The sequence below is a fragment of the Sphingomonas benefaciens genome, from assembly GCF_052907485.1.
On record NZ_JBREIC010000001.1, the window covers coordinates 112839 to 170509 of the forward strand.

A 57671-nucleotide genomic window follows, 5' to 3' on the forward strand; every position below is an offset into this window, starting at 1 on the left:
GCGCGCGCGGATGCGGACCGGCCCGGCACGCAGCTATCCGGCAAGCTGGCTGTACCAGCGGCCCGATCTGCCGGTGCGGGTGCTCGCCGCGTTCAAGGAATGGCGCAAGGTCGAGGACCCGGACGGTACGCAGGGCTGGATGCTCGCGGCGCTGCTCAGCGAGCGGCGGACCGCGATCGTCAAGGGCGGTCGGCCGATCGAAATGCGCGAGCGGCCGTTTCCCGGCGCCCGGCTGATGTGGCGGGCGGAGCCCGGCGTGGTCGGGCGGCTGAGCCAGTGCGCCGGCGGTTGGTGCCGCTTCGACGTCAAGGGCCAGGCGGCGTTCGTCGAGACGCGCGACTTGTGGGGGGTCGAGCCGGGCGAAGCGCTGCCCTGAGCCAGCCCCTCCCGCAAGCAGGAGGGGCAAGGGGAACGCGAACGGCTTAGCGCATCAGCTCCACCGCCATGGCGGTGGCCTCGCCGCCGCCGATGCACAGGCTGGCGAGACCGCGCGTCTGGCCCGTCGTCTCCAGCGCCGACAGCAGGGTGGCGAGGATGCGCGCGCCGCTGGCGCCGATCGGATGGCCGAGCGCGCAGGCGCCGCCGTGGATGTTGAGCCGCGCATGGTCGAGGCCAAGGTCGTGCATCGCGATCATCGACACGGCGGCGAACGCCTCGTTGACCTCGAACAGGTCGACCTGGTCCGTGGACCAGCCCGCCTTGTCGAGCGCCTTCTGCATCGCGAACACCGGCGCGGTGGTGAACAATGCCGGGGCGTGGGCATGGGCGGCGTGGCTGACGATGCGGGCGACCGGGGTCAGGCCGAGCCGCTCGGCGACGCTGGCGCGGGTCATTACCAGCGCGGCGGCACCGTCGGAGATCGACGAGGCGTTGGCGGCGGTGATCGTGCCTTCGCGCGAGAAGGCGGGCTTGAGCGTCGGGATCTTGGCGACGTCGCCCTTCGCGGGCTGCTCGTCGAGCGCGACGGTGGTGCTGCCCTTGCGCCCGGCGACCTCGACCGCGACGATCTCGCGGTCGAAGGCGCCGCTGGTCTGCGCCTTTTGCGCGCGGGTCAGTGACTCGATCGCATAATCGTCCATCGCCTGGCGGGTGAATTGGTATTCCGCCGCCGTGTCCTCGGCGAAATTGCCCATCAGCTTGCCGGGTTCGTAGGCGTCCTCCAGCCCGTCGAGGTACATGTGATCGTACATCGTGTCGTGACCGATCCGCGCACCGCCGCGATGCTTCTTCGACAGATAGGGGGCGTTGGTCATGCTCTCCATGCCGCCGGCGACGAGCAGCTCGACCGACCTCGCGGCCAGCGCGTCGGCGGCCATGATCGCCGCCTGCATGCCCGACCCGCACATCTTGTTGACCGTCGTCGCCTCGACATGCGTGCCGAGGCCGGCGCCGATCGCCGCCTGCCGCGCCGGCGCCTGGCCGAGGCCGGCGGGCAGCACGCAACCCATGTAGATCCGCTCGACCGCCTCCGCCGACACGCCGGCCCGTTCGACCGCGGCGCGCACCGCGGCCGCGCCGAGGTCGGTCGCGCTGGCGCCGGCGAGGGCGCCCTGAAACGAACCCATGGGCGTGCGGGCGTAGGACAGGATCACGATCGGATCGGTCGACATCATTCTCTCCGGATACATATTCTCGCCGCGATCTAGGATGGCGCGCGTGGCACGGCAATGCGCTTGATCTGGCTCAATCCTTCCGTGGTCGACAGCGGCGGGCGCGGCCGTCAGTCCTGCCGCATGGATGCCTATGCCGAACCCATTCGCTGGTTTGCCTCGATCAGCGGCATGATCGCCGCGACCATCGTCTCGCTCGACTGGGGGCGGCGCGACACCGGTTGGGGGATGGTCTTGTTCTGCCTGTCGGCGATCGCCTGGATCACCGGTGCGGTCTTGACCCGCGACTGGGCGCTCGGCACGCAGAACAGCGTGCTGCTGCTGATCGATATGCTGGGCGTCTACCGCTACCTGCTGAGAGACAAGCCGCCCGCCGCGGCGGATGGCTGAACCGCTCGCCTGGGCGCTGGCGCTCGGCCTGGCGGGGGCGATCGTCGGCAGCTTCGTCGCCGCCCTCGCGATCCGCTGGCCGGAGGGGCGATCGGTGACGCGCGGGCGATCGGCCTGCGACAGCTGCCACGCGACCCTGTCACCACGCGAGCTCGTCCCGCTGCTCAGCTTCCTGGTCCAGCGAGGGTGCTGCCGGTCGTGCCGGGCGCGGATCGATCGCTTTCACGTCGGCGTCGAGGCGACAGCGCTGCTGGTCGGTACCACCGCCGGTTGGATCGCGCCGGGCGCAGCCGGCATGGCCGGCGCGGCTTTCGGCTGGCTGCTGCTGGCGCTCGCCGCGCTCGACCTGCGTGCCTTCTGGCTGCCGGATCGGCTGACCGCGCTGCTGGCGCTGGCAGGGCTGGGCAGCGGGGCGGCGGGCGTCATGCCGCCGATCGTCGACCGGCTGTGGGGCGGGGCGATCGGCTATGCCGGTCTGGCCGCCATCGGCTGGGGGTACCGGCGCTGGCGAGGCCGCGAGGGGCTGGGCGGTGGCGATCCGAAGCTGTTCGGCGCGATCGGGCTGTGGCTGGGCTGGCGGTTGCTGCCGGCGGTGCTGCTGATCGCGGCGCTGGTCGGCCTGGGGGCGGCGCTGGTGGCGCAGCGGCGCGGAGGAGAGGTGCGGCGCGATACCGCGATGCCGTTCGGCACGCTGCTTGCCGTGGCGGCTTATCCGGCTTGGCTGGCGATGATAGGGTGGGCGTCATGATCACGCTGTTCCTTCCGCTCGCCTTGCAGGCCGCCGCAGCGACGTCCGCTTCCGCAGAGGCCGGCGCGTTGCAACCGATCGGTCGCCAGGCCCTGCCCGCCAAGGGCTGTGCGGCCTATCTGTGGAACGTCGCCGACCGCGAATTGGTGGCGATGGCGACGGCGGAGGCCGGCACGCTGCGTCTTGCGCCCGGCGGCAAGCCGATCGACCTGTCGCGCGGGGAGGGCAGCGGCGACGCTGCGCTCGGCTTCACCGCGACGACCGTCTATCGCGGCGGGGACATCAGCGCGACGCTCGACATGCAGATCGTCCGCGACCAGGCGCTGACGGCCGGTGCCAAGGTGCCGACGGGGACGTTGCGCATTGATCGGCCCGGTCGCGATTCGCTGGTCGTGCCGGTCGCCGGGATGATCGGCTGCTCGGCCCGCTAGGTCGGGCCGAATTGCGCACGATGCAACCATAACAGCTCCGTTACGTTTGCCTGCCGAGCAGGGGGTAAGTCGAATACGAACGCCCTCGGAGCGGGAAGGGGCGTATCGCGAGTGCCGGCGACATCAGGACGACTTCATTGGTTGGCGATCGCGCTGCTCACCGCGGCGCCCGCATCCGCACAGCTCGCGCAGCAACAGGGTCGTGCCCCGGCGCAGGGCCCCGACGCACCGAAGTCTCCGCAGGGTCAAAGCACGCCTGCCGATTCGGGGCAGGCGGTCGATCCCAAGGGCAACGCGCCGATCGTGCCGGACAGCGAATTCAATGCCGCGCTGCCCCCGTTGAGCGGCGACATCAACGCGCCGCTGGAGCCGATGCCGAGCGCGGCCGCCGGCACCGCCGCGAATGCCGCGCCCCAATCCACCGCGGCGCGGCCGACCATCGCGCCCACCGCCACCGCTGCCGACACGAGCCTGCCGCCCGCGGCCACAGAGAATCCGGAGCTGGCGCAGCCGTTGGTGCCGCTGTCCAGCTTCGATACCACGCCGTTGCAGACGGCGGCCGACGTGAAGGACCCGAACCCGCCGCAGATCCGGTACGACACGGTGCTGAAGGGGCTGGATGCACTGAACCTCGACGGGCAGTTCAAGTCGCTGTCGGCACTCCGTGAGGGCAGCGGCAAGGCGGCCAATGCGACGCAGGTGTCGGCGCGCGCTCGCGAGGACGAGGCGCTGGCGGTGCGCCTGATGAAGTCGCTCGGCTATTACGACGGCACGGCGGTGTCGACGGTGGAGACCATCCCCAACGACGCCGGTCGACTGCGCGCGACGGTGAGCGCGACGCCGGGCCGGCTGTATCACCTCTCGTCCGTGACGGTGAAGGCCGATCCCGTCGTCCCGTCCGACCTCATAACGCACAATCTGCCGCTGAAGGTCGGTGATCCGATCGAGGCGGCGCGGATCGAGGGAGCGGAAGCCAACGTCAGCCTGGTGCTGCCGCAGCAGGGCTATCCCTTCGTCAAGGTGGGCGAGCGTGACATCCTGCTCGACGACGTGTCGGATCAGGCGACCGGCGCCTATACGCTGCCAGTCGATTCGGGCCCGCGGTCGAGCTTCGGCCAGCTGACCACCAAGGGCGATGCGGTGTTCGATCTCAATCACCTCAACGTCTTCCCGCGGTTCGATCAGGGCGATCTGTACGACGCGCGAAAGACCGACGACCTGCGCGATGCGCTGGTCGCGACCGGTCTGTTCCGCGGCATCGCGGTCGAGCCGCAGCGGACGGGACGGCCGGGGCCGGACGGCACCGAGCAGGTCGACCTGCTCGTTACGCAGACCAAGGGGCCGCCGCGCAGCCTGGGCGGCACGCTCGGTTATTCGACCGGCCAGGGCTTCCGCGCGGAGGGGACGTGGACGCACCGCAACCTGTTCCCGCCCGAGGGCGCGCTGATCGGCAGTGTCATCGCGGGTACGCAGGAACAGGGTCTGTCGGGCACCTTCCGCCGCTCCAATGCGGGCAAGCGCGACCGGACGTTCCAGATCATCGCGTCTGCCAACCACAATAATTACGACGCCTATGACGCCTTCACCGGCACGCTGGGCGTGCGCTGGAGCTACGATTCGACGCCGATCTGGCAGAAGCGGATCACCTATGCCTATGGCGCCGAGCTGGTCGGCACCAACGAGAGCGTCTGGGACTTCAGCCGCAACGAAAGCGTCCGGCGGACCTATGGCATCGTCGCGCTGCCGGGCCAGATCCAGTGGGATACGTCGGACAGCCTGCTCAACCCGACCCGCGGTTATCGCCTGAAGCTCAACCTCAGCCCCGAGACGTCGGTGCAGGGCAGCGTCAGCCCCTATATCCGCACGATGATCGAGGGGACCTTCTACTACCCCGTGTCGAGTTCGATCGTCATCGCCGGCCGTGCACGCGCCGGCTCGATCCAGGGCATCGACCGCGACGATCTGGCGCCCTCGCGCCGTTATTACGGCGGAGGTGGCGGTTCGGTGCGCGGTTACGGCTATCAGCGGCTCGGGCCGCTCGATCCGCAGGGCAATCCGGTCGGCGGCCGCAGCCTCAACGAATTTGCGGTCGAGGCGCGCTACCGCTTCGGCAATTTCGGCATCGTGCCGTTCGTCGATGCCGGCAACAGCTATGAATCGAGCCTGCCCAAAGGCTCCGACCTGAAGTTCGGCGCCGGCATCGGCGGTCGCTTCTACACCAATTTCGGCCCGCTGCGCCTCGACGTCGCGACGCCGCTCAACCCGCGCAAGGGCGACGGCAAGGTCGCGCTGTACATTTCGATCGGGCAGGCCTTCTGATGGTGGACGAGACCGTGCCCGCCGCGACCGAAACCGTGGTCGTCGTGCGCCGCCCCTGGTGGCAGCGTATCCTGAAGTGGATCGGCATCGCGATCCTGGGGCTGCTGCTGCTCGTCGCGATCGTCGTGTTCGGGATCAATACCGATCCCGGCCGCCGCTTCGTCGCCAACCGGATCGGCAATTACACCACCGCCTCCGGCCTGAACATCAAGGTCGGGCGGATCGACGGGTCGCTCTATGGCGAGATGATCCTGTCCGACGTGCGCGTCGCCGATCCCAAGGGTGTGTTCCTGACCAGTCCGCGACTGAGCGTCGACTGGCGGCCGTTCGCCTTCGCCAGCAACCATGTCGACGTTCGCGCCTTGTCGACCGACCTGGTGACGATGGCGCGACGCCCGGAACTCAAGGCGACGCCGCCCAGTCCGAAGAACGAGCCGCTGCTTCCCGACCTCGACATCGACGTCAACCGGCTGCACGTCGGCCGTCTGGTGTTGCAGAAGCCGGTGACCGGGCAGACGCATATCGTCCGGATCGACGGCAGCGTCCATATCGCCGACCGCCGCGCGCAATTGGTCGTCGATGCCGCCGCGTTGCGCGGGCCAGGCGTCGCCGGCGGCGACACGCTGCGGCTGAAGCTGGACGCGGTGCCGGACCAGAACAAGCTCGACGTCAACGTGAAGCTCGCCGCACCGGTCGGCGGCGTGGTCGCGACCATGGCGTCGCTGAAGGCGCCACTGACCGTCAGCGTCGACGGGCGCGGCAGCTGGGCGGCGTGGCAGGGCCGCGCCGCCGCGACGCTCGGCGCGGGGCAGCTCGCCGACCTCGGCGTCACCGCCCGCAACGGCCATATCGAGGTGCGCGGCTATGCGACGCCCGGCCTGTACCTGCAGGGGCCAGTCGAACGGCTGACCGCGCCGCGGCTCGACCTGGCGATCGACACGACGCTCGACCAGCGTCGCGCCGACACGCGGATCAAGGCGCGCTCGAGCGCACTGGCAGTGGACGCCGGCGGTATCCTCGACCTCGCCAACAGCACGTTCGGCAATTTCGCGGTCGACGCGCAGTTGCTGACGCCCGGCGCGATCGCCCCCAATCTCAACGGCCGCGACGTGCGGGCGCGGGTCGTCCTCGACGGCGCCTTCGCGACGCCGACGGTCGACTATAAGGTCAGCGGCCGCACGATCGGCTTCGGCACCACCGTCGTGCAGGACGTCTATGCCGAGGGTCTGGCGCGGGTGAATGCCGACCGCATCCTGGTGCCGGTCAAGGCGCGGGCGCGGCGCGTCACCGGGCTCAACGCCGCGGTCGGCGGGCTGACCAACAACGTGCGCATCCAGGGCGACTTCGCCGTGTCGATGCCGAACATCCTGTCCGACAACCTGCGCATCCGTTCCGACAATATCGACGCCACCGCGGTGGTCGTCGCCAATGTCGCGACCGGCCGCTACACCGGCGCGCTGAAGGGGCGGGTCAACAATTACCGGGTCGAGAGCATCGGCATCATCGATCTGACCACCGACGCCAAATTGGTGCCCGGGCCGAACGGCGGCTTCGGCGTCACCGGCCGCGTCGTCGCCCGCACCCAGCAATTGTTCAACAGCGGCGTGCGCAGCTTCCTCGGCGGCAATGCGATCGTCCGGGCGGACATCGGCTATAGCCCGGAAGGGATCGTCAGCTTCCGCAACCTGCGCCTCAACGCCCCCCAGTTCCGCGTCACGCGTGGCGACGGGCGCTTCAATCCGGCCAATGGCGCGGTGCTGGTCGATGCCGACGCCTATTCGACGCAATATGGCCCGTTGTCGGCGCGCGTCACCGGCAGCGCCGACGCACCCGTGGTGGTGCTCCGCGCGGCGCGGCCGAATGTCGGCATCGGTCTCGCCAATCTGGAGGCGCGGGTCGTCGGACGGAACGGCGCTTATGCGGTGACCGCCAAGGGCGGCACCAATTACGGTCCGTTCACCGCCGACGTGCTGGTGCGGCCGAGCCCCCGCCTGACCGTCGACGTGCGCAGCCTCGTTCTCGCCGGCATAACGGCGCGCGGGCAGGTGCAGGCGACGCCGCGTGGGCCGTTCGCCGGTCAGCTGACCTTCGCCGGGCGCGGGATCAGCGGCACGGCGCGCCTGGCGGATCAGGGCGGCTACCAACGCGCCGACGTCAACGCGCGCGCCTATAACGCCACCATCCCCGGCGCCGCGGACTTCACCATCGCCCGCGCGCTCGTCAACGCCAGCGTCGTCCTCTATCCCAAGGCGCCGGAAGTCGTCGCCGACGTGCAGGTCGGCGACACGCGCTACAATGGCTTCGTCATCCAGGCGATGCGCGCCAAGGTGAACTATCGCGGCGGCCGCGGCACCGCGCAGGCGGTGCTGACCGGGTCGAGTGGCGTGCCGCTACGCGTCGCGGTCAACGCCCAGCTGTCGCCGGGCCAGTATCTCGTCGCGCTACAGGGGCAGGCGAACGGCATCCCGTTCCGGACGATCAACCCGGCGCGGATCACGCAGGCGGCGCCCGGCTATGTGCTGGCACCGACGCGGATCGACTTCGGCCAGGGGCCGACGGCGGGTTCGGCGCGGCTCGCCGGTTCCTACGGCGGCGGCACCACCGCGGCGCAGGTCCGGCTCGACCGGATGAACCTGTCGATCCTGTCCGCCTTCGTTCCCAACCTCGGCCTATCCGGGGCGGTCAGCGGCAGCCTCGACTATCGCCAGCAGGGCGCGGCGATCCCGCAGGCCGACGCGCGGCTGACCGTCGCGGGCTTCCAGCGCACCGGCCTGGCGGCGGTGTCCGAGCCGGTCGACATCCAGTTCGTCGGTCGCCTGCTGCCCGACGGTGGCGAGGCGCGGGCCCTGGTCAAGCGCGGCACGATGACGGTCGGGCGGATGCTGGCGACGTTGCGCCCGCTGCCGCCGGGATCGGGGTCGTGGACGACGCGCCTGATGCAGGCGCCGCTGTCCGGCGGCATCCGCTACAACGGTCCGTCCGCGGTGCTGTTCAGCCTGGCCGCCCTGCCGGGGCAGCAGCTTAGCGGCCCGATCGCGGTCGCTGCGGACTTTTCCGGCCGGGTGTCCGCGCCGCAGCTCAACGGCCTGATCCGCGCCGACAACCTGACCTACGACAACGAGACCTACGGGACCCGCTTGTCGCAGATGAAGATCGCCGGGCGTTTCAGCAACGACCGGCTGGAGTTGATCAGCCTGACCGCGCGTGCCGGCGACGGCAGTGTGCAGGCACAGGGCACGGTCGGCCTTGCGGCGGACAGCGGCTTCCCGATCGACGTGCAGGCGCAGCTGAACAATGCGCAGCTGGCCAAAAGCGACGCGATCGCGGCGACCACCTCGGGCACGATCCGCTTCACCAACGGCCGCGACGGCGCGCTGCTGAAGGGTGACCTGACGGTGCCGGAGGCGCGCTACCAGATCATCCGTCAGGGCGCGGCGGAGGTGCCGGAACTGACCGGCGTCCGCCGCAAGAGCGAGATCCGCGTCGCCCGGCCGACCGACCGGCCGAACGCGCCGCCCGCGCCGGCCAAGGTGATCAAGCTCGACCTCCGGGTGCGGGCGCAGAACCAACTGTTCGTGTCGGGCATGGGCCTGGAATCCGAATGGTCGATGGACCTGCGCATCGGCGGCACCTCGGCGGCGCCGACGATCGGCGGCGGCCTGGACCTCGTCCGCGGCACCTATTCGTTCGCCGGCAAGCGCTTCGAGGTGACGCGCGGCACGATCCGCTTCCGCGGCGGTGCGCTGACCGATCCGGACATCAACATCCAGGCGTCGACCACGACCAACGGCATCACCGCGATCATCGCGATCACGGGCACGGGCCAGCGGCCGCAGATCAGCTTCACCTCGACCCCGACGCTGCCGCAGGACGAGGTGCTCAGCCGCCTGCTGTTCGGCACCAATCCGGAGAATCTGTCGGCGACCGAGGCGATCCAGCTGGCGAGCGCGCTCAACAGCCTGCGCGGATCGGGCGGCGGCGGGCTCAACCCGCTCGGCAAGCTGCGCTCGGCGACCGGGTTCGACCGGCTGCGCGTGCTCGGTGCCGATCAGGCGACCGGGCGCGGCACCAGCCTGGCGGCGGGCAAGTATCTGACCGACGACATCTATGTCGAAGTGGTCACCGACGCGCGCGGCTTCACGGCGACCCAGCTGGAGATTTCGCTGACCAAGGCGCTCAGCCTGCTCACCTCCACCGGATCGTTCGGCGGCTCCGACGTCCGGCTGAAATATTCAAAGGACTATTGAGCCGAGGACGACCAACGCGCATCTTGTCGCTGACATGAGTGTCAGCAACAGGAGCGCGGCGGTGGCCGAGCATTTCAACGTGGTGATCGTGGGGGCCGGCCTGTCGGGGATCGGCCAGGCCTATCATTTGCAGCGCGACTGCCCCGATCAAACCTTCACGATCCTGGAGGGGCGGGGGGCGATCGGCGGGACGTGGGACCTGTTCCGCTACCCGGGTGTCCGTTCTGACAGCGACATGCACACGTTGGGCTTCGCCTTCCAGCCGTGGACCGCGGCCAAGGCGATCGCCGACGGGCCGTCGATCCGGCGCTACATCAAGGATACCGCCCGCACGCATGGCATCGACCGGCATATCCGGTTCGGCCATCGGGTGATCGCGGCGGACTGGTCAGACGAGACGGCGTGCTGGACGGTGGATGTCGAGGGGCCGGACGGGGCGGAATTGCGCTTCCGCTGCAACTTCCTGTGCCTGTGCTCCGGCTATTACAATTACGCGCGCGGTCATGCGCCCGCATTCGCCGGGCAGGAGCAGTTCGCCGGGACGATCGTCCATCCGCAATTCTGGCCCGAGACATTGGACTATGCGGGCAAGCGTGTCGTCGTGATCGGCAGCGGCGCGACGGCGATGACGCTGGTGCCGGAACTGGCGCGCAAGGCGGCGCAGGTGACGATGCTGCAGCGGTCGCCGACCTATGTCGTGTCGCGGCCGGCCGAGGACCGGATCGCCAACGGCCTGCGTCGCATCCTGCCCGACCGTCTGGCCTATGGCGTGACGCGCTGGAAGAACGTGCTGCTCGGCCAGCTGTTCTACACGATCGCGCGCAAGCGGCCGGAGGGGTTCAAGCGCCGGCTGATCGCGATGGTGCGCGACCAGCTCGGCTCGGACTATGACGTCGATAGCCATTTCACGCCGCGCTATGCGCCCTGGGATCAGCGGCTGTGCCTGGTGCCCGATGCCGATCTGTTCGACGCGATCAAGGCCGGGCGCGCCGACGTGGTAACCGACACGATCGACACCTTCACCCCCGGTGGCATCCGGCTGACGAGCGGCAGCGAGCTGCCGGCCGACATCATCGTCACCGCCACCGGGCTGGAGGTGCAGTTGCTCAGCGGCATCCGCTTCACCCTCGACGGCGTGCCGGTCGATTGGCCGAACCGCGTCCAGTACAAGGGGATGATGTTCTCCGACGTGCCCAATCTGTCCTACACCTTCGGCTACACCAACGCCTCGTGGACGTTGAAGGCGGATCTGGTCGCGGGCTACGTCTGCCGGTTGCTCCGGGCGATGTGGCGGCGGGGCATGGCGCGGGTGACGCCGCGCGTCGCCGACCCGGCCATGGCACGGCTGCCGTTCGTTGATTTCACGTCGGGCTATGTCGCCCGCGCGATGCACCTGCTGCCCCAGCAGGGTTCTCGCAAGCCGTGGAAACTGAACCAGAATTACGCGTTGGACGTGCTCGCGCTGCGCTATGGCTCGATCGATGACGAGATGGAATTCACGCCCCTGACCCAGGCGGGGACGCGTCGCGCCGCCTGACCGACGGCACTTTTTGCCGCATCCCGCGTCTAGCATCCGGCAACAGGCGGGCAACAAACCCGCGCGCGAGCAAAGGGGCCGCAATGAGCGAAGGCGAACGCGCGCACGATCAGGGCGCAGGCGACGGGCACGACCAGGATCACGCGGGCGACAAGCGGCCAGATTCGGACAAGACGAACGATCGCGACCGGTCCGGAAAGGGCGGCGACGACGAATCCGGCGAGGACAAGGGCGGCGACGCCAAGAGCGGCGGCGATCGCGACGGTGAGAATGGCGAGGGGGACGGGGACGATCAGGACGGCGACAAGAAGAAGCCATCGATCTTCAAGAAGCCGCTGTTCTGGATCATCCTGATCGTCGTCGTCGCGACGCTGGTGATCGGCGGGACGCTCTACTATCTGCACGCCCGCCAGTTCGAATCGACCGACGACGCCTTCGTCGACACGCATATCGTCCGCATCTCCGCGCAATCCGCCGGCCGGCTGATCCAGGTCGCCGATCTCGACAACCGCCATGTCGAGGCGGGGCGGCTGCTCGCGGTGATCGAGCCGTCGGGTCCGGAAGCGCAGCTCGCCGAGGCGCGTGCGAATGTCGTCCAGTCGCAGGCGCAGGTGCAACAGGCGCTGGCGCAGGTGTCGGCCGCGATCGCCAACCGCGAGCAGGCCGCCGCCGCCGCGCGTGCGCCGCTCGCCGCCGCCGAGAAGGCGCGCAACGATCTCGCCCGCTACGAGGCATTGCTGCGGCTCGATCCGAGTGCCGTCGCCGGGCAGCAGCTCGACCAGGCGCGCGCGCAGGCGCGCTCGACCGCGTCCGACGCGGCCGCCGCACGCCGCCAAGTCGACGCCGCCGAGGCGCAGGTCACCGTGGCGACGCGCCAGGTCAAGTCCGCCGAGGCCGTGGTCGGCGCCCGCAAGGCACAGGTGTCGCAGGCGAATACGACGCTGGGCGACCTGCAGGTCAAGGCGCCGGTGCCGGGGCAGGTGGTCAACCGCCAGGTCAATTTGGGCTCCTATGTGCAGCCGGGCAGCCAATTGCTCGCGATCGTGCCGGACCGGATGTGGGTAACGGCCAATTTCAAGGAGACGCAGCTGACGCTGATGCGGATCGGCCAGGCCGTGACGATCAAGGTCGACGCCTATCCGGACGTCGAATTCCACGGCCACGTCGATTCGATCCAGCGTGGGGCAGGGCAGGCGTTCGCAGTGCTGCCGCCGCAGAATGCCACTGGCAATTACGTCAAGGTGGTGCAGCGCGTGCCGGTCCGGATCGAATTCGATCATCGCGACGGCGATCCCGATCCGCGCCGCTATCCGATCGGGCCGGGCATGTCGGTGGTGCCGACCGTCAAGGTCCGCTGAGCGTGGCGAGCAAGAGCGCGGCCGGCAAGGGCGGCGGTGGCAAGAGTAGCGGCGGCAAGGGCAAAGGCGGCGACGCCGGCGGCGGCTGGAGTCCGAGTCGCTCCGCCGCGGGCCGTTATTCGCCCTGGCTGATCGTCGCGATCATCTCGATTCCGACCTTCATGGAGGTGCTCGACACCTCGATCGCCAACGTCGCGCTCGATCATATCGCGGGAGGCCTGTCGGTCTCAAGCGACCAGGCGACCTGGGTGCTGACCAGCTATCTCGTCGCCAACGCCATCGTCATCCCGATCTCCGGCTGGCTGTCCGACGCGATCGGGCGGAAACGCTATTTCCTGATCTCGATCGCGTTGTTCACCCTGTCGTCGCTGCTCTGCGGGCTCGCGCCGAACCTGTCGACGCTGGTGCTCGCCCGCGTCATGCAGGGTATCGGCGGTGGCGGCCTGGCGCCGGTCGAACAGTCGATCCTCGCCGACACCTTCCCGCCCGCCAAGCGCGGCATGGCCTTCGCCGCCTTCGCCATCGTCGTCGTGGTGGGGCCGGTGCTCGGGCCGACACTGGGCGGCTATATCGTCGAATATTCGACCTGGCATTGGGTGTTCCTGATCAACGTACCGGTCGGCATCGCCGCCTGGTTCCTGGTCGAGATCTTCGTCGACGAGCCCGAGCAGGTGCAAAAGGACCGCAAGGAGAAGTTCAAGAACGGCCTGCGCATCGACTATATCGGCGTCGCGCTGGTCGCGCTCGGCCTCGGCTTCCTCGAGATCACCTTCGACCGCGGCGAGCGCGAGGACTGGTTCTCCAGCCCGCTGATCCTCGGCTCAGCGATCATTGCCGCGACCTCGCTGATCGCACTGGTGATCTGGGAGCTCAATCACGACGATCCGGTGGTCGATCTGAAGCTGCTTAAGAACCGCAACTTCGCGCTGACCATCGGCGTGATGGCGATCACCGGCCTGATCCTGTTCGGCACCACCCAGCTCATCCCGCAGATGCTGCAGCAGGTGCTCGGCTATTCCTCGCTCGACGCGGGTCTGGCGCTCACCGCGGGCGGCGTCGCGACACTGATCGCGGTGCCCTTCGCCGGTCGACTGGCCGGCGCGGTCGACGTGCGCTTCCTGCTGTTCCCGGCGCTGCTCGTCCAGGCGGCGGCCTTGTGGAACATGTCGCACCTCAATGCCGATATCACTTTCTGGGATGCGGCGACGGCGCGCCTGTATCAGGCGATGGCCTTGCCCTTCCTGTTCGTGCCGATCAACGCGATCGCCTATGTCGGGCTGCGCCAGAACCAGACCGCGCAGGCATCAAGCCTGCTCAACGTCGCGCGCAACCTGGGCGGTACGATCGGCATCAGCCTGTCGCAGACGCTGCTGTCGAACGGACTGCAAAAGCATCAGAGCGAGCTGGTCAATACGCTCAACCCGCTCGACCCCAATTACAACCAATGGATCGCGACCGCCGGCCGCGCCTTCGCCGGGCAGGGCGACCCGGGCACGCTGCCGCTGGCCGTCCTGTACAGCCAGATGCAGCGGCAGGCGACGATGCTCGCCTTTCTCGACGTATTCCGCACGCTGATGATCGTCGTGCTCGTCGTCGCGCCACTGGTGCTGGTGATGCGTGCCAACAAGACGGGCCAGGCCCCGCAGGGAGGACATTGAGATGCGGCGGTTCGCGGCCCTGAACGGGGCGATGCTGGGCGCGGTGGCGCTGGCCGGCTGTACCGTCGGCCCCAATTACACGCCGCCGGCCGCGGCGGTGCCGCCGGCCTTTGTCGGACCTCAGGCCGGCGTGCAGGCAGCGCGGCAGGCGGACGTCACGCATTGGTGGCGCGCCTTCGCCGATCCGCAGCTCGACCGGCTGGTCGATCGCGCGCTGAAGGATTCACCCGATATCGCCATCGCGGCAGCGCGGGTCCGGCAGGCGCGGACGCAGGAGATCGCGGCGCGGGCGCAGGGCCTGCCGCAGGTCAATGCGAGCGCCAATGCGACGCACGTCGAGTTCAGCAAGAACGCCGGCTTCTCGTCGCTCGCCCGCCTGTTCGGCGGGAGCAGCGGCGGCGGATCGTCGGGCGGGTCCGGATCGAGCAGCGGCATCGCATTGCCCGGCAGCGGCATCACCACTTATGCCGTCGGGTTCGACGCAAGCTGGGAATTGGATCTGCTCGGCGGCGTCCGGCGGCAGGTGCAGGGCGCGGTCGCCCGGACCGAGGCGGCGGAATGGAATCGGCGCGACGCGGCCACGATGATCGCGGCCGAGGTCGCCCAGGCCTATTTTGCGATGCGCTTCGACCAGCAGCAAACGGCGATCATCCAGTCCGAATTGCAGCGCCAGCGCGGCGCGCTCCGCATTGCCGGCAATGTCGCCAAGGTCGGGCTGGTGCCGCCGATCGACGTCACCCGCCAGCGCGGCTCGATCACCAGCACCGAAGCGCGGCTGCTGCCGATCGCGGCGGACATGGCGGTGCGCCGGCACGCGCTCGCCATCCTGCTCGGGCTGGAGCCGGCGGCGCTGGACGCGGAATTGACCGCACCCGCTGCAGCCCCGATCGCGACGGTGCCGGTGATCCCGGTCGGGCTGCCGTCGGACCTCCTTCGCCGTCGCCCCGACGTGCGGGCCGCGGAGCGCAATCTCGCCGCCGCTACCGCCGACATCGGCGTCGCGGTCGCGGATCTCTATCCGCGCTTCAGCCTGACCGGCATGGCGCAGCTGATTTCGACGGCCTTGGGCAATCTGTTCAGCGGCGACAGCCTGCAGCTGACCGGAACCGGCGCGGCGCAATTTCCGCTGATCGATTTCGGTCGCCGTCGTGCGACGGTGAAGGCGCGTGAGGCGGCGCGAGACGAGGCCTATCTGGACTATCGCCAGACCGTGCTGCAGGCCCTGCGCGACGTCGAGGATGCGTTGGTCCAGCTGGATGCGGAACGACAGCGGCACGTGGTGCTGATGCGCGCCGTGGCCGACGCGGATGCGAGCGTGCGGGCGACGACCGCGCAATATCGCACAGGTTTCGTCGCACAGGACGCGGTGCTCAACACTGAGGCACAGTCGCTCTCGGCGCGGGAGCAGGTGGCGATGAGCGAGGCGCAGCTGCGTCAGCAGACGATCGCACTGGCCAAGGCGCTTGGCGGCGGTTGGGAGGACGTCACGCTGACGAGGTAAGGCGTGAACTGATTATAAAATGAAGCCAATTCGGCAGAGAATATCGGCCCGGACGCAAGCGTCCGGGCCGACGAAACCGTTTACCAAGGCTTGATGTCGAGCCCGATAACCATCTTGATGATGAGCGCCAGCATTTGCTTTCTCCCTTAGTGGTGCGCGAACGCCGAAACGCCGCGCACGCAGTTAGGTTAACCTGATGTTTACCAAAATTCAATCTCCGGATCCAATGATTAACGCTATTTTTAATCCTTGGGTGGTATCCGCTTAGCTGATGTTTTCAGGCGATCGTCCGGAGTCGATGGTGCAGCAGAACGCCGCGTTCGAGCCGATTGGCGTATCCGAAACGGATGCGATCGATTGCCTGCTGCTTGTCGAACTGGCCAATTTCGTAGCGTTGCGACGTCGGCTCGGCTGTGTCCGTGCCGATCTTCTCGCCGGCCTGGCGTCTGAACGGCTTGGTCGCATTCTGCCGACGGCGAGCATCGCAAGCGTCGGCCGCACGCTCGTCACCTGCCGCTTCCGCGGCCAGGCGGCGGATGAGATCGATCGACGCATCGCCGCGATCGAGGCCTCGTTCGCCCGTTCGTTCGAGATCGATGAGGCGTCGATTCGCATCGAGCTGACCTTCGGCGCGGCGGCAGCCGAGATCGGCGTGGACGAGGTCGCGCTGGTCGAACAGGCCGAACTCGCGCTGGCCGAAGCTCGGACAGCCTATCGCGCCATACGCCACCAGGTTGCGCCGCGTCCTCAGCGTGACGTCGTCCGGATGGCACGGGAACTCGACAGGGCGATCGACAAAGACGAACTGGTCCTCGCCTACCAGCCCAAGGTCCATGTCCGCCGTCAGGAGATCACGAGCGCCGAGGCCCTCGTCCGCTGGCGCCATCCCGAACGCGGCATGGTGATGCCCAACGATTTCATTCCGATCGCCGAGCAATGCCAGCTGATCGACCGGATGACGCTGTGGACCATCCGGCGCGCCATCGCCGACCAGCAGGAGCTGGCCAGGCGGGGTCACCATCTGCGATTGTTCATCAACATTTCCGGCCAGTTGCTCGCGGACGCGGCCTTCGTCGAAGAGGCGTGCCGCCTGGTCGGCAGCAGCGACGCGAACTTGGGATTCGAGATTACCGAGACCTCGGTGATCCGCGACCCGGCCAGCGCGATCGCCAACCTCCAACGGTTCGCCGATTACGGCATCACCATTGCCATCGACGATTATGGTGCCGGCCTGTCGTCGCTCGCCTATCTTAAACAGCTGCCCGCGCGTGAATTGAAGATCGACAAGCTGTTCGTCACCCAGCTGACCAGTTCCAATCGCGATCCGCTGATCGTGCGTTCGACGATCGATCTCGCCCATGCCTTGGAGATGGAGGTCGTGGCAGAGGGGGTTGAGACCCACGCCGCCCTGGCGTTGCTGACGGTGATGGGCTGCGACATGGTGCAGGGCTATCTGATCAGCCGCCCGGTGGCTCTAGAAGCGCTGATCACCTATCTCGATGATGGATCTCATCGGCGGCCGGGACCCGACCCGTTGACCTTGTTCGGAGGGCTGACCTCGGTTCGCCGGGAGGCCTAGAGTGCGCTGTCCCATCGCTATCGTCGGGCTGCTGTCGTTCTTCCTCGTGGCGACGCAACCTGCGCCTGCCGCAACCCCGGAACAGTTCGACCGGCTGATCGCTGATGCCAAGGGCGCGATGCTCGCGGACCCCAATGTCGCGATCGTCAAGGCGCAGGACGCCGAACGATGGGCAGGAAGCCGGCCGCCGTCGACCGACCGCGAGATCATGCGTGCCACGGCGCAATGGCTGCAAGGCGAGGCGCTGTTGCGGATCAACAATGTTGCCGCGGGAAAACTACTGGTGACGCGTGCGCTGGCAACCGCATCGCGGCTCGCCTCTGGGTCCAAGCTGCAGGCGGACCTGCTGCTATCCGACGGCTGGATCAATACAGTTGAGGCGAACGTCGCGAAGGCGCTGGTCGACTATCAGCGCGCGCATGCACTGTTTGTCACACTTGGCGAGGTGCGAAGTCAGGCGAAGGCGCTGCAGTCAATTGGCTCGCTTTACAGCAGCGGTCGTGATTTTGCCGCGGCGCTGAAATATTATGATCAGGCGATTGCTGCCTACAATGCCGACCCCAATCTGCTGCTCTCGATCTATAACAATCGCGGCAACACATTGCGCGAGCTGCATCGCTATCGCGATGCGGAGAAGCAGTTTCGGGAAGCGTTGGCCCTAGCGACGAGCATGCAGAGCCCGCTGCTGCGGGCGATGGTGCTCGGCAACATCGCGGAAACGCAGCTTGCCGCCGGCAATGTCGCCGGCGCTCAGCGCAACATCGATGAGGGGCTGCGGCTCGCGGGCCGGCCCGAAGCCGCTGGCTTCAAGGCGCTGCGCGAAACGCTGCAGGCGCTCGCAGCGCAGTCGGCGTTCCAGAGCGGTGACCTGACCGCTGCGCAACGTCTGATCGGTCAGCGCTTCGCGGGGCAGGATCCGGCGCAAGCCACCGTAGTGGACCGCCCCGCGCTCAAGACCGCCTATGACATCTACCGTGCCGTCGGGCGCGACGATCTGGCACTGGCTCACCTGGCTGCGTGGAAGCGGCTGGACGACGAGGCGACCAACCTGGCGCGGTCGACCAATGCGGCGCTGATGGCGGCGCGGTTCGATTTCGCCAATCAGGAATTGCGCATCGCCAATCTGCAGCGCGACGAGGCGCGGCGCAGCGTCGCCTTCGAACAGGCGCGGGCCAAGACGCAGCGGACGATCTTCTTCGTCGCGGCGGGCGCGACCGCGATCGTCATCGCATTGCTCGGCATCGGCCTGTTCACCATCCGCCGCAGCCGCAATCAGGTGCGGGCCGCCAACGACGATCTCGCCGTCACCAACACGGCTTTGGGCAAGGCGCTGGCGGCGAAGACCGAATTCCTCGCCACCACCAGCCACGAAATCCGCACGCCGCTGAACGGCATCCTCGGCATGACGCAGGTGATGCTGGCCGATCCTACCTTGGGCGACCCGATCCGCGAACGCATCGGTATCGTCCACAGTGCCGGTACGACGATGCGCGCGCTGGTCGATGACATTCTGGACGTTGCGAAGATGGAAACCGGCAATCTCACAATCGAGGCGGCACCGTTCGACCTGTGCGCGATGCTGATCGAGGCGAGCCGGATGTGGGAGGAGCAGGCCAGGGCCAAGGGCATAGCCTTCGTTCGCGACCTGCACGACAGTCCGAAGCGGATCGTCGGGGACGTGACACGACTGCGGCAGATCGTGTTCAACCTGACAGCCAATGCGCTCAAGTTTACCGCCACCGGTCAGGTGACGCTGCACGTCGCTGCGGCCGGTGAACGGCTGCATATCGCCGTAGCAGATACCGGCGTGGGGATCGCGGCGGACAAGATGGAGGAAATTTTCGAGTCCTTCCGCCAGGCCGACGCCAGCACTACGCGGCAATTTGGCGGTACCGGGCTTGGCCTGTCGATTTCGCGCAATCTGGCCCGCGCCATGGGGGGGGATGTCCGCGTCGAAAGCACACTGGGCCGGGGGTCGCGGTTCACCGTCGATCTGCCGCTCGCACGGGCACAAGATATCGAGGAGCGGGAGCCGGCAGGGGGCGGCGCGGCCTTGCTGATCGTCGACCGCAATCCGATCACGCGCAACATGTTGAAGGCGGTTCTGTCACCGCTGGTCGAGGAGGTTCGGGCGGTCGCCAGCCTTGCGGAGGCGGTCGCGTGCTGCGCCGCAGAGGCGGTGGGGCGGATCGTCGTCGATGCCTCGGCGATCGGGAACGATGTCGCGGCATTCGCGGCGCTTAGCGCCGCTGCGGGAGACCGGCGCATTGCGGTGCTGTTGCCCGCCGGTCAGGCAGCGCCAGAGGGGGCGCTTGCAATCGCTAAACCAGTGTCCGGCACCGATTTAATCGCCGCTTTGTACGGTATCGGCGATCAGCCGCTTGTGTCCCGGGCGGCATGAAGCGTAGAGGCGCGTTCATGCCCCGTGCAGACTTTCACTTCGGGATTTCCCGACGGCCATGAACATCCTGTTTATCGAGGACGACCGGATGAACCGCCGCGTCGTGCGCGACATGCTCGACGTGGCTGGGGCGGCGATGGACGAGGCGGAAAATGCGGAGCAGGGTCTCAGCAAGATTGACGCCGCCACCTACGACATGCTGCTGATCGACCTGCGCATGCCGGGAATGGATGGGCTGACCGCGATCCGCCATATCCGGGGACGCGACGATGCCAAGGCGTCCGTGCCGATCATCGTGATCACCGCCGACACCGCGCTCGACCTGCGCGAGCGCTGCCTGGAGGCGGGAGCGGACGAGGTGCTGTTCAAGCCAGTGGCGATGGACGCGCTGTTCGAGGCGATGGGCCGGATCCTTGCCCGCGACGCCGATGGCGTGATCCGCTGAAGATCGTGTCGCGGTCGGCAACCTGCCGTTAGGCCGAATCCGGTTTGGGCGAGAGAGCGGCCGCCAGCGAGGCGGTGCCACTGCCACGACGGGCGGGTTGGGGCTGCGAGGCGTCAGGCGCCCAGCCGGTCAGGAAGATGATCGAGAACCGTTCAGTGGTGCGGCCGTCCGGGCCAGCCGCGTCGGCGAAGGCAGCGGCGGTACGCGCCAACGTCTCGCGCGACAGCGCCGTACGGCTGGCGAGCAGGTTGGATGCCGCCATGCCGCGCAGATCGTCGAGCAATCGCCCGAGGCTGGCGTAACGCACATCCAGCGTCTCGACGTCGGCGACCGGCAGGGTGAAGCCGGCACGGACAAGCAGATCGCCCGCCGACCGGACGTCGATCTGCGGATGCAGCCGCGCCGCCGGCCGTTCGCCCTCGGCCGCGCGCAGTGCGGCGCGCAAGGCCGGCAGGCTGCCCGCCCCCAGAAACGCACCGAGGAACAGGCCATCCGGCCGCAGAGCCCGTCGGATCAGCGTCAGCGCGCCGGGAAGATCGTTGACTTGGTCGAGCACGCCGGCGCTGACCACGCAGTCGAAGCTGGCGCCTGCGAAGGGAAGACGGTCCTCGTCGCCCTGGATGCCGCCTGTCACGCGGGCAAACCGGACGCCGGCATCGATCCGCGCCATGCGTGCACCAGGGACCGTCAGGCTCTGGTCGCTAGCGCCGATATCCAGCGCCTCGCCGAACGGCCGCTTCACCGCCGCGAGCCGCTCCAGCAGCCCCTCGACCATGACGTCGCGGAGAAAGGCATGGGCGGCAGGATCGCCTGCCGCAGCACGGTCGCGGCGTAGCCGGCGCGTCGTGCGATTGAAGATTTCCGTGGCACTCACGCGGCGGCTTGTGCCGTTTCCCGACGCGGGCGACAAGCATCGATCATGGGCTTCGGGTCGATGGCGGCAGGCTTGGGCAGGGGGGCGGTCGCGCTGGTGCTGCCGCCGCGCTGTCCCGGCTGTGGGGTGCCGGTGGCGGACGACCATCACTTTTGTGTATCGTGCTGGAACGACTTGCGGCTGATCGCGCCGCCGTGGTGCGCCGCCTGCAACCGGCCCTTCGCCTTTGACCGCGGTGAGGGTATATGCTGCGCGCGCTGCCTTGCGGAGCCGCCGCGTCATGCCGGGGTGCGCGCGGCCGTTGCTTATGGCGCGATCGCGCGATCGCTGGCGCTGAAACTGAAATACGGCGGCCGTATCGGCATCGCGGCGACGATGGCGGAGCGGATGCGCGCGATCGTGCCCGCCGGAACCGAGCTGCTGATCCCCGTGCCGCTGCATCGGTGGCGGCTGTGGAGGCGCGGCTACAACCAGGCTGCGCTGATCGCCGCCGCACTGGCCCGGCGCACGGGCATCGCCCACGATCCGCTGGCGCTCGTTCGACGGCGTGCGACGCCGGCGCTGCGCGGCCTAGGCGCGCGCGAACGGGCTCGGACGGTAGCCGGCGCTTTCGCCGATCCGGATCGGCAGCGGGTCGCGGGACGGACGATCGGGCTGGTCGACGATGTCTACACCAGCGGCGCGACGACCGACGCCTGCACGGCGGTACTGCTACGCGCCGGCGCGGCATCGGTGACCATCCTCTGCTGGGCGCGGGTGCTGGGCGACGGCGACGATTGACAAGCCGCGCGCCAAACCACACCTCCTGCCTATGGCAAAGGTCGAAATCTACACCAAGGCATTCTGCCCCTATTGCAGCCGGGCGATGCGACTGCTCGCGTCGAAGGGCGTGGAGCCGGTCGAATATGACATCACCTTGGGTGGCCCGAAGCGCGGCGAGATGATCGAGCGCGCGGATGGCCGCACGACCGTACCGCAGGTGTTCATCGATGGCCGCCATATCGGCGGTTCCGACGATCTGGCGGCGCTGAACGCGCGCGGAGGGCTCGACCCGCTGCTCGCCGCATGAAGGCGGCGCTGCTGCAGATGACGAGCGGGATCGATCCCGCCGTCAATGCCGCGACCCTGGTCGATGCGGTGCGCGAGGCGGCGGCAGGCGGTGCGGCGCTGCTGTTCACGCCAGAGATGTCGGGGTTGATCGATCGCGATCGGCAGCGCGCGGCGGCGTCGATACGGCCCGAGGCGGAGGACCCGGTGCTTGCCGCGGTCTGCGCAGCGGCAAAGGATCACGGCCTATGGGTGCATCTCGGCTCGCTGGCGATCCGGCGGCCTGACGGACGGCTGGCCAATCGCGGCTTCGTCATCGACCCCGCGGGCGCGATCCGCGCGCGCTACGACAAATTGCATCTGTTCGACGTCGACCTGCCGACCGGGGAATCGTGGCGGGAATCGGCGGCTTATGCCGCCGGCGAAGGCGCCGTGGTGGTCGACACGCCGCTCGGCCCGCTCGGCCCGACGGTCTGCTACGACCTGCGGTTTGCGGCCCTCTATGCGACGCTGGCGGAAAGGGGCGCCACACTACTGGCCGTGCCGGCGGCGTTCACGCGCCCGACCGGGGCGGCCCATTGGCATACGTTGCTGCGCGCCCGCGCGATCGAGAACGGCTGTTTCGTGGTGGCGGCGGCGCAGACCGGCCAGCATGACGATGGCCGCGCGACCTATGGCCACAGTCTGGTCGTCGATCCCTGGGGTGAGGTGCTGCTCGACATGGGCGAAACGGCGGGGGTCGGCTTTGCCACCATTGACCCAGAGCTGGTGACGGCGGTGCGATCGCGTATCCCGGTGCTGGCGCATCGCCGGTCGATCCCGACCCCTGTCGTGGCATGATCGTCTTCGACCTGCGCTGCAGCGGCGGCCACGTCTTCGAAGCGTGGTTCGGATCAAGCGAGGCCTATGCCACGCAGCGCGACGCCGGCCAGATCGCCTGTCCGCTCTGCGCGGACACGCGGATCGACAAGGCATTGATGGCGCCCCATCTGCCGGCAAAGAGCAACCAGCGCGCCGACACGCCGCCCGCGTCGATCAAGGCGGCGCTGCAGGAGCTGGCGGCGGTGCAGAAGCGTGCACTGGCGGACTCGCAATGGGTCGGCGGCGATTTCGCCACCCGCGCCCGGGCGATGCATGACGGCGAGGAACGGTATGCGGCGATCCACGGCCAAGCGACGCTGGCCGAGGCCAAGGCGCTGGTTGACGACGGCGTGCCGGTCGCGCCGCTGCCCTTTCCAGTGATCCCGCCGGAGGCGGCGAATTGATTGACCGGTCCGGCGCGAAAAACTAGGAACGCTGGCGCTGCCCCCGTAGCTCAGCCGGATAGAGCGACGGTTTCCTAAACCGCAGGTCGGAGGTTCGAGTCCTCTCGGGGGCACCATTCCAGTCACATCGAACCGGCTAGTGAACGGGGCTGGGCGTCGAGCCTGATCCCGTCGCTCCCCGGCAAAGATTTCCGATTGACTTGTTGGATTCTGTTCCTCAAATGTTCCTACCGTCTGAAGCGACGGGGGTGGCATGATTCTCGTATCTGACAGCGAGCGGCGACGGGCTTTCTCGATCTGGCTTCGAACCGGCAGATTGCCGAGCATAGCCGCGGTGGATGGCGTCGAGCTCAAATTCAATCCTTGGCATGATTCAGAAACCGGGCGCTTCACCTTCGTTGGTGCTGGGCAGCATTATGGCCAGTGGGGCGGGGGTGGGTTTTCTGGTGGCGGGGGCGGTAAGGGCGGCGGTGGCGGTGCAACCGGCTCAGGAGATTGGCCGGCCCGGTCATCCAGACCCATATCGCGAGATTCGGCGAACCGCGCCATTTCCAAGGACCAGACGCGCATCAAACGGGGCAACCTTGCGGCGGCTCCCCAATCGTCCTCTCACAAGCCGTCTGCTCCACGCGCATGGACTGGTGGCGGATTTACGGGAGGTGGCGGCGGTAGCTTCGGCGGAGCGGGAGCGTCAGGGACGTGGGGATCACACGATCCAAACCGTCGTTCGAAGAATTCACCGGGTTCGGTAACTGCCGTTGCGTCTACGGATCGCGCTTCCGAGACGAATAGAGCCGCCACACCACCCGGAAGCGCGTCTAGCGACCGATTCCGCGCGGTCGAGCGTAACGGCTATACCTATCAAATCGACGCGCGCGGGCGGACACGGCGCGTCTCTGGCGCGCTGACGGTTACCAATGTTCCGATCCGTTCTCGCGCTTCGCAAGCGCAGGCTGGCGGCGCAGAACGTCGGGCGAGCGACGATGGCGGCCATTATATCGCCGCGCGCTTCAACGGGCCGACCGAAGCGTTCAATCATTTTGCGCAGGATGCGAACTTCAACCGCTGCCGTTATCGTGTCCTCGAGAATGAGTGGGCGAGAGAAAAGCGAGACGGAAAGACTGTCACGGTCAAAGTCGTGCCGCGGTTCGAGGGTGCGTCCGGGCGACCATCGGTGATCGACGTGAGGTGGACGGTCGACGGCAAGCGCAAAAGCCTGAAATTTCCCAACGAACGATCGGAGAGAAGCCGTGGCAAACGATGATGCCGAGAAGCTGCTGAACGAGATCGGCCAGTTGCTGACGGAGGATTGTGAGTATCCGTTCGAACCAACGCTGCTCTATGCCCAGCTCGATCGGAACGTGGTCGGCGAGTCGATCTTCAAGGAACTCGGCAACCAGATCCTGTTTCGCTGGCCGGCAATCGAGGGGCTGCCTTATGCGTTGCTCGACTTGTGGGAAGCACAGGACGGCGATGATCGATGGGCGGAGATGGAATATCTGTTACGCGACGGTAAGTTCGAAGTAGCCTATATCTATCCGGATGAAATCGATGCCGAAGAGGATGTAGTGGAGCGGCGCGCACGGTCGGTTCGGCGACACTTCGGCGAGAAGCCGATCGTATATCCGCCCTTGCTGCCCGAGGACGACGCGCCGGACTACTACCTTTAGGTCGCGGCCGGGCCGATTGTTGAGCGAAGCACGGGAGTTGCCCGGTAATCTGATTAGCTAGTTTTGTCCCCGATGGATGCATCATTCTCGTCACATCGAATCGGGTTGAGAACGGGGCTGAGCGTCGAGCCTGATTCCTTCGTTCCCGGTAATAATTTTCGGTTGACTTGTAGGAAATCGTTCGTCAAATGTTCTCACCGTCTAGCGAGACGGGGGCAGCATGATTCTCGTATCGGACAACGGACGGCGACGGGCTTTCTCGATCTGGCTTCGAACCGGCAGATTGCCGAGTATAGCCGCGGCGGATGGCGTCGAGGTCAAATTCAATCCTTGGCATGATCCGGCGGACGGGCGTTTCATATTCGCCGGCTCCGGACGTGCTTCTGGCCAAAGTGGCAGAGGCCAGTTTCGAGGTGGGAGTGGGGGCTCGTTTGGCGGCGGGCGTGCCTCGTCACACGAGGCGTGGCCGCGCGATGCTCGATCAGACGCCAATCGTCAGCGGCCTCGCATAACGCCCACCCCCAGGGCACAGATGGCGGGTCCGACCTCTCGCTCTTCGTTGCCGAAGCCAGACGCGGCACGGCCGATCTCGCGCAATGGCTGGGGCGGCGGCGGCTTCACGGGTGGCGGGGGCGGGCGCGGCGGAGGAGGGGCATCGAGATATTGGGGTCTTGATAGGCCGGCACAAAGGACGGTGCCGAAAGCTTCCACCACCGTCGTCAGAAACCGGCAATTACCTTCCCAAACAACAACGCCGTCCCAGCATTCCGCGGCATCGACACCGCTTCGTCGCGAAGTGCGCAATGGCTACGAATACCAAATCGACGAAACGTGACGAACCCGCAGAGTTTCGGGACCCTGAAAATCGTCAACAAGCAGGTGCGATCGAAATTAGCGCAGGCCCAGGCCGGTGGCGCCGATCGCCGGCCGACTGATGACGGCGGTCACTATATCGCGGCACGTTTTGATGGACCGACCGACGCGTTCAACCATTTCGCGCAGGATGCGAATTTCAATCGCGGCGAATATCGCCGCCTTGAGGACCAATGGGCGAGGGCAAAGCGGGCGGGACGGAACGTCACCGTCAGAATCCTGCCGAGCTATGACGGCGCATCGAAGCGCCCTTCCAAGATCAACATCTGGTTCAACATAAACGGCTATCGGCGAAGCCTGGCAATTCCAAATGAGCCAGAGGAGAAACGCGGTGGCAAATGACGAGACGGACCGCCTACTCGGAGAAATTGGCCAGCTTCTAGCTGAGGACACGGCCTATCCACTGGACGGCACGTTGCTGTATGCGTGCGTGAGACCGTCGATGGTCTCACCCGCGATCTTCAAGAATCGTGCGAACAGCATAGTATACCGCGGCCCCGACGTAGACCGATGGTTCCACCTGCTTCTTGACCTCTTGGAGGCCGAGGAGCCGAAATGCCGCTGGGCGGAAATCGAATATCTCATCGCCGGCGACACGTTCGAGGTGGCTTATACCTACCCCGACGAAATCGATCCAGACGAGGACACGTTTGAGCGTCGTGACCGGATCGTCAGGAAGTATTTCGGGGATAAACCAATTGTCTATCCGCTAGGCCTACCCGATGATGACGATGCCCCATACTATGACCTCTAGTCGTTCACACCGCGGCCAGAGAACCAGGAAGCCAAATCGGCTGACGAATAGACGTTCTCTGCTATCGTCTAAGGGATGCCCCCCTTTGCGGTCCTGATCGCTACGTCACGGAGAGTTGGCAGCCATGTCAGAGATGTGTCCAGCGGCGACTACGGGGACCACCGGCTGAACCGGTGCGGTCAGGAGCTGCCAGCCGGTTGGCAGATAGTCCGTCGACATATAGAACCAGAACGCACAGCTGCCGTCGGCGCGATAGCTGCCGCCCTTGAGGATGCCATAGGCGACGGTGCCGAGGAACACCGGGCTGCCGCTGTCGCCCGATTTGCAGATCGGGCCGGCGACCGTGGTCCAGGTCGGCAGGCAGGCGCCGCCGCACAGGTCGCCGGCCGGCGCGAAATCGGTCAACTCGACCTCCGAACAGCTGTAGCCGGTGCGCTCGCCGCGGTGGCAGACGACGTCGCCCGCGCGCATTCCCGCCCGGGCGCGCGCGGCGGTGACCGGCCGGCTGATCGTTCGCGCCGCGTCGGTATAGAAGGTCGGCGGCAGGGGCAGCCGGCTGGCGTTGACCTGTACGTCCTGATTGCCCCAACCCCATTGGCCGACGAACGGCAGCACGGTTTCCTGCCCGTCGGCATCGCGCGTCGACAGCGTGTCGGGGCAATGGGCCGCGGTCGACAAGGCCGTGCGCTGACCGTCGGTGACGACAAAGCCGGCGGTGCACAGATAGCGGTGCGGATCACCCGGCACGCTGCCGGTGACGCGGGTGCCGCCGGCGATGCCGCTCATGTCGAGTTCGGGCTGGTCGATGACGCGCAGCCGCACCGGCACGCCGGCCAGAGTTGCGAGGCGGTCGCGCAGGGCCGTGGCGCCTTCACGCTCGACATCGCGGCGGGCGACTACCGCGACCAGTTCGCCGGTGCGGAGATCGACGCCCAGGCCCGGCGGCGTCAGCAGGCTGGCGCGGATCTCCGCCTGATGCGCGCTGATCGCCTGGACCAGCGCCAGACGTGTGGCAGCGGCACCGGTGGCGAAGCGGACCGGCACCGCCTCCCCGTCGACGACGATCGTCGTGTCGGCAACCGGCTCATTGCCGGTCAGCAGGATGCGGATCGCGAAGTCGGGCTGATGAAGCACGGCGATGCCGGCGAGCCGCTCGGCGTAGCGGTCGGCGAGGGCATCGGTCGCGGCGACGCTGTCCGCCTGCAACCGGAGCTGGTGGGCAGCCGCGTCGGCGGTGACGCCGAGCCGTTCGGCGATCGCCGCCCCGTCCTGTACAAAGCCCGCGTCTATCGATTGCGGATTTAGGTCGCCAGCTTGCGCCTGGGCGACGCTCGCACCGAACGTCGCCGCCAACGTCGCCAGAATGATGCCGACCCGCCCCACTCTTACTTCATAGCGCGGGACAGATAACCGCGTGCTGAACGGCGCGAAGCGATCACCGGCTCCGCGTCGCGGTGCAATTCGCGATCATGCCTGGCCGAGCGACGACCAGTCGCGATCGCCACCGCCCGCGGCGATGATCGCATCCATGCGCTCGGCGAGTAGGCTGGCGAGCGGCAAGGGCGCACCGTCGGCGGCGCTGATCGCCAGGCCGACGTCCTTGCGGCCGAGCGTCAGCGGAAAACCGGCCGGCTCGAACCGCTGCGCGGCGATCATCGGCGCATAGCTGCCGAAGATGCGGCTGCCGAAGTCGCTTTCGATCAGCAGAGCCGCCATGCGGTCGGCGGCGATGCCTTGTGCCTCGGCGATGCGCATCTGTTCGCTGATCGTCTCGATCACCGCGGCGATACCGAAATTGGCGGCGGCCTTGGCGGCGGCGGCCATCGCGGGGCGATCACCCATGACGATCGTCTTGGCCCCGATCGCCGCGAACACCGGCGCCGCGACGTCGAGATCGTCGGCCGCGCCGGCCGCGATCACCGCCAGCTTGCCCGCCGCCGCGACGTCGGGTCGGCCGAGCACCTGGGCCGAGACGAAGCCCTGGCCGGCCTCGCGATGCGCCGCCGCGAGCCGGTCGGTCAGCGCAACACTGACCGTGCTGCACGCGATGTGGAGCAGCCCCGGACCGGCGGACAGCAGCCCGTCGTGCCCGAAGCAGACCGCCTCCAGCGCCGCGTCATTGGCGAGCATCGTGACCGCGACGCCGCTGCGCGCCGCGTCGGCAGGATTGGCGGCGACGGTCGCGCCACGCGCCCCGAACGGTTCGGCCTTGCCGGTGTCGCGGTTCCAGACGGTGACGCGGTGGCCGGCGTCGATCAGCCGCCCGGCCATGCCGTGGCCCATCTGACCCAATCCGATAAAGGCGACGTCCATATCCATGCTCCTGCCGATGCGGTGAGGCCGGCAGATGATGCTCCGGTCGGCGATCGGCAAGGCCGCGCCGCGCCGGCCGATCAGAAGGCGGGCAGCACCGCGCCCTGATAGCGGCGGACGATGAAGGCCTTGGTCGCTGGGCTGCGCAGCGCGGCAACGAGCGCGCGGACGCGGGGGTCGTCACCGGCGCCGGGCCGGCCGACGACGAAATTGACGTAAGGCGAATCCTTGTTCTCGATCGCCAGCGCGTCACGCACGGGATTGAGCTTGGCATCAAGCGCATAATTGGTGTTGATCAGCGCCAGATCGATCTGGTCCAATACCCGCGGCAGCGTCGCCGCCTCCAGTTCGCGGAACTGCAGTTGGCGCGGATTGGCGGCGATGTCGCGCACGGTCGCCAGCGGGTCGGTTGGGTTTTTGAGACGGATCAGCCCAGCCTGCTGGAGCAGCAGCAACGCACGGCCGCCATTGCTCGGCTCGTTGGGGATCGCCACCGTCGCATGCTGCGGCAGCGCCGCGATTGACCGCCAGCGGCGCGAATAGGCACCGAGCGGTTCGACATGGATGCCGGCGATCGGCACCAGCTTGGTGCCGCGCGAGGCGTTGAATTCTTCCAGATAGGGCTTGGTCTGAAAGTAATTGACGTCGATCTGGCCCTGATCGACCTGCAAGTTGGGCTGAACATAGTCGTTGAACACCCGGACCTCCAAGGTCAGGCCCTGCTTGGCGAGCACCGGCTTGACCTGCTCGAGGATTTCCGCATGCGGCACTGCGGTGGCGGCGACGGTGAGATGGTGCGGGTCGCTGTCCTTGTGACTGCAGGCGGCGAGCAGCAGGGCGGGGAGGGCGGTGAGCAGCAGCCGGCGGGGGAACATGGGCAACCTCAGCGATGGTCCAGCCGGCGGGCGAGCCAGTCGCCGCCATATTGGAGCAGTTGGACAAGGGCGACCATCAGCGCGACGGTGACGAGCATCACGTCCGTCTGGAATCGCTGATAGCCATAGCGGATGGCAAGGTCGCCGAGGCCGCCGGCCCCGACCACGCCGGCCATTGCGGTGAAGGAGACGAGCGCAACGGCGGTGACGGTCGCGCCCGCGACGAGGCCGGGCAGCGCCTCGGGCAACAATGCCTTCGTGACGACCTGCCACTTCGTGGCACCCATCGCCTGTACCGCCTCGATCGTGCCGCGCGGCACCTCGCGCAGTGCCTGTTCGACCAACCGGGCGTAGAAGGGGGCAGCACCGACGACGAGCGGCGGGATTGCCCCCGCCACTCCCAGAGACGTGCCGACCAGCCGCAACGTCAGCGGGATCATGACGATCAGCAAGATGACGAAGGGGATCGAGCGCAGCACATTGACGATGATCCCGGCCGTTCGGTTGAGCCAGCGGCGCTCCGCCAGTTGGCCCCGGTCGGTCAGGAACAGCAGCACGCCGAGCGGCACGCCGACGAGGATCGTGAGGATCAGCGACACGCCCAGCATCACCAGCGTCTCCCGGCTCGCGGTCAGCATGTCGCCCCAGACGATGTTGCCGAGCCAGCCGCTCATGCCGCGTCGCCAAGCAAGGCGAGCGTCGTTCCGTGGGCCGGATCGGCAAGCATGGCGTCGGTGGTGCCGCTTTCGACCAGACGGCCGGCATCGAGCACCGCGACGCGATCGCAGACGGCGCGGATCACCGCCATTTCATGGGTGATCAGCACGACAGTCAGTCCCAATTCCTGGTTCAGCTCGCGCAGCAGACCCAGCACCGAACGGGTCGTTTCCGGATCGAGCGCGCTGGTTGCCTCGTCGCACAATAGGATATCGGGCCGGGTGGCGAGGGCGCGGGCGATGCCGACCCGCTGGCGCTGGCCACCCGACAGCCGTGCGGGATGGGCGTTGGCCTTGTCGGTGAGACCGACGCGGGCCAGCAGCGCCGCGGTCCGTTCGTGCCGCTCGGCGTGGGGGATGCGGGCGAGTTCGAGCGGCAAGGCGACATTGGCGGCGACGGTGCGATTGGCGAGCAGGCCGAAGGACTGGAAGATCATCGCGGCACGGCGGCGTACCGTTCGCACCGTCGCTCCATCCGCCCCGGCGAGGGACACGCCGTCGACCGTCACCGTGCCGGCGCTCGGCTGCTCAAGGCCGTTGATCAGGCGGAGCAGGGTCGACTTGCCGGCCCCGGAACGACCGATGATGCCGAACATCGCGCCGCGCGGCACGGCCAGCGAAACGTCCACCAAGGCAGCGGTGCCGTCGGGAAAGCGCTTCGACACGCGGTCGAGCTGGATGATCGGAGCGGGGGACAGGTTCATGGCGGTGCGGTACCGCCGCCGCAGCTAGCCGAAGACTGGCGGCGATCGGCGCAAGTTCGTCTTGTTCCGCGGTAAGCTCCGCTTGTCGGGTATGCGCCAGCCCGGCCTCTAGCGCCGCCGGCGGTGGCCCTGCGTCATCGGATCGGGCTTGGGCGGGGGGCGCCAGCCGGCGGGTGGCTCGACGCGCTGCTGACTGGTACCGAGACCCATGGCGCCCGGCCGCTGACGGGTCAGCGCGACCGCGTCGACGGCCGCCGCCTCGCTCTCGGACGCGCCGCCGCGGATCAGAGCGATCCGGTCGCGCAATCGGCGAGCCTCCTCGAAGTCGAGCGCCGCCGCGGCGGCCTCCATACGCATCTGCAGGTCGGCGATCGTATCGGTCATCGCGCCATAACGAACGGCCGCCGCGAAGGTGGCGCCAGCCTAAGCCCCAGGTGCTTGTCGCTTCTGAATTGTTTGTCTTGCGGGAAACTGCCAGAGCGGTCGTGTATCGCGTCGCGATGCCATGCTCGGGTTGCGAGGATGGCGCGTGCGACGGGACGGGCGCGTGACGAGGGGGGTTGGCCACGGCGATGCCACAGACGAACAGGTCCGCAGCGACGGAGGAGGCGGCCGCAACGGGAGAGATCGACCGGTATCGATCGATCGTCTTTCCCAATCGGGTCCGCGATGTCCGGCGGCAGCGCGGCATCCCGACCTTGCTCGGCCTGGCGGCGCGATTGCCCGACATCCCCTATGTCCGACTGTCGAAGATCGAACGGGGCGAGGTCGTCGCCAAGGCCGCCGAGCTGCGCCGCATCGCATCGGCGCTCGACGTCGCGCCCGAGGCGCTGCTGCTCGACATCGATGCGCCCGATTTCGACATCGCCGACTGGGCGGTCGATCTGCAGGACTGGACCGAGGAGGACATCGAGGAGGATCGCTTCGCCGTGCTGCTAGCCGCTGCGATCCGCGCCCGCCGCGAAGCGGACCGCAGCCTGTCGATCCCGCAGGTCGAACGCCTGTACGGCATCGCTCCGGTCATTCTGTCGCGGCTCGAAAATGCCTTCAAGCCGATCGGCCGGTGGAATGCGCAAGCCGTTCGCGCCGTCTGCAAGATGCTGGGTGCGGACAGCGTCGCCGCATTGCGGGAACAGGTGCTGCGGGCAGCTGACGCCGGTGAATACGACCGCCATATCCCGCTGATTGCCGGCGTCGATGTACGCCGCGACAAGACGCGGGCGCGGATCGCAACGCTGCGGGACGAACTGGCGGCGAACCCGCCTCAGACCGAAGAGAGTGCCGCTGGCGCGGAAACCGTTGCGCGTTCGGCACCGCCGCCGCGTCAGGGCGATCATGGCACCGACAATACGGTCCTCGCGGCGATCCATGCCGCCGACAGCGTCGTCGTGCGATTGGTACCGGTGTTCGGCGTGCCATTGCGTGATGGCCTGATGCGCAGCATGCGTAGCACCACCTCCGCCGACAGCTCCTGCGGCAATTCGGCCAGCACGCGCGCCGCGTGATCGGGGCGGAGCTTCTGCAGGATCACGGCGATGGTCTGCGGATATTCGTTCTTCAGGTAATTGGCGAGCAGGCTCTCGCTGACGTTGGACAATTTGTCCCACATCGTCCGGCCGGAGGGGCCGCGGATATTGTCCATGATCTCGCGGACACGATCCTCCGGCATCACCGCGCGCAGCAGCCGCTCGGTCGAATCGAACGAGCCGTGCAGGTTCGCCATGCCGGCGACCTCGCTGGAAAACTGTACCAGCAGATGCTCGACCACCGAAGACGGCACGCGGCCGAGCTGGGCGATGCAGCCCGACAGTTCGGTCACCTCGTCGATCGACAATTGCTCCCAGATCGGCGCGCCGTGGGTTTCGCCGAGCGCCAGCATCAGCGCGCCGGCCCGTTGCAGACCCGAAGATTTCTTCAGGTCGGCCGGTTCGATGACCGGCGCCGTCATGCTCATGCAATCCCCCGAAAGTCGACGGTGCGCGACCGAACCGGCCGCGTTTCGTCTATCTTATAGGAGGAATGCGCCGGTCTGGAGCAGGGAGGCGGCTATGGTCGACATTTACGGCGGGATCATCGGACTGAGTTTGCTGGGCGGTGGCGGCAATGCCTTCGGATCCGGCACCGCGAACGTCCCGGTCGAAACCGCCGCGGCCCGTGCCGCGCGCAAGCTGTTTACCACCCCCGCGACCCAGGCGCCGTGGCGCACTGCAGCCAAGGACCCGACGTCGCTCGATGCGATCGAGGGTCAGGCGGCGAGCGTCCGCGCGATGCATACGATCGTCGACGCGCCGCGCCCGTCCGAGGCGGCGGGGTCGGACGACGTCGAGACGACCTTCGTCACCTATCGCGCGCTCGACCGGCTGAAGGCGCTGGCCCGCGCCGGGCAGCAGGCGGGGCTGGGCGACGTCGAGCGGCAGGGGCTGCAGCGCGCCTTCGCCAAGGGGCTGGCCGATCTGCGCACCTTCCTGGCCAATGCGCCGGGAGGGAAGGTTGCGCTCGCCTTCGGCCCGCCGACGATCAGTGTGAAGAGCGCGCCCGGCCTCGCGACCAAGGATATCGGCAGCTTCACCGGCACCGGCGTCGTCGCCGATCTCGATGCCGGCCTGCCCGGCATCACCGGGCAGGAGCGGTTCACCGTGCAGCTGGACAACGGCACGCATCACGACAGCGTGACGGTCGATCTGTCCTCGCTGCCGCAGCAGCCGCCGACGCTCAAGCAAGTGGCCCAGGCCTTCAACGACGCCATTGCCGCGCCATCCAGCGGCTTCAACTACAAGGTCAAGTTCGCGCCCGCGATGATCGGCGACAAATACGGGCTGACCATGACCACGACGGCGGCGACGACGGTGTCGCTTCAGCAGGCGGGCGCAGGCGATGCGCTGACCGTGGTCGGCAGCGGTACGCAATTCGGCGCACCCGCGGGAGCCAGCCTGTCGCGGGTGGCGGACCCTTCGACCTCGCTCGATCGGCGATCGCTGGGAACGATTGTCGCCACGGATCGGGCCGGGACCGCGGCGGCCCAGGCCAAGGCGGACGCCAAGGCCGCCGACGCCCGTAACGCGGAGACTTTCGATCCGACCGCCGATCCGGCCGCCGCGGCGGCACCGGTCACCGTCAACGCCAAGCTGCAGGCGCGCGCCACCGTGACCGCAGCGGGCGGCTTCACCTATGTCGTCGGCACGACGCAGGGCGACATCGGCACCTCACGGGTCAATGGCCACGACGACCTGTTCCTCAGCAAGCTCGACAGCGAGGGCAAGGTCGTCTGGCAGCATGCGCTGGGTGCGACGGGCACCTCCGAGGGCGCCGCGATCAGCCTGACCCCGCAGGGCGACGTGGTCGTCGTCGGCACGGTCACCGGCCAGTTCGACGACACCGCGATCAGCGGCAGTGCGATGATGCTCGCCCGCTACGATGCGACCGGCGAGCGCAAGTTCGCCACCGCCCTGCCAAGCGCCGGGAACGACGAGGCGACGGCCGTCGTCGCCGCGGCGGACGGCAGCATCTATGTCGGCGGCCGCTCGGACAATGCCAATGGCGGCGCCGCCTATCTCGCCCATCTGGATGCACAGGGCCATTTGATCGAACAACGGGCGATCGCCGGCAGCGGATCCGGCCGCGTCAATGCGCTCGCCATCGACGGTGACGGCCGGCTGCTGGCCCTGACCCGCGAAAACGGGACCGCCCAACTGCGCAAGGTGGACGCAGACGCCCTCGGCACCGATCTGGGCAGCGTCGACTTCGGCAGCGCGAATGCCCGCGCGCTCGCGGTCGCCGCGGACGGTCATATCGCGGTCGTCGGCGCGACGACTCAGGCGGTACCGGGTAGCAGCGGCCTTGCCCCCGATCACGGCACCGACGCCTTCGTGACACGGCTGAACGCCGATTTCAGCGGCGCGAGCACCACCTATATCGGCACCGCCGGTGAGGACCAGGCGGACAGCGTCGCCTTTGTCAACGGGACGATCTATGTCGGTGGCCGTACGACGGGCAGCCTGAGCGGCAATCGCCAGGGCAAGGTGGACGGATTCGTGGCGCGGATCGATCCCTCGACCGGCGCGATCGGCGCAGTCTCGCAGTTCGGCGTCACCGAAGGGGTCAGCGATCCGGTTCTCGTCGCGACCGCCAAGGGCGGCAACAGCGTCCTGGGTGCGCTCGGTCTGCATCGCGGGTCGCTCAACGACGACGTCGCCACCTCGCTCGCCGCGCAATTCGGGCTGGTCGCCGGCGACAGCTTCACCGTGAAGCTCGACACGCAGGTCGCGCATCGCGTCACGATCGAGGCAGGGGAAACGATGACGAGCCTGCGGCTGAAGCTGCAGCAGTTGCTGGGCAGCGACGCGGTGACGGTCATGACGCCGCGGAACGACGACGGCAATGTCCAGCTCAGCCTGTCCGTGCGCCCCGGCCATACGCTCAGCCTCACGGCCGGCCCGCAGGATCGCGATGCCCTCGCCAAGCTCGGCCTCGCACCGACCCGCATCCACGCCGACTCGCCGCGCAAGGCGAGCGACCCCAAGGTCACGCCGGGTGGCAGCTTCGGCCTGTCGCTCACCGATACGCTCAGCATCGCAACCATCGACGCCGCAAAGGCGGCGGGAAGCGCGGTCGACGACGCGATTTCGATGACGCAGAGCGCCTATCGCTCGCTCTATTGGGACAGCGGCAAGGCGGCACGCGTCAACGGCACGATCGGTGCCGGCACGGCACGGCAGCAGGCGCAGTTGGCATCCTACAAAGCCGCCCTGGCACGCCTGAACGCTGGCGGTGGCGGCGGCCTGTTCTGACCTTCGAACTTGCAAGGACGTTTGCGATGACCGACGCCATTCCCCTGATCGACGGCCTGACGCGCGCCATGAAGAATCTTGCCGAACGCCAGCGGGTCGTCGCGCAGAATATCGCAAACAGCGAGACGCCGGCCTTCCGCGCGCAGGAGGTGGAGGCGCCGGACTTCTCCGCACTGCTGGTCGACCAGGGCAAGCCGCATGTCGCGCGCCCGCGCGTGCGCGCCACGGGCGACATGGTCGCGCTCGGCCTCGCCCCGAGCAGTGACGGCCACATCTTCGCCGATCCGCAGGTCACCGAGACGAAGCCGGACGGCAATACGGTGACGCTGGAGGATCAGCTGCTCAAGATGGGCGACATCCAGAGCCGTTTTCAGACGATGACCGATCTGTACCGCAAGCAGATCGGCCTGATCCAGGCGGCGATCGGTCGTTGACCGGGGCAGGGTCGGCGCTCAGCCGGTCCGATGGATTGCCAGCTCGTCGGCCAGGGTCGCGACCAGCGCCGCCGCCGGCATCGGGCGCGACAGCGGCGCGCCCTGGCCGGCCCAATAGGCGCCGAAGCCACTGTCGCCGCCGGATCGGGCGGCGGCATGCAGCGCCTTTCCGGCATCATAGGCGACCGGATAATCGGGCGGCCTCAAGGTATGGAGCGTATCGGCAAGAGCATCGAACCGACCGGGCAGGGCACGCGCCGGCCGGCCCGAAATGCGGTCGGTCATCCGCGTATGCCAGGCGCCCGGCCCGGCCAGTCCGGCGCGATAGGCCGCATCCGCTGCGCTTTCCGGGCAGGCGACGAAGGCGGTGCCGAGCTGTGCCGCAATGGCGCCGAGATCGAGCGCGGCCGCGATCCCGGCACCATCCATGATGCCCCCGGCGGCGATGATCGGCGACTCCAGGTGGCGCACGAGCAGTCGCGTCAGTGGTAATGTGCCGAGCGCATCATCCGGCGCGGCGGGGTCGAAATGGCCGCGATGGCCGCCCGCCTCGATCCCCTGGGCGACGATCGCGTCGATTCCGACTGCGGCGGCCGCCTGCGCCTCCGCGAGACCGGTCGCGGTCGCCAGCATGAGTGTACCGCGGGCGTGGAAGGCGGCGATCGTCGCCGCATCTGGCAGTCCGAAATGGAAGCTGACGACCGGCGGCGCCTCGTCAAGCAACATGGCGCGCATTCCGGCATCGTCGCCGAAGCTGGTGTAGATCGCGCGCAACGTGACGGGCGGCTGCGCGCCGACCGCCGCGAAGCTGGGCGCCAGCGCGGCGAGCCACGCGGCTTCGCGGACCGGATCCGGCGTCGGGGTGGCATGAACGAAGACATTGACGTTAAAGGCGCGATCCGTCCTGGCGCGCACCTCCGCGATGGCGGCCTGCGCCGCGTCGACACCCAGCGCACCGATCGCGATGGCGCCGAGCCCGCCCGCGTTCGACACCGCCGCCGCCAGCGCAGCGGTGGAGACGCCGGCCATCGGCGCCTGCACGATCGGCAGCGCGACGCCGAGCCCGGCGAGCAGGGGGTGGATCATGACGCCTCCATTCCGGCCGCGGCGGCGCCGGACGATCAGCGCCGCCGGCCGAGCTTCACGCCGACATAGATGTACCGCCCGAGCGACGAAATCGGATAATCGTAGCTGTCGGCATCGGGCTTCTGCCCGGTCAGATTGTTGACCCCGCCGTAGAATGCGAAATCGTCGGCGACGGCATATTGCAGCTGCACGTCATGCTGCCACAGCTCCTTGTAGCGCAGCAGGTCCGGCGCGGCATAATCCGGGTTGGCGTCGGTCGCCGCCTTGGGGAAACGGCGGGTACGGTCGAACCAGCGCAGATTGTAGCTGATCGTCAGCCCGTCGAGCGTCCAGGTCGGCGAGGCAACGAAATTGAACTTCGGCCGGCCGGGCTGGTCGACCTGATCCTCCGGGGTCGCGCCCGGCGTTGCGATCTGCTCCAGCCGGTCGAGATAGCCGCCGACGAACCGTAGGTCGAAGGTGCCGGCGCGGGCGGTGCGCACGACATAGCTGAGGTTGACGTCGAGCCCCGCGGTGCGGAAGCTCGCGACATTCTGCGGCTGGACCGAGAAGCCGTTGATATAGGCGGTGCCCTGCCGACGCCGGATCGCGCTGCAGAAGACGTTGTCAAGCGTCGGCTGGTCGACGCACAGATTGGCGATGGTGTTGGCATCGGCGGTGTTGATCGCGTTGCGCAACCGGATGTCATACCAGTCGGCGGAGATCGACAGGTCGGGCAGGAAGCGCGGACGCAGCACCGTGCCGGCGGTCCAGGTCCGCGCCGTCTCCTCGCGCAGGCCCGGATTGCCCGTGCGCGAGCCGTTGATCAGCACCGCGGCATCGGGATTGTTGTTGGCGGTGAAGGTCGCCGGATTGCCGCCGAGCGAAGTGATCAGCGCGACGCAATTGGCGGCTCGAGTCGCCGATCCGGCGTTGCGGTTCTCAAGATAGCAGGGGTCGACGAAGTAATTGGTCGTCGGGCTGGTCGGCTGGAACAGCTCGCCGATGTTGGGCGCGCGCACCGACTGGCCGTAGGAACCGCGGAAGGTGATGTCGCGGATCGGCGCCCAGACGCCGTTGAACTGCCACGCCTGGGTGCGGCCGACGGTGGAATAGTCGGACAGGCGGCCGGCGGCGCCGACCGACAGAGTTTCCGCGAATGGCACGTCCTTGAGCAGCGGCAGATTGAGCTCGCCGAACGCCTCCCACACGTCGAACGCGCCGCGCGACGGCGAGATGACGTAATTGGGGTCGAAGCTGTCGCCCTCGTCATATTGATACCATTGCTTGCCGGTCAGGAAGCTGTTGGGATTGAAGCGGCTGGTCTCGCGCCGATATTCGCCGCCGACCGCGAACTGGACGGGCCCGCCGGGCAGCCGGAACAGCGCGCCGAAGTCACCGGTCAGCTGCGCGCTGGCGACCGATTGGGTCAGCCGGGCGGTGCTGATGTTGTTGCCGTTGGTCGCCCAGGCGAGCGCGGCGGGGTCGTAGACGCCCGTGCCGAAGGTGTTGAGCGGCAGGCAGCCGCTGTTGGCGCCCGGCGTGAAGCTGTATGCCGCCACCTGCAGCGCGGCGGGGTTGAGGTTGGACCGGCAGGTCGCCTTGCCGGTCGCCGGATCGGTGACGACGTCGAGCGCGGCGGTGAAGCGGTCGTTCCAGCGGCTGTTGAGCTTGGTGATGCGCACGTCGGTCTGGCCGTAGGTGAACGACACGTCGTATTGCGCATGATCGGTGATGCGGCCGCTCGCATCGATCACGCCGCGCCAGGTGCGCCGGCGGTCGCTTTCGCCCAGGCGGGGAAAGTCGGTGTTGTTGCGATTGGAGACGATCGTCGTGTCGCCGGCGAGCAATGCGGCATTGCGCAGCGTCGTCGGGATATACGGATTGTCGAGCGTGAAGACCGCAGGGTAGTTGCCGGAGAAGCCGCCGAAGGTGGTCGCCGTGGTCTGGACGAACTTGCCCTCCAGGCTCAGCTTGAATGCGTCCGAGACATCGTAGTGGGTCAGCAGATTGACCGCGTGGCGTTCGGTCGCCGGCAGCAAATCGCCGACATAGCCGGCGACGGGCGTCGCGCTGCCGCCGCTGACGAAGCCGCCGCCGACCTGCGTGCCGGGGTCGTAGCGGGTGCCGTCGCCGTTATAGGCGTTGCCGCCGATCTCGATATAGCCGCTCGGCGTGCCGTACGGGTAGCGCAGGTCGCCTGCCAGCACCTGCTGGTACGATCCGGCGGCCGGGCCGTTATAGGCGAGGTTGGGGACGAGATACTGGCGGTTCTCGCGGCGCAGGAAGGCGCGGTCGTCGTTACGCAGCGGGCTGTCGGCATTGTATTCGTAGAAGAGCGTGACGTTGCCGCGCCCGTCGCCGAAGTTCCGCCCGGCGCCGATCGAGGCGAAGCGGTTGCCGGCGTCGCCCTGGTCGGAAATGCCCATCTGCGTCCGCGCGGTGACGCCGTCGAAGTCGCGCTTCAGGATGAAATTGACCACGCCCGAGACGCCGTCGGCACCGTAGACGGCGGAGGCGCCGCCGGTCAGCACGTCGACCCGTTCGATCAGGTCGGTGGGGATGGCGTTGACGTCGACCGCGGCGCTGTCGATCTGGCTGGCGACGTGGCGACGGCCGTTGACCAGCACCAAGGTGCGCGCGGTGCCGAGCCCGCGCAGGTCGAGCAGATTGAGGCCCGCGGCGCCGTACAGCTGGCCGCCGGGCCGGTCGGAACCCGCCGATTGCGTGCTGTCGACGGAATTGGTCAGCGCCGGCACGCGCTGCAGGAACGACGTGACGTTGGTGTTGCCCGACTGCTGGATGTTCGCCGCGTTGAACGAGACGATCGGATTGGGCGCGGCATAATCCGGGCGGGCGATGCGCGATCCGGTGACGACGATGTCGCTGCCTGATGCCTGATCCGGGGTCACGCTCTGGTCGGCCGGGGCGGCGGTCTGGTCGGTCGGAGCGGCGGTTTGCGCCGGGGGTTGCGGCTGCGCGTCTTGCGCCTCTGCCTGGCCGATCGACGACAACAGCACGCCCGCGACGATCGCGGCGCGGCACACAAACCTGTCCTGCATCCGAAACACCCCTTTGATACGCCGCGCGCTTCTTTTTTGATGCGACGTTAACCCAAGGGAACGTTTCGGCTGCGCAATCGCTCCACCAACATGGGTTATATATTTGTAGCTGGATGAAAAATGCCCGCCGGCGGCAGGGCGTGCCGTCGACCGGTTCTCGCACGCGCCGTCCCGACGCAAGCGGCGGCGCGATCGAGCCGACGCGACGGTCGCTGCTTGCCGCCGTGCCGGCCGCGATGCTCGCCGGCTGCGTCACCCGTCGCGATCCGCGGGCGCTGTCGGTCTGGGCGATGAGCTATGAGGGCGATTATTCGCCGCTGCTGATGCCCGCCTTCACCCGCGCCACCGGCATCCCGGTCGAGGTGCAGACCTTGCCGTGGACCGCCGCGCACGAAAAGCTGCTCACCGCCTTCGCCGGCGGTTCGCTGCCCGACGTGCTGATGCTGCCCAACGGGTGGGTCGGCGAGTTCGCGATGATCGGCGCGCTCGCCCCGGTCCCGGATCCCGCCTTGAATGCCGACGTCTTTCCGTCGGTGCGCGGCGCGATGCGCCACGCCGGTCGGGACTATGCCGTGCCCTGGTCGGTCGCGCCGCAGATGCAATATTACCGGTCGGACCTGCTCGCCGCAGGTGGCTTCGACAGCGTACCCGACGACTGGGACGGCTGGCGCCGGATGGGCGTCGCGCTCAAGCGGCGGCGGCCCGACGATTATGTCCTGCTCTCCTATCTCAACTGGCCGGATACGCTGTTCACCTTCGCCGGCCAGGCCGGCGCTCCGCTGCTCCGCGACGAGAACACGCGCGGCGATTTCACCGGCCCGGCGTTCCGCGAGGCCTTGCGCTATTACAAGTCGCTGTTCGACGACGGTCTGGCACCGCGCGCGCTGTCGACCGAATTGCAGGACCCGGTCGCCGCCTTCGCGCGCGGCTATTTCGCCCTTTATCCGAGCGGGCCGACGCTGCTGCTCGACCTGCGCCGCCGCGCCGCGGAAATCCCCCCGGAGCGCTGGTCGGTCGTGCGCATGCCGGGGCCGCGCGGTCCCGGTCCGGTCGACGGGATCAGCGCCTGTCTGGCGGTGGCGGCGCACAGCCCGCGCCGGGCGGAGGCCTGGTCGCTGGTCCGCCATATGACCTCGCCGGCGAGTGAATTGCAGTTCCAGGCGCTGATCGGCAACCTGCCCGCGCAGCGCAGCGCCTGGTCGTCGCCGCAGCTCGCGACGGCCCGTCTCGCCCCCTTCGCCGCACAGATGCGCCAGCCGGCGTCGCAGCCCGCGATCGTCGAGATGGAGCGCATCCGCATGGAGGTGCAGCTGATCGCCGAGCGCGTCGTCCGCGACCAGCTGTCGGTCGACGAGGGCACGACGCTGATGGACCGCCGCGTCGACGCCCTGCTCGCCAAGCGCCGGTCGCTGGTCGAGGCGGGGCGGATCGCATGACCCGCCAGTCGCGCACCGCCTGGTTGTTCACCGCGCCGGTGCTGGCGATCATCCTGCTCGTGTTCGTCGTGCCGACGGTGCTGGCGCTGGGACTGTCGGTCACCGATTACAGCATCTACGCGCTCGCCGATCCCGCCAATCTCCGCTTCGTCGGGTTCGGCAATTTCGCCGACCTGTTCGCGACGCCGCTGTTCTGGCGGGCGATGGCCAATACCGGCCTGTTCGCGTTGCTCGGCGTGCCGATGGCGATCGGCACCTCGCTCGCCGTCGCGCTGCTGCTGCACGAACGTACGGTGCGCTGGAAGCCGCTGTGGCGGGTGCTGCTGTTCGCGCCCTATGTCACCAGCGTCGTCGCCACCGCCGTGGTCTGGCGCTTCGTGCTCAACACCCAGTTCGGCCTGCTCAACTATGCGTTGCGGGCGATCGGTCTGCCGGCGATCGACTGGCTCGGCGATCCGCGCGCCTCGATCCCGGCGATCCTGCTGTTCGTGACGTGGAAGGTGTTCGGCTATAACATGATCGTCTTTACCGCCGCGCTCGCCGCGGTGCCGACCGACCTGATGGAGGCGGCGCGGCTCGACGGGGCGGGGCGCTGGACGCGCTTCCGCCACGTCACCTTGCCGGCGATCGGCCCGACCCTGCTGCTCGCCGCGGTGATGAGCGTCGCCGGCTTCCTGCAGATCTTCGCCGAACCCTATGTCATGACATTGGGCGGCCCGTCGCAGAGCACGACGACGGTGCTCTACTTCATGTTCGACGAGGGGTTCAAATGGTGGAACCTCGGCCAGGCGTCGGCGGTCGCCTTCATTCTCCTCGTGCTGATCCTGCTGCTGACGCTGGTCCAGACGCGGATCGGACGGCGCTACGAATGGCTGTGAGACGCGCCCGCAGCGTGCTGATGAACGGCGCGGTGGCGCTGGTCACGCTGGTCACCGTCCTGCCGCTGGTGTGGATGGTGCTGGTCTCCTTCATGCCGCGCGGCGCGTCCAGCGCCTATCCGCCGCCGCTGTGGCCGAGCCGGTGGACCTGGGACAATTACTATGAGCTCCTCGCCCGGCGGCTGATCGACGGCGCCTGGTTCGACTATCGTGTGCTGCCGGCGCTCGGCAACAGCGTGCTGGTCGCGGTGATCTCCACCGTCCTCGGTCTGCTGCTCACCGTGCCGGCGGGCTATGCCTTTGCCAAATTGCGCTTCCGGGGGCGCGAGCGGCTGTTGCAGCTGCTGATCGGCGCGCTGGTCGTGCCGGGACAGGTGGCGATGCTGCCGCTCTTCCTGATCTTCAAGCAGATCGGCCTGGTCAACAGCTATGCGGGGGTCATCCTGCCCAGCCTGGCCGGTGTCTTCGCCGTCCTGTTCGTGCGCCAGGCGACGCTGTCGATCCCCGACGAGATGCTCGACGCGGCGCGGCTCGACGGCGCAAGCGAGGCGCGGATCTTCGTCTCAATCGTGCTGCCGCTGCTCGCCCCGGTGACGGTGACGCTGGCGGTGTTCCTGTTCCTCGGCAGCTGGAACGACTTCCTCTGGCCGCTGATCGTGCTCGCCGACCAGCATCTCTACACCTTGCCGGTGGCCGTTGCGGCGATCGGCCGCGAACATGCCGCCGATGGCGAGCTGATGATGGCGGCGGCGGTGGTGACGACCGTGCCGGTGCTGGCGATCTTCCTGGCGCTGCAGCGCTACTACATCACCGGCCTGCTCGGCGGCAGCATCAAGGGGTGAGGCGCGGATAGGCTCGGCCGTCGCCGTCGAACAGCAGCACGTCGACCGCTGCCGCGCCCACCCGCAGCGGCTCGCCCAGCGTCACCTGCCGGTCGCCCGGCAATTGCGCGACCACCGGCGCCTCTCGCCCGCCGATGCCGAGATGCGCGAAGGAGAGGGGCCCGAGCCGTTCGAACAGCTCGATCGGCCCGGCAAAGGCGCCGTCGGGCCGCGGCGCCAGATGCTCCGGCCTGACGCCCAGCGTCACCGCCGCGCCGACCGCCCCCGCCGGCACCTCTGCCGCCACGGCCTGCGTCGCGCCGCTGGCCAGCCGGACGGTGGCCCCCGCCATATCGGCGGCGATCAGCGTGCCGGGCATCAGGTTGATCCCCGGCGAACCGATCGCGCAGGCGACCGCCAGCGAGGCCGGTCGGCGATACAGGTCCATCGGCGCGCCGACCTGCTCGACGCGGCCGTGCGCCATCACGACGATGCGGTTGGCGAGCGTCATCGCCTCCAGCTGGTCGTGGGTGACGTAGATCATCGTGCAGCCCAAAGTCTGGTGCAGCCGGGCGAATTCGTGGCGCATCCGCACGCGCAGGGCGGTGTCGAGGTTGGACAGGGGCTCGTCGAGCAGCATCACCTGCGGCTGGCGGATCACCGCACGGGCGATCGACACGCGCTGCCGCTGGCCGCCCGACAGCGCCCGCGGCCGGCGGTCGAGCAAGGCGCCGAGGTCGAGCGTGTCCGCCACCGCCGCGACCCGCGCGGCGATCTCCGCCTTCGCAAGTCCGGCGATCTTCAGCGGAAAGCCGATGTTCTCCGCGACGGTCAGATGCGGGTAGAGGGCATAGGATTGAAACACCATCGCCAGCCCGCGCTCCGCCGGCGCCGCATGGGTGACGTCGCGGCCGCCGATCGCGATCGTGCCGCTCGACGGTTCGTCGAGGCCGGCGATCAGGCGCAGCAGCGTCGACTTGCCACAGCCCGACGGACCGACGATGACGACGAACTCGCCATCCTCGATTTCGAGGCTGGTCGGTTGCAGCACCGTCGCGTCCCCGAAACGCTTGCTCACCCCCTCGATCGCGACGCTGGCCAATCCGGCACTCCCCTGACGAGTGCCATCTGTCGGCGTGTTCGCGTGGCGGTTCAAGCGTTTGTACGGATACCCCCGGTGGCGGCCCGCGCCCCCGTATCGTCGTTCGCCGCCGCCTGGGTCAGGCCGCCGTCGCGGGCAAGCGCGGCGAAGGCGCCGCCGGCCGCGATCAGCGCGTCGAAGCTGCCCTGTTCGACGATCCGCCCCTGGTCGAGGACGATGATCCGATCCGCCGCGCGCACCGTCGACAGGCGGTGGGCGATGACGAAGGTGGTGCGCCCCTGCCGCAGCCGGTCGAGGCTCTCCTGCAGCCGCGCCTCGGTGGCGACGTCGAGCGCGCTGGTCGCCTCGTCGAGCAGCAGGATCGGCGCGTCCTTGAGCAGCGCGCGGGCGATCGCGATCCGCTGGCGCTCGCCGCCCGACAGGCCCTGGCCGCGATCGCCGACCGGCGTGGCGAAGCCCTGCGGCTTGCGCGCGATGAAGTCATAGGCGCCGGCGATGCGGGCCGCCTCCTCGATCGCGGCCATCGTCGCACCTGGATTGCCCATCGCGATATTCTCCGCGATCGAGCGGTTGAACAGGCCGGCTTCCTGGAAGACCACGCCCGTCGCTGCGCGCAGCGAGGCGAGGGTGACGTCGCGAATGTCCTGACCATCGACCAAAATGCGACCTTCGCCGGGATCATAGGCGCGCTGCAGCAGGCCGAGCGCGGTCGACTTGCCCGAACCGGTCGGACCGACGATCGCCACCGTCTCCCCCGGCGCGACGGTGAAGTCGAGGTCGTGCACCGCGCCCGAGCCGGTCGGGTAGCGGAACGAGACCGTCTCGAAGCGGACTTCGCCCGTCGTGACGCGCAGGGCGGGGGCACTCGGCCGTTCGGCGATGTGCGATTCCTGGTCGAGCACCGCGAAGAACTGGCCGAGCGTCGGCAATCGTTGCGCGACGTCGACGATGAAGGTGGTCAGCGTTTCCAGCCGCGCGATCATCAGCGTCGCGAAGCCGACGAAGGCGACGACGTCGCCGATCGTCGCCTGGCCGCGCGCGACCAGCATCGAGCCGACGCCGAAGATCGCCACGATCGCGATCGACGAGGCGCCGCGAGTCAGCACCGCCGACAGCGCCCACCAATTGAGCACCGGATATTGCGCGTGCAGCAGATCGTGCAGCGAGGTCTTCACCTGGCGCAGCTCGCCCGGCACCGCCAGGAAGCTCTGCAGCACCGAGACGTTGCCGAGCAGATCGCCGAGCTGGCCGGACAGGTCGGTGAAGCGCGTCTCCACCTGCGCCTGGCCACGGGCGGTATGCTGCATGACGATCAGGTTGACGAGCGCATAGACGACGAGCAGCGCGACCAGCACGAGCGCCAGCCGCCAGTTGGTCAGCATCGCGATCGGCAGCACCGCGATCAGCACCACCGCATTGGTGACCTGGTCGCGCAGCAGCGGCAGCCACAGGAAGAACAGGCTCTCGCAACCGGCGATCATGATGCGCATCAGACGGCCGGAGCGCGCCTGATGGTGGAAGGATGGGGGCAGCGCGAGCAGATGCTCGACGAAGCTCGCCATCGCTGCCAGCCGCCGCCGGTGGGCGAGCCGATCGGACCCGAGCGAGATCACCATCGCCGACAGAAAGGCGGTGACGCTGATCGCGCACCACCAGGCGACGTAGTGGAGCGGGCTCGCCCCCTGGGTCAAACCGTTGATCGCGCGGCCGAACAGCACCGGCTCGAGCACCTGCAGCAGCGCGACGAGCGCACCGGCACCGACCAGCGCCGCGACCTTGCGTCGCTCGGGGCGGAGCATCGTGATGGCGCGAAGGAAGACGAGGCGCGGACGCGCGACGGCACGGGTGAAGGGCATGGCTCTGCTCGAGACGGATGTGGGGCACGCCGGGCCGCGGCGCGCGGGCGCCCTAGGCGACGCACCACGGCAAAACTATGAATATCCCGCAGGTTCCGCCGTCTCATGCGATGGATCGTTCTTAATCAGCGCCAGAGCGTGAGACAGGGTGGGAACAAACGGCGCTTAGAGGCATCGGTCTTGGACAGCGACCGAAACGGGCGTCGGTCACGTTGCCCGGTCTGCAAGAAGCGGCTTGGGCCCATCGAGCAGGGCAGGGGCGGCGATGATGTTCGATCGAAGGACGATATGTGGCGGTTTGGCAGCAGCGGCCGTGACGGCCGGTGCCCGCGCCGCGCGTCGGAATGAAGCCACCGGCGGCTACCTCTTCACCCATTTCCGCAATGCCGACAACGGGCGCGCCGGCCTGCGGCTGGCGATCAGCGCCGACGGCTGGCACTATCGTCCGGTCCGCGACGGCGCGCCGATGCTGGTGCCGACCGTCGGCGAGAACAAGCTGATGCGCGATCCCAGTGTCGTGTGCGACCCGCGCACCGGCCTGTTCCATCTGGTCTGGACGACGAGCTGGACCGGGACGACGATCGGCTATGCCAGCTCGCCGGACCTTGTTCGCTGGTCTGCGCAGCAGGCCTTGCCGGTGATGGCGGCCTTCCCCGACACCCGCAACAGCTGGGCGCCGGAAGTGACGTGGGACGCGGCGGCCGGCCGGTTCCTGATCGTCTGGGCAAGCACGGTCGGCGCGGCGGGCAAGGAAGGCGACCATCGCCTCTACGCCACCACGACCCGCGACTTCGACCGCTTCACGCCGACGACCCTGTTCTGGGATCCCGGATACAGCGTCATCGATGCGACCTTTGCGACTTTCCGCGGGCGAACGCTGATGTTCGTCAAGGACGAGCGCAAGGAGCCACTGCGCAAGGTCGTGCAATGGTGCGACGCGACGCTGTCGCCGCCGCGCTTCGGCCCGCTCTCCGCGCCGATCACCCCGGCGTGGAGCGAGGGTCCGACCGTGGTGACGATCGGGCCGGAGATCGTCGTCTTCTTCGACCGCTATCTCGAGCATCGCTACGGCGCGGTCGCCTCCGCCGATGGCGGGCGGAGCTGGCGCGACGTGTCCGACCGTATCGCCATGCCAGCCGGCGCCAGCCACGGCACGATCATCCCGATCCCCCGGGTCAGCTATGACGCCTTGGCGGCGCTGGGCTGAGCAGGATCAGGGGATCAGGCGATCCGCGCGCAACCGGGCGAACAGCGCATGAAAGGCGTCGTCGGTCGGCTGATAGGCGGTGAAGCCGAGCCGCCGGCTCTTGCTCATGTCGGTGACCACCTCGATCGGTCGGCCGAGGTCGGCATCGGTGTGCCAAGGCGACACCAACCGGGCGAGGTCGGGCTCGGCCAAGTCTTCGCGCGTCGCCAGATCGCGCCAGAGCGGCGCATCCCCCGCCATCTGCTCGGCGAGCGGGCGGACGACGCCGTCGAACGGTACCGGCTCCACGCCGAACCATTCCGCGATCCGGCCCCACATCCATTGCCAGCGAAAGACGTCGCCGTTGACGACGTTGAACGCCTGATCGTGCGCCGCCGATGTTTCGGTGGCCCAGAGCAGATGCCGGGCAAGCTGGCCGGCATCGGTCATGTCGGTCAGCCCGCTCCACTGTGCGGCGGACCCGGGAAAGACGAACGGACGACCTGTCGCCCGGCACAGGCTGGCATAGACAGCGAGCGTCGTGCCCATGTTCATCGCATTGCCGACCGCCAGTCCAATTACCGTGTGCGGCCGATGGACGCTCCAGGTGAAGCCGTCGCGCGCCGCCGCGGCGAATACCTCGTCCTCCTGCGCATAATAGAAATTCTCGACGTCGAGCCGACCCTGTTCCTCGCGGAACGGCGTCTGCGGCAGAACGCCCTGACCATAGGCCTCGAACGGGCCGAGATAGTGTTTGAGGCCGGTGACCAGCGCCACGTGCCGCGGTCCGCTCGGCGCCGGCAGGCCGTCGAGCAAATTGCGCACCATCGCGGCGTTGACCCGGATGTTTTCCGCCTCGCTGTCCTGGCGCAGCCAGGTGGTGATGTAGACCGCGTCGGGCGCCAGATTCTGCAAGGCCGCTCGGGTTTGCGCGGCATCCTGCAGATCGGCGACCACCGGCGTGACGCCCGCCTGCGCGACCGGCCGCCGTGCCAGTCCGTGCACCGTCCAACCCTCCTCGACGAGCCGCGCCGCCGTCGCGCTGCCGACGATCCCGCTCGCCCCGACCACCAATGCTGTCTTCGCCATCGTCTCGTTCTTTCGCTATCTGTCGTACCGGCAGCTAGGCATGGCGGGGGCAGGGTTCTAGACGGCACCATTCCCCACCCCAGGCACCCAAAGGTAACCGTATGGACCCCGGCACGCCCGACGACGAATGGCGCGAGGATTGCGCGCCGCGGCGCGTGCTGGAACTCTTCGCCACCAAATGGACCAGCATGGTTCTGCACACGCTCCACGCGCGGCATGGCGGTGCCGCGCGCACCGGTGTGTTGCTGCGCAGCCTGCCCGGCATCTCGAAGAAGATGCTGACGCAGACGGTGCGGGACATGGAGGCGAGCGGTCTGATCGATCGCCACGTCGCCAGCGTGATGCCCCCGGTGGTCGAATATCGGCTGACCGACCTCGGCCGACGCTTCGTCGAGCCGGTCGAGCTGCTTTACGGCTGGGGCCGGGCCAATGCGGATGCGCTCGACGCCTTACGCCCAAGGGCGACATCGCGCCGCGGATGATAGCTAGGCCAGACGGGCGAGGGGATCGGCACGGCTATTGTTCCGCGCCGACCATCGACGCTCGGCCGCCGCCTGTGATGCGGCGGCGGCCGGGTCGCCTGGCGTGAATCAGAAGCGCAGGTTCACCCCGAACGTCACCGTCCGCCCGATACGTGTCTGGAACAGCGTATCCTGACGCTGGCTGTCGATGAACAGCCGGTTCTGCTCATCGGTCAGATTGGTGCCCTCGACGATCAGCTTGACGTTCTCGGTCAGGTTGAACGAGGCGGAGGCGTCGACGAACAGCGTCTCGGCATTGCCCTGCAGGTCGCTGCCTGGCGAGGCCGGAATGCCGCGGATGAAGCCGCTGCGATAATTGGCGGTGCCGCGGATGCTGAACTTCGAATCCTCGTAATAGAGGGTGCCGGAGGCGGTGTCCGGCGACAGGCCGATCAGATTGGCCGTGGTCGTCACCGTCGGCACGCCGTTCACGCTCGCTAGCACGTAGCGGATGCGTGACGTGACATGCGTGTAATTCGCCAGCGCTCCGAAATTGCGCAGGAAGCCGGGCAGGAAGGTAAACGGCACCTGCGCGTTCAGCTCGATCCCCTTCAGCGGCCCGCCCGGCGTGTTGATCGGCCGCGAGATGGTGAACAGCTCGCTGGGCAGCGTGTTCGATCCGATCAGCAATTCGTTCGGCAGGCCCAGGCTGTCGAACGGCACCAGGCTGTTGACGCTCTGCACATAGGACTTGATGTCCTTGTAGAAGAACGCCGCGGACAACAGCGCGCCGGGCCGGAAATACCATTCCACCGCCGCGTCGACGGTGTTGGCGCGGATCGGATCGAGCTGCGGATTCTGGATGCTGCCCGACCGCGTCACGGCATTGACGCCGCTGGTCGGCGTCAGCACGCCGAGTTCAGGCCGCGCCAGCACCTTGGCGCCGGACAAGCGGAACAGCAGATTGTCGATCGGCTCGATCACCAGATTGGCCGACGGCAACCAGTCGCTGTAGCTCTTGTCGGCGATGGCATAGCGGCCGGTCAGGCCGGTCGGCGATCCGGCCTGCGACACCTGGATGAAGCCGGAAGAGAATTGGTCGGTGCGCACGAAGCGCACGCCGGCGTCGCCGCGCACGCCGATCCCGGCCAGCCGCTTGCCGAGGTCGAACGTCGCCATCGCATAAGCCGACGACACCTCTTCCAGCACGCGGCTCGACTGCGCGCCGCATTCGGTGCCGCAATAGCGCGTGGCGTTGAGGTTGAAGGTCGAGATCAGCTTGTCGGGATCGAGCGTCGCCCAGCTTGCTGGTGCGCCATTGCCCCACAATTGGCCGACGCCGGTGATCTGCGTCGTCAGGCTGGCCAGGGAGGTGCCGGCGGGCAGCGCCCGCACCACCAGATCGGCGCTGTACGGGATCAGGTTGGTGATGGTGAAATCGCTGCGGCGATACTGGCCTCCCGCCTTGAAGGTCAGCGCGTCGGCGGCCTTCCAGGTGAAGTTCCACTCGCCGGTGAAGCCCTTGTTGGTGTTGGTCGAGGGCCGCGCCTGAAAGCTGTAGCCGCCGAGCACGGTGCCGTCGCTGCGGCCGGGAGCATAGTTGAACTTGGTCGGATCGGAGACGTCGAAGCCGAAGCCCAGCAGCGGCGTGCTGTTGCCCTTACGATAGTCGATCGAGAAATTCGGCGTGTCGATCGCGTCCATGAAATATTGGAAGCGCTGCTTGCCGAAGGATTTCGCCTGGTTCAGGCCGATCAGCGCACTGAAGCCGAGCCGCTCGTTGAACTCATGCCGGATGTTCAGGTTGGCCTGTTTGAAGGTGGAGGTGAAATCGTCGACGAGTCCTTCCGACCGGACGTCGACACCGTCGAACAGGCCGTAGACCAAACTACCTTTTGGGCTCAACTGGACATCGCGCACCGAGGTGACCGGCTGGCCGTTGTTGGCGGCCGAGCGGGCGAAGGAGACGGCCGCGATATAATTGTCGCGCCGTACCACATGAAATTTTGAATAGAGCAGGTCGAGCGAGATGTCGGTCGCGTCGTCGGGCTTGTATTGGAAGGTCAGCGTGCCGCCGAGCCGCTTCTGATCCTGCACCGAATTGAGGTAGCGCGGCAGGCGCGGCAGGAAGGCGCCGCTGCCCGGCGTGTTCGGCGCATCCGCCCGGCGCGCGTTGTAGATGGCGTTATAGGCGGCGACCGTGCTGGTGCGGGGCACGCCGGGGTAGCAATTGTTGGCGTCCGCGCCCTTGCTGCCGATTGCCGGATTGACCGGCGTGACGCCGACGGGCGAACAGAATAGGCCGTTGGTATTGGCCGACAGGATGTCGACCGCAGAATAGCCGACCTCGCGGATGTCACGCTGCTGATAGGCGACGGATGCCAGCACGCCAAAGTCGCCGAACTTCTTCGACACCAGGCCGGACAGGCGCGGGTTCGTCTTCTTCGACAATTCGCCATAGACGCCGCGTGCGGTCGCGGTCAGCGTGAAATCCTTGCGGCTGTCGAACGGCTTGGGGGCGTTGAGATCGACCGTCGCGCCCAGCGAACCCTCCTCCACATCGGCCGACGGCGTCTTGCGCACGGCGAGCGACGAGAAGATCTCGGTCGGGAACACGTTGAAGTCGAAGCTGCGGCCGTTGTTGCCGGCGCCGTAGATGTCGGAGCTGCCCGTCTGCGACGTGCCCTCCATGCCGTTGATGCGCACGCGGGTGAAGGCGGCGCCGAGGCCGCGCACCGAGATGTTGCGACCCTCGCCACCGTCGCCGCGGGCGAGCGCGACACCCGGCACGCGCTGCATCGATTCGGCGAGATTGCTGTCCGGGAACTTGCCGATATCCTCCGCGACGATGCTGTCGATCGCGGCGGTCTCGTTGCGCTTGGCATTGATCGCGCTGCTGAGCGAGGCACGGAAACCGGTGACGATGATGTCGGGCGCGCCCTGCTCGCTGGGGTCGGCGCTGGCGGCGGAATTTTCCGGCGGCACCTGCGGCACGTCCTGTGTTGAGGTCGGCGGCGTGGCGGTTTGCGCCTGTGCCTGCGTCGCCAGCGCGATCGCGATTGCAACGAGCGCGGGGCGCAGCATCAGCGCCTGGCGGTTCCCAATCATCCCCTCATTCTCCCGTATCGCCGCCGTTTTTGCGGCTGACGTCATAAATTTGCGCGCTGGATCAATCTCGCGCAAGGAAAATGTTGCAAGAAGATTTCACATATTGGTAAGTGCCGGGAAAGTCGGTCGGTGTGACTTGGCCGCAACGGTCGGGCCCGATGGACGCGGGAGAGAGCGATGGCCTGGTACCGCTTGGCGAAGACAGTCGTCCTGGCAATGGGCGTTGCGGCGTTGCCGAACGGAGCCGCCGCGATCCAATCCGGCGCGGCGGTGAGGGCGGCGTCCGGCCTGACGGTCGGGCGGTTCGCGGAAGGACTGTATTCCCCCCGCAATGCCATCGTGCTGCCCAATGGCGACGTGCTGGTCGCCGAAGCGCAAACCGAGCGCAAGAACGAGGACCCGTCCTATCACGGGCAGGGGCGCATTCGCATCCTGCTGCTGCGCGATACCGACGGCGACGGCCGTGCCGATCGCAAGACCTTGTTCCTTTCCGGCCTGCGCCAGCCCAATGGCATGGCCCTGATCCGAAACCGGCTGTACGTCGCCAATGCCGACGGCGTGTTCTGGACGCCGTATCGAACCGGGCAGACGGAGGTCGTTGCGGAGGCGCCGCGCACCATGATCGCCCGTTTCGATCCCACCGGCTGCAACAATCACTGGACGCGCAACCTGCTCGCCGGCGGGGACGGACGGCCGCTGTACGTCGCGGTCGGATCGGCAAGCAACGCCGGCGAATATAGCATGGCGGAGGAGCAGCGACGTGCCGCGATCCTCTCCATCGATCCTGCGACCGGCCGGGAGCGGATCATCGCCGACGGTATCCGCAACCCCGTCGGCATGGCGATCGAGACGGCGCGAGGCCGCCTGTGGACCGCCGCCAACGAGCGGGACGAACTGAGCGACGATCTAATCCCCGACTATATCACCGCGGTGCGCGACGGCGGCTTCTACGGCTGGCCGTACAGCTATTGGGGCAAGCATCCCGATCCGCGACGGAAGGGGCAGCGGCCCGATCTGGTCGCGCGGGCGATTACGCCTAATTTCGCGGTGGGCGCCCATGCCGCGGCGCTGGCCATCACCTTCGGCCGGTCGACCGTTTTGCCGGCGCGATATCGTGACGGTGCCAGCGTCGCGCGCCACGGTTCGTGGAACCGGTCGCAGCTGATGGGCTATGACGTCGTCTTTGTGCCGTTCCGCGACGGCAGGGCGGTGGAACCGATGGAGCCGGTGCTGACCGGCTTCAGCGGTGGCCCCGGCCACGTCCATGGCCGTCCCCGCGCGCTGGCGGTCGCACCGGACGGCGCGCTGCTCGTCGTCGACGAAAAGGGCGGGACGATCTGGCGCATCGCCGCGGCGGGGAGGAAATGACGATGACGATGCTGATCGCGTTGGCTGCGGCGGCCCAGGCGGTGGCGCCCCTGCCGACGATGACGACGACGACCCCGGCGTCCTGGGTCGATCCCGTCACCGGCCACCGGATCGTCCGCATCGACGCGACGCCCGGCAATTACGCGCTCTACTTCAACTACAATCCCTTTACGCCGCAGGGCGATCTGATGATCTATCTGACGCCGGAGGGGATCCGCGTCGTCGATCTGAAAAGCTGGGCGACGCGATTGGTGCTGAAGGCGAAGGTCGACCGGCTGCTGTTCGCCGGGCCGCGCAGTCGCACCGCCTATTATACCACCAAAGACGCCGCCGTCGACGATGGCGGACCCTTCGCGGTCTGGCGGGTCGATCTGGACACCGGCACGACCCGCAAGATCGCCGACGTGCCCGGCGGCCGGATTGAGGCGATCAATGCCGACGAGACGCTGCTGGCGGGGGAGCGCGAGCTGGCGCCGCCGCCACCGGCGATTGCCGCCCAAGGTCGCCGTGACCCGAAGACGGGCGCACCCAGCTACACCGGCGTCGGACCGGACGGCAAACCCCTGTCCTTCGGTGCGGCCAAGGCGCACTGGATGGCGGCGCGGCTCGCTGCGAAGGTGCCGATGGAGATGTATAGTATCGCGATCGCGGACGGCCGCCGACGGACGATCCATCGCGCCACCGACTGGCTCAACCATGTTCAATTCTCGCCGACCGATCCCACACTGCTGATGTTCTGCCACGAAGGTCCCTGGGATCAGGTCGACCGGATCTGGACGATCCGCACCGACGGCCGCGGGCTGACCAAGGTCCATCAGCGGACCATGGCGGGCGAGATTGCCGGCCATGAATTCTGGAGCCCCGACGGCCGTACGATCTGGTACGATCTGCAGACGCCGGCGAAGCAGGTGGGCTGGCTCGCCAGCTACGACGTCCGCAGCGGCGCGCGCAGTCGCTATCTGCTCGCCGCCGACCAGGCCTCGTCCCATTTCACCCAATCGCGCGACGGCCGCGTCTTCGCCGGTGACGGCAGCGCGGCGGGGAAATACATCAGCCTGTTCACCCCGCGCAGCGTCGCGACGCCGCAGCCCGGTCTTATCACGCCCGGGACGCTCGACACCGAACGGCTCGCGAGCCTCGCCACCCACGATTATACGCTCGAACCCAACGAGCATTTCACCCCGGACGGCAAGTGGATCGTCTATCGCACCAATATGGAGGGCGCCCCCGCCATCTATGCGGTGGCGACCGGGCGGTGAGGGTCTGGCTGGCGCTCTCGGCATTGCTCGCGACGCCCGCCTGGGGCCAGGCGATGCCAGGACTGAGGTCCAGATGCCGTCCGGTCATGGTCCGCGGGATGCCATGCCCTGGCGCTTCTGGATCGACAGCGGCCGCGGTGCGGGCCGCGACGCCGTCATCGCGGTACCGTCTCACTGGCAGCAACAGGGATTCGGCGCCTATCAATATGGCTATGACAAGGGGCCCCGCACGGCCGGCCGCGCCACCTATCGCCGCAGCTTCATCATACCCAAGGCTTGGGAGGGGCGCAGCATCGACATCGTCTTCGACGGGGTGATGACGGATTCCTAGTTCACGGTGAACGGCATCGCGGCGGGGACGGTGCATCAGGGCGGCTTCAACCGGTTCGGGTACGACATCACCCGGCTGGTCAAGACCACTCATCGACAATGAAGGCGACGCCGTCCGCGCCAGCCTTACGGCGACACTCGACATCACGCGGGAACCGGCGTTGCGGGAGCAGGTCACCGGCACACGGAGCGCTGGCGCGGCGGGATAGAGGTCGCGGGCGCCTGCCCATGTCGATCCGATTGTGAGCTGCAAAGGCAACGAGCAGGTCGGTGCCGCTCTCCCGCCGCGCATCGTTACTATACCCATCGTTTCCGCACGGCCGCGGCGAGGTCTCCCGGCGTCGTTGATCGCGGTGCCGCTCCATGGTGAACAAAGGTCCGGCTTTCTTTAGCGAGCAGGCGCTTCTGGGTCTGCGCGTTATAATCGCGGTATTACGAGACCGACGCGGGACGGGCGACACATCATCGTCATGCCGTTACACATCGGCAACGCGGGGCGGCTGTCATCAAACTTTCGCGGGTCTGTGCAATCGGTACGGCGATGAGGCCATGTCCATGACGGGCCTCCCCGGCCGGGGCGGTTCTATCCCACAGTATCTTTGCGCCCATTTCGCCAAGAGCCAGCTTTGGCATACCAGTGGACTTTTCTTCGCCTTCTTCCTGACCGAAGCCTGCGGCCTGACTCCACGCGTAATGGGCTGGGTGCTCGGGCTGACGCTGTTCCTTAATGGTTCGGCGGACCTGCTTGTCGGCGTGAAGCTCAACGCGCTGGTTGCGGATGCGGCGGCCGCGACCCGGCTTCAGCTGCGCGCGGCGCCCGCGGTGGCGGCCTGCTTCCTGCTGTTCGCGATGACCCCGCTCGTCCCGCCGGATGCTCGGGTGATCTGGGCGCTCGCGACGGTGAGCGGCTTTCGTCTGCTCTATCCGCTGGTCGACGTGGCGCAGAACGCGCTGGTCCCGCTGACGACGGGGGACGCGCTCGAGCAGCGGCGATGGCTGGCGGCGCGGAACGTCGTGTCGAGCCTCGCCGCCCTGTCGGTCGCTCTGATCGCCGCGCCGCTCCTGATCAGGGGGCAGAGCGTGACGATCTATATCGGCTGGGCGGGTGCCATCGCCGCCCTGCTGTGGATCAGCTCCATATGGCTGGCGGGCGTGCGCTGGCCGGCGGCACCGCCGGCCCCCGACCTGCCACCGGCGAGAACGACGCGCCGCGACTTTCCGGCCGTGCTGCTTGCCCTCGCGGTGATGATGGCGGTAACGACGTCGTTCCACGCGATGGAGCCCTATTTCATTGCGTCCGCCAGTCGCCGGCTCGACCTGATGATGTGGGCGACGATCGGTGCACCGCTCAGCCAGCCGCTGTGGCTGCTCGTGATCGGGCGGTATGGAATGACGCGGGCGCTGCCGGGCATGGCGACGATGCTGGTGATGGGAGCGATGCTGTTGACCGCGCCGATGCGGACGACGGGTGCGGGCGGGATGATGATCGGGTTGCTGTTCGGCGCGGGGTCGAGCGGGTTGTGGCTGGTTCTCTGGGCGGTCATGGCGCACGGGGCGGTGCCCGGCCGCGCGCTGCGCCGTGTCGGCACGTTCACCTGCGTGTCCAAGCTGGCGCAGGGCGCCGCCGTCCTGTTCGTGGGACAGGTCCTGTCGCTGACGTCGTGCAGCGTGACGCTATCCGATCCCGCCTCGCCGCCGTCGCGGATGATGGTGGCGGCGCTGGTGGTGCTGGCCGGCGTGGCGGTCGCGCTGGCCGCCTATCTCCGGCCCGTCAGCCGAACAGCGTCCGGTGGAACAGCAGCGCTGATCGCCGCGGAGAGAAAGGCGGAGACGTCTTCCGCCCTGACCGCAGAATTCGGCGGCGTGCAAAAGGCTTCCATATCGGAGATACGCATTTGCCTCACTTACGTTCGCGGGCGCCCGGAGACGTCGTGAGCGGAAGACAGCTGCTGCCCCATCGGAGACATTCCCTCGCGCTGGCAGAGCGAGGGAACGAGCAAGGCACATGCGGGCCGTCGCCCAACCCCAATGCCGCGTCAGTGCGTCAGGGTGGCCAATTCGGGCAATAGCCACAGCATATAGACCAGCACGACCGACCAGAGAAAACACCAAAA

The 57671-nt window shown here is 67.9% G+C and carries 48 protein-coding genes, 1 tRNA gene and 1 pseudogene (2 of these 50 cut by a window edge); 34 read left to right on the forward strand and 16 right to left on the reverse strand.

The window, feature by feature from the left end:
* On the forward strand, window positions 1-376 hold the 3' portion of the coding sequence (locus ACU5AX_RS00540) for an SH3 domain-containing protein (RefSeq protein ID WP_198353206.1). 137 nt of this gene lie to the left of the window's left edge; only the last 376 of its 513 coding nucleotides appear in the window; its start codon lies beyond the left edge, outside the window; the stop codon is at window positions 374-376.
* 46 nt (window positions 377-422) lie between these two features.
* Here ACU5AX_RS00540 and ACU5AX_RS00545 read toward each other — a convergent pair whose 3' ends face one another.
* Window positions 423-1610: an acetyl-CoA C-acyltransferase gene (locus ACU5AX_RS00545; protein WP_446690430.1), complete on the reverse strand. Its 1188-nt coding sequence runs from the start codon at window positions 1608-1610 to the stop codon at window positions 423-425.
* Between the two features lie 57 nt (window positions 1611-1667).
* Here ACU5AX_RS00545 and ACU5AX_RS00550 point away from each other — a divergent pair, with 57 nt between their 5' ends.
* The 12 genes from ACU5AX_RS00550 to ACU5AX_RS00605 all read left to right on the forward strand — a co-directional run bounded on the left by ACU5AX_RS00550 (window position 1668) and on the right by ACU5AX_RS00605 (window position 20224).
* The gene (locus ACU5AX_RS00550) at window positions 1668-2000 is read left to right on the forward strand and encodes a hypothetical protein (RefSeq protein WP_446689225.1); all 333 of its coding nucleotides are present in this window, start codon (window positions 1668-1670) and stop codon (window positions 1998-2000) included.
* On the forward strand, window positions 1993-2748 hold the full coding sequence (locus ACU5AX_RS00555) for a prepilin peptidase (protein ID WP_446689226.1): 756 nt from the start codon (window positions 1993-1995) through the stop codon (window positions 2746-2748). Before ACU5AX_RS00550 ends, ACU5AX_RS00555 begins: the two co-directional genes overlap by 8 nt.
* Complete coding sequence (locus tag ACU5AX_RS00560; RefSeq protein WP_198353204.1) at window positions 2745-3179, forward strand: hypothetical protein; 435 nt, start codon at window positions 2745-2747, stop codon at window positions 3177-3179. Before ACU5AX_RS00555 ends, ACU5AX_RS00560 begins: the two co-directional genes overlap by 4 nt.
* A gap of 141 nt (window positions 3180-3320) precedes the next feature.
* The gene (locus ACU5AX_RS00565) at window positions 3321-5498 is read left to right on the forward strand and encodes an autotransporter assembly complex protein TamA (RefSeq protein WP_446689227.1); all 2178 of its coding nucleotides are present in this window, start codon (window positions 3321-3323) and stop codon (window positions 5496-5498) included.
* Window positions 5498-9745: a translocation/assembly module TamB domain-containing protein gene (locus tag ACU5AX_RS00570; protein ID WP_446689228.1), complete on the forward strand. Its 4248-nt coding sequence runs from the start codon at window positions 5498-5500 to the stop codon at window positions 9743-9745. The genes ACU5AX_RS00565 and ACU5AX_RS00570 overlap by 1 nt, the downstream gene beginning before the upstream one ends.
* 34 nt (window positions 9746-9779) lie before the next feature.
* The gene (locus ACU5AX_RS00575) at window positions 9780-11282 is read left to right on the forward strand and encodes a flavin-containing monooxygenase (RefSeq protein ID WP_446689229.1); all 1503 of its coding nucleotides are present in this window, start codon (window positions 9780-9782) and stop codon (window positions 11280-11282) included.
* Window positions 11283-11365: 83 nt separating this feature from the next.
* Complete coding sequence (locus ACU5AX_RS00580; RefSeq protein WP_446689230.1) at window positions 11366-12640, forward strand: HlyD family secretion protein; 1275 nt, start codon at window positions 11366-11368, stop codon at window positions 12638-12640.
* Between the two features lie 2 nt (window positions 12641-12642).
* Window positions 12643-14298, forward strand: a complete 1656-nt coding sequence (locus ACU5AX_RS00585) for a DHA2 family efflux MFS transporter permease subunit (protein WP_446689231.1) — start codon at window positions 12643-12645, stop codon at window positions 14296-14298.
* Window position 14299: 1 nt separating this feature from the next.
* Window positions 14300-15799 carry an efflux transporter outer membrane subunit gene (locus ACU5AX_RS00590; RefSeq protein WP_446689232.1) on the forward strand — a complete coding sequence of 500 codons (1500 nt, stop codon included), beginning with the start codon at window positions 14300-14302 and terminating at the stop codon, window positions 15797-15799.
* A 766-nt stretch (window positions 15800-16565) separates the two neighbouring features.
* Window positions 16566-17378 carry an EAL domain-containing protein gene (locus ACU5AX_RS00595; RefSeq protein ID WP_446690431.1) on the forward strand — a complete coding sequence of 271 codons (813 nt, stop codon included), beginning with the start codon at window positions 16566-16568 and terminating at the stop codon, window positions 17376-17378.
* A gap of 1 nt (window position 17379) precedes the next feature.
* The gene (locus ACU5AX_RS00600) at window positions 17380-19779 is read left to right on the forward strand and encodes an ATP-binding protein (protein WP_446689233.1); all 2400 of its coding nucleotides are present in this window, start codon (window positions 17380-17382) and stop codon (window positions 19777-19779) included.
* Window positions 19780-19837: 58 nt separating this feature from the next.
* Window positions 19838-20224 (forward strand): response regulator, encoded by a 387-nt coding sequence (locus ACU5AX_RS00605; RefSeq protein WP_446689234.1) that lies wholly within the window; start codon window positions 19838-19840, stop codon window positions 20222-20224.
* Between the two features lie 28 nt (window positions 20225-20252).
* Here ACU5AX_RS00605 and ACU5AX_RS00610 read toward each other — a convergent pair whose 3' ends face one another.
* Complete coding sequence (locus ACU5AX_RS00610; RefSeq protein ID WP_446689235.1) at window positions 20253-21098, reverse strand: class I SAM-dependent methyltransferase; 846 nt, start codon at window positions 21096-21098, stop codon at window positions 20253-20255.
* A gap of 60 nt (window positions 21099-21158) precedes the next feature.
* Here ACU5AX_RS00610 and ACU5AX_RS00615 point away from each other — a divergent pair, with 60 nt between their 5' ends.
* The 9 genes from ACU5AX_RS00615 (at window position 21159) to ACU5AX_RS00655 (ending at window position 26707) form a co-directional block, all read left to right on the forward strand.
* A complete protein-coding gene (locus ACU5AX_RS00615; protein ID WP_446689236.1) occupies window positions 21159-21878 on the forward strand; it encodes a ComF family protein in 720 nt (239 codons plus the stop codon).
* A 31-nt stretch (window positions 21879-21909) separates the two neighbouring features.
* Window positions 21910-22167, forward strand: coding sequence for a glutaredoxin 3 (grxC, locus tag ACU5AX_RS00620; protein WP_446689237.1), 258 nt, complete (start codon window positions 21910-21912; stop codon window positions 22165-22167).
* Window positions 22164-22985: a carbon-nitrogen hydrolase family protein gene (locus ACU5AX_RS00625; protein WP_446689238.1), complete on the forward strand. Its 822-nt coding sequence runs from the start codon at window positions 22164-22166 to the stop codon at window positions 22983-22985. The genes grxC and ACU5AX_RS00625 overlap by 4 nt, the downstream gene beginning before the upstream one ends.
* Complete coding sequence (locus ACU5AX_RS00630) at window positions 22982-23410, forward strand: DUF1178 family protein (RefSeq protein ID WP_446689239.1); 429 nt, start codon at window positions 22982-22984, stop codon at window positions 23408-23410. Before ACU5AX_RS00625 ends, ACU5AX_RS00630 begins: the two co-directional genes overlap by 4 nt.
* Before the next feature lie 39 nt (window positions 23411-23449).
* Window positions 23450-23526: transfer RNA gene (locus ACU5AX_RS00635), tRNA-Arg, on the forward strand.
* Between the two features lie 137 nt (window positions 23527-23663).
* Window positions 23664-24674, forward strand: a complete 1011-nt coding sequence (locus ACU5AX_RS00640) for a DNA/RNA non-specific endonuclease (protein WP_446689240.1) — start codon at window positions 23664-23666, stop codon at window positions 24672-24674.
* The gene (locus ACU5AX_RS00645; RefSeq protein WP_446689241.1) at window positions 24661-25080 is read left to right on the forward strand and encodes a hypothetical protein; all 420 of its coding nucleotides are present in this window, start codon (window positions 24661-24663) and stop codon (window positions 25078-25080) included. Before ACU5AX_RS00640 ends, ACU5AX_RS00645 begins: the two co-directional genes overlap by 14 nt.
* A gap of 831 nt (window positions 25081-25911) precedes the next feature.
* Complete coding sequence (locus ACU5AX_RS00650; RefSeq protein ID WP_446689242.1) at window positions 25912-26295, forward strand: DNA/RNA non-specific endonuclease; 384 nt, start codon at window positions 25912-25914, stop codon at window positions 26293-26295.
* Window positions 26285-26707, forward strand: coding sequence for a hypothetical protein (locus tag ACU5AX_RS00655; protein WP_446689243.1), 423 nt, complete (start codon window positions 26285-26287; stop codon window positions 26705-26707). Before ACU5AX_RS00650 ends, ACU5AX_RS00655 begins: the two co-directional genes overlap by 11 nt.
* 105 nt (window positions 26708-26812) lie before the next feature.
* Here ACU5AX_RS00655 and ACU5AX_RS00660 read toward each other — a convergent pair whose 3' ends face one another.
* The 6 genes from ACU5AX_RS00660 to ACU5AX_RS00685 all read right to left on the reverse strand — a co-directional run bounded on the left by ACU5AX_RS00660 (window position 26813) and on the right by ACU5AX_RS00685 (window position 31699).
* Window positions 26813-28090: a chymotrypsin family serine protease gene (locus ACU5AX_RS00660; RefSeq protein WP_446689244.1), complete on the reverse strand. Its 1278-nt coding sequence runs from the start codon at window positions 28088-28090 to the stop codon at window positions 26813-26815.
* 84 nt (window positions 28091-28174) lie between these two features.
* Complete coding sequence (locus tag ACU5AX_RS00665) at window positions 28175-29020, reverse strand: NAD(P)-dependent oxidoreductase (protein WP_446689245.1); 846 nt, start codon at window positions 29018-29020, stop codon at window positions 28175-28177.
* 80 nt (window positions 29021-29100) lie between these two features.
* Window positions 29101-29895, reverse strand: coding sequence for a MetQ/NlpA family ABC transporter substrate-binding protein (locus tag ACU5AX_RS00670; RefSeq protein WP_446689246.1), 795 nt, complete (start codon window positions 29893-29895; stop codon window positions 29101-29103).
* 8 nt (window positions 29896-29903) lie between these two features.
* On the reverse strand, window positions 29904-30569 hold the full coding sequence (locus ACU5AX_RS00675) for a methionine ABC transporter permease (protein ID WP_446689247.1): 666 nt from the start codon (window positions 30567-30569) through the stop codon (window positions 29904-29906).
* Window positions 30566-31315, reverse strand: a complete 750-nt coding sequence (locus ACU5AX_RS00680; protein ID WP_446689248.1) for a methionine ABC transporter ATP-binding protein — start codon at window positions 31313-31315, stop codon at window positions 30566-30568. The genes ACU5AX_RS00675 and ACU5AX_RS00680 overlap by 4 nt, the downstream gene beginning before the upstream one ends.
* A gap of 108 nt (window positions 31316-31423) precedes the next feature.
* The gene (locus ACU5AX_RS00685; protein ID WP_446689249.1) at window positions 31424-31699 is read right to left on the reverse strand and encodes a UvrB/UvrC motif-containing protein; all 276 of its coding nucleotides are present in this window, start codon (window positions 31697-31699) and stop codon (window positions 31424-31426) included.
* 188 nt (window positions 31700-31887) lie between these two features.
* Here ACU5AX_RS00685 and ACU5AX_RS00690 point away from each other — a divergent pair, with 188 nt between their 5' ends.
* Window positions 31888-32820, forward strand: coding sequence for a helix-turn-helix domain-containing protein (locus ACU5AX_RS00690; RefSeq protein WP_446689250.1), 933 nt, complete (start codon window positions 31888-31890; stop codon window positions 32818-32820).
* Here the strand turns inward: ACU5AX_RS00690 and ACU5AX_RS00695 are convergent.
* Window positions 32748-33269: pseudogene (locus ACU5AX_RS00695) on the reverse strand (flagellar motor switch protein FliG); the annotation flags it as partial. The gene ACU5AX_RS00690 and the pseudogene ACU5AX_RS00695 overlap by 73 nt on opposite strands.
* Window positions 33270-33363: 94 nt before the next feature.
* Between ACU5AX_RS00695 and ACU5AX_RS00700 the strand changes: the two are divergent.
* Window positions 33364-36102, forward strand: a complete 2739-nt coding sequence (locus tag ACU5AX_RS00700; RefSeq protein ID WP_446689251.1) for a hypothetical protein — start codon at window positions 33364-33366, stop codon at window positions 36100-36102.
* A 26-nt stretch (window positions 36103-36128) separates the two neighbouring features.
* On the forward strand, window positions 36129-36536 hold the full coding sequence (locus ACU5AX_RS00705; protein ID WP_446689252.1) for a flagellar biosynthesis protein FlgB: 408 nt from the start codon (window positions 36129-36131) through the stop codon (window positions 36534-36536).
* Window positions 36537-36554: 18 nt separating this feature from the next.
* Here ACU5AX_RS00705 and ACU5AX_RS00710 read toward each other — a convergent pair whose 3' ends face one another.
* Together ACU5AX_RS00710 and ACU5AX_RS00715 are read right to left on the reverse strand one after the other, a co-directional pair.
* On the reverse strand, window positions 36555-37622 hold the full coding sequence (locus ACU5AX_RS00710) for an NAD(P)H-dependent flavin oxidoreductase (protein ID WP_446689253.1): 1068 nt from the start codon (window positions 37620-37622) through the stop codon (window positions 36555-36557).
* Between the two features lie 35 nt (window positions 37623-37657).
* Complete coding sequence (locus ACU5AX_RS00715; protein WP_446689254.1) at window positions 37658-40663, reverse strand: TonB-dependent receptor plug domain-containing protein; 3006 nt, start codon at window positions 40661-40663, stop codon at window positions 37658-37660.
* 113 nt (window positions 40664-40776) lie between these two features.
* On the opposite strand from ACU5AX_RS00715, the gene ACU5AX_RS00720 reads away from it, so the two are divergent.
* From ACU5AX_RS00720 to ACU5AX_RS00730, 3 genes are read left to right on the forward strand one after another with little or no spacing between them, the layout of a single operon-like run.
* Window positions 40777-42099: an extracellular solute-binding protein gene (locus tag ACU5AX_RS00720; protein WP_446689255.1), complete on the forward strand. Its 1323-nt coding sequence runs from the start codon at window positions 40777-40779 to the stop codon at window positions 42097-42099.
* Window positions 42096-42977: a carbohydrate ABC transporter permease gene (locus ACU5AX_RS00725; RefSeq protein ID WP_446689256.1), complete on the forward strand. Its 882-nt coding sequence runs from the start codon at window positions 42096-42098 to the stop codon at window positions 42975-42977. The genes ACU5AX_RS00720 and ACU5AX_RS00725 overlap by 4 nt, the downstream gene beginning before the upstream one ends.
* Complete coding sequence (locus tag ACU5AX_RS00730) at window positions 42968-43819, forward strand: carbohydrate ABC transporter permease (RefSeq protein WP_446689257.1); 852 nt, start codon at window positions 42968-42970, stop codon at window positions 43817-43819. Before ACU5AX_RS00725 ends, ACU5AX_RS00730 begins: the two co-directional genes overlap by 10 nt.
* Here the strand turns inward: ACU5AX_RS00730 and ACU5AX_RS00735 are convergent.
* Together ACU5AX_RS00735 and ACU5AX_RS00740 are read right to left on the reverse strand one after the other, a co-directional pair.
* The gene (locus ACU5AX_RS00735) at window positions 43809-44900 is read right to left on the reverse strand and encodes an ABC transporter ATP-binding protein (RefSeq protein WP_446689258.1); all 1092 of its coding nucleotides are present in this window, start codon (window positions 44898-44900) and stop codon (window positions 43809-43811) included. The genes ACU5AX_RS00730 and ACU5AX_RS00735 overlap by 11 nt on opposite strands.
* A 50-nt stretch (window positions 44901-44950) precedes the next feature.
* Window positions 44951-46756, reverse strand: coding sequence for a glucan ABC transporter ATP-binding protein/ permease (locus tag ACU5AX_RS00740; protein WP_446689259.1), 1806 nt, complete (start codon window positions 46754-46756; stop codon window positions 44951-44953).
* Between the two features lie 298 nt (window positions 46757-47054).
* Here ACU5AX_RS00740 and ACU5AX_RS00745 point away from each other — a divergent pair, with 298 nt between their 5' ends.
* Window positions 47055-47963, forward strand: a complete 909-nt coding sequence (locus ACU5AX_RS00745; protein ID WP_446689260.1) for a glycoside hydrolase family 43 protein — start codon at window positions 47055-47057, stop codon at window positions 47961-47963.
* A 6-nt stretch (window positions 47964-47969) separates the two neighbouring features.
* On the opposite strand, the gene ACU5AX_RS00750 is transcribed toward ACU5AX_RS00745, so the two are convergent.
* Window positions 47970-49031: an SDR family oxidoreductase gene (locus tag ACU5AX_RS00750; RefSeq protein ID WP_446689261.1), complete on the reverse strand. Its 1062-nt coding sequence runs from the start codon at window positions 49029-49031 to the stop codon at window positions 47970-47972.
* Window positions 49032-49132: 101 nt separating this feature from the next.
* Here ACU5AX_RS00750 and ACU5AX_RS00755 point away from each other — a divergent pair, with 101 nt between their 5' ends.
* Complete coding sequence (locus tag ACU5AX_RS00755) at window positions 49133-49513, forward strand: winged helix-turn-helix transcriptional regulator (RefSeq protein WP_198353173.1); 381 nt, start codon at window positions 49133-49135, stop codon at window positions 49511-49513.
* Window positions 49514-49621: 108 nt separating this feature from the next.
* Here ACU5AX_RS00755 and ACU5AX_RS00760 read toward each other — a convergent pair whose 3' ends face one another.
* Complete coding sequence (locus ACU5AX_RS00760; RefSeq protein WP_446689262.1) at window positions 49622-52600, reverse strand: TonB-dependent receptor; 2979 nt, start codon at window positions 52598-52600, stop codon at window positions 49622-49624.
* 177 nt (window positions 52601-52777) lie between these two features.
* On the opposite strand from ACU5AX_RS00760, the gene ACU5AX_RS00765 reads away from it, so the two are divergent.
* The 4 genes from ACU5AX_RS00765 (at window position 52778) to ACU5AX_RS00780 (ending at window position 57492) form a co-directional block, all read left to right on the forward strand.
* Window positions 52778-53968, forward strand: a complete 1191-nt coding sequence (locus ACU5AX_RS00765; protein WP_446689263.1) for a PQQ-dependent sugar dehydrogenase — start codon at window positions 52778-52780, stop codon at window positions 53966-53968.
* 2 nt (window positions 53969-53970) lie between these two features.
* The gene (locus tag ACU5AX_RS00770) at window positions 53971-55227 is read left to right on the forward strand and encodes an oligogalacturonate lyase family protein (RefSeq protein WP_446689264.1); all 1257 of its coding nucleotides are present in this window, start codon (window positions 53971-53973) and stop codon (window positions 55225-55227) included.
* A gap of 103 nt (window positions 55228-55330) precedes the next feature.
* Window positions 55331-55558: a sugar-binding domain-containing protein gene (locus ACU5AX_RS00775; protein WP_446689265.1), complete on the forward strand. Its 228-nt coding sequence runs from the start codon at window positions 55331-55333 to the stop codon at window positions 55556-55558.
* Window positions 55559-56112: 554 nt separating this feature from the next.
* Window positions 56113-57492: an MFS transporter gene (locus ACU5AX_RS00780; protein WP_446689266.1), complete on the forward strand. Its 1380-nt coding sequence runs from the start codon at window positions 56113-56115 to the stop codon at window positions 57490-57492.
* Between the two features lie 101 nt (window positions 57493-57593).
* Here ACU5AX_RS00780 and ACU5AX_RS00785 read toward each other — a convergent pair whose 3' ends face one another.
* Window positions 57594-57671 carry the end of a hypothetical protein gene (locus ACU5AX_RS00785; protein WP_446689267.1) on the reverse strand. Its footprint extends 369 nt past the window's final position, so the window shows 78 of its 447 coding nt (coding positions 370-447); the start codon falls outside the window, past its right edge; it ends in the stop codon at window positions 57594-57596.

Excerpts from the sequence above, each read along its gene's own strand:
- ACU5AX_RS00545 (WP_446690430.1), bottom strand. The coding sequence starts at position 1,610 with ATGTCGACCGATCCGATCGTGATCCTGTCCTACGCCCGCACGCCCATG.
- ACU5AX_RS00550 (WP_446689225.1), top strand. The coding sequence starts at position 1,668 with ATGCGCTTGATCTGGCTCAATCCTTCCGTGGTCGACAGCGGCGGGCGC.
- ACU5AX_RS00555 (WP_446689226.1), top strand. The coding sequence starts at position 1,993 with ATGGCTGAACCGCTCGCCTGGGCGCTGGCGCTCGGCCTGGCGGGGGCG.
- ACU5AX_RS00560 (WP_198353204.1), top strand. The coding sequence starts at position 2,745 with ATGATCACGCTGTTCCTTCCGCTCGCCTTGCAGGCCGCCGCAGCGACG.
- ACU5AX_RS00570 (WP_446689228.1), top strand. The coding sequence starts at position 5,498 with ATGGTGGACGAGACCGTGCCCGCCGCGACCGAAACCGTGGTCGTCGTG.
- ACU5AX_RS00575 (WP_446689229.1), top strand. The coding sequence starts at position 9,780 with ATGAGTGTCAGCAACAGGAGCGCGGCGGTGGCCGAGCATTTCAACGTG.
- ACU5AX_RS00580 (WP_446689230.1), top strand. The coding sequence starts at position 11,366 with ATGAGCGAAGGCGAACGCGCGCACGATCAGGGCGCAGGCGACGGGCAC.
- ACU5AX_RS00590 (WP_446689232.1), top strand. The coding sequence starts at position 14,300 with ATGCGGCGGTTCGCGGCCCTGAACGGGGCGATGCTGGGCGCGGTGGCG.
- ACU5AX_RS00595 (WP_446690431.1), top strand. The coding sequence starts at position 16,566 with ATGGCACGGGAACTCGACAGGGCGATCGACAAAGACGAACTGGTCCTC.
- ACU5AX_RS00605 (WP_446689234.1), top strand. The coding sequence starts at position 19,838 with ATGAACATCCTGTTTATCGAGGACGACCGGATGAACCGCCGCGTCGTG.
- ACU5AX_RS00615 (WP_446689236.1), top strand. The coding sequence starts at position 21,159 with ATGGCGGCAGGCTTGGGCAGGGGGGCGGTCGCGCTGGTGCTGCCGCCG.
- grxC (WP_446689237.1), top strand. The coding sequence starts at position 21,910 with ATGGCAAAGGTCGAAATCTACACCAAGGCATTCTGCCCCTATTGCAGC.
- ACU5AX_RS00625 (WP_446689238.1), top strand. The coding sequence starts at position 22,164 with ATGAAGGCGGCGCTGCTGCAGATGACGAGCGGGATCGATCCCGCCGTC.
- ACU5AX_RS00630 (WP_446689239.1), top strand. The coding sequence starts at position 22,982 with ATGATCGTCTTCGACCTGCGCTGCAGCGGCGGCCACGTCTTCGAAGCG.
- ACU5AX_RS00640 (WP_446689240.1), top strand. The coding sequence starts at position 23,664 with ATGATTCTCGTATCTGACAGCGAGCGGCGACGGGCTTTCTCGATCTGG.
- ACU5AX_RS00665 (WP_446689245.1), bottom strand. The coding sequence starts at position 29,020 with ATGGACGTCGCCTTTATCGGATTGGGTCAGATGGGCCACGGCATGGCC.
- ACU5AX_RS00670 (WP_446689246.1), bottom strand. The coding sequence starts at position 29,895 with ATGTTCCCCCGCCGGCTGCTGCTCACCGCCCTCCCCGCCCTGCTGCTC.
- ACU5AX_RS00675 (WP_446689247.1), bottom strand. The coding sequence starts at position 30,569 with ATGAGCGGCTGGCTCGGCAACATCGTCTGGGGCGACATGCTGACCGCG.
- ACU5AX_RS00680 (WP_446689248.1), bottom strand. The coding sequence starts at position 31,315 with ATGAACCTGTCCCCCGCTCCGATCATCCAGCTCGACCGCGTGTCGAAG.
- ACU5AX_RS00685 (WP_446689249.1), bottom strand. The coding sequence starts at position 31,699 with ATGACCGATACGATCGCCGACCTGCAGATGCGTATGGAGGCCGCCGCG.
- ACU5AX_RS00690 (WP_446689250.1), top strand. The coding sequence starts at position 31,888 with ATGCCACAGACGAACAGGTCCGCAGCGACGGAGGAGGCGGCCGCAACG.
- ACU5AX_RS00700 (WP_446689251.1), top strand. The coding sequence starts at position 33,364 with ATGGTCGACATTTACGGCGGGATCATCGGACTGAGTTTGCTGGGCGGT.
- ACU5AX_RS00705 (WP_446689252.1), top strand. The coding sequence starts at position 36,129 with ATGACCGACGCCATTCCCCTGATCGACGGCCTGACGCGCGCCATGAAG.
- ACU5AX_RS00710 (WP_446689253.1), bottom strand. The coding sequence starts at position 37,622 with ATGATCCACCCCCTGCTCGCCGGGCTCGGCGTCGCGCTGCCGATCGTG.
- ACU5AX_RS00715 (WP_446689254.1), bottom strand. The coding sequence starts at position 40,663 with ATGCAGGACAGGTTTGTGTGCCGCGCCGCGATCGTCGCGGGCGTGCTG.
- ACU5AX_RS00720 (WP_446689255.1), top strand. The coding sequence starts at position 40,777 with ATGAAAAATGCCCGCCGGCGGCAGGGCGTGCCGTCGACCGGTTCTCGC.
- ACU5AX_RS00725 (WP_446689256.1), top strand. The coding sequence starts at position 42,096 with ATGACCCGCCAGTCGCGCACCGCCTGGTTGTTCACCGCGCCGGTGCTG.
- ACU5AX_RS00730 (WP_446689257.1), top strand. The coding sequence starts at position 42,968 with ATGGCTGTGAGACGCGCCCGCAGCGTGCTGATGAACGGCGCGGTGGCG.
- ACU5AX_RS00740 (WP_446689259.1), bottom strand. The coding sequence starts at position 46,756 with ATGCCCTTCACCCGTGCCGTCGCGCGTCCGCGCCTCGTCTTCCTTCGC.
- ACU5AX_RS00750 (WP_446689261.1), bottom strand. The coding sequence starts at position 49,031 with ATGGCGAAGACAGCATTGGTGGTCGGGGCGAGCGGGATCGTCGGCAGC.
- ACU5AX_RS00755 (WP_198353173.1), top strand. The coding sequence starts at position 49,133 with ATGGACCCCGGCACGCCCGACGACGAATGGCGCGAGGATTGCGCGCCG.
- ACU5AX_RS00760 (WP_446689262.1), bottom strand. The coding sequence starts at position 52,600 with ATGATTGGGAACCGCCAGGCGCTGATGCTGCGCCCCGCGCTCGTTGCA.
- ACU5AX_RS00765 (WP_446689263.1), top strand. The coding sequence starts at position 52,778 with ATGGCCTGGTACCGCTTGGCGAAGACAGTCGTCCTGGCAATGGGCGTT.
- ACU5AX_RS00770 (WP_446689264.1), top strand. The coding sequence starts at position 53,971 with ATGACGATGCTGATCGCGTTGGCTGCGGCGGCCCAGGCGGTGGCGCCC.
- ACU5AX_RS00775 (WP_446689265.1), top strand. The coding sequence starts at position 55,331 with ATGCCCTGGCGCTTCTGGATCGACAGCGGCCGCGGTGCGGGCCGCGAC.
- ACU5AX_RS00780 (WP_446689266.1), top strand. The coding sequence starts at position 56,113 with ATGACGGGCCTCCCCGGCCGGGGCGGTTCTATCCCACAGTATCTTTGC.